Source organism: Sinomonas sp. RB5 (assembly GCF_054063535.1).
Genome location: NZ_JBSSGJ010000021.1, coordinates 1 through 57,022, shown reverse-complemented (window position 1 = coordinate 57,022; position 57,022 = coordinate 1). Strand labels below are relative to the sequence as shown.

General features: G+C 72.3%; 49 protein-coding genes, 1 tRNA gene, 1 pseudogene and 1 riboswitch. Of the genes and pseudogenes, 30 read left to right on the top strand and 21 right to left on the bottom strand.

The window, feature by feature from the left end:
• Positions 1-148: 148 nt before the first annotated feature.
• Positions 149-1,777, top strand: a complete 1,629-nt coding sequence (groL, locus tag ACVWWH_RS18800) for a chaperonin GroEL (protein WP_066496194.1) — start codon at positions 149-151, stop codon at positions 1,775-1,777.
• 187 nt (positions 1,778-1,964) lie between these two features.
• Here the strand turns inward: groL and ACVWWH_RS18795 are convergent, their stop codons facing one another.
• The 7 genes from ACVWWH_RS18795 to ACVWWH_RS18765 all read right to left on the bottom strand — a co-directional run bounded on the left by ACVWWH_RS18795 (position 1,965) and on the right by ACVWWH_RS18765 (position 10,293).
• Positions 1,965-2,948: an RNase H family protein gene (locus ACVWWH_RS18795; protein WP_457317611.1), complete on the bottom strand. Its 984-nt coding sequence runs from the start codon at positions 2,946-2,948 to the stop codon at positions 1,965-1,967.
• 98 nt (positions 2,949-3,046) lie between these two features.
• The gene (locus ACVWWH_RS18790; protein ID WP_066496200.1) at positions 3,047-3,337 is read right to left on the bottom strand and encodes a WXG100 family type VII secretion target; all 291 of its coding nucleotides are present in this window, start codon (positions 3,335-3,337) and stop codon (positions 3,047-3,049) included.
• 176 nt (positions 3,338-3,513) lie between these two features.
• Positions 3,514-5,061 (bottom strand): sensor histidine kinase, encoded by a 1,548-nt coding sequence (locus ACVWWH_RS18785; RefSeq protein WP_457317610.1) that lies wholly within the window; start codon positions 5,059-5,061, stop codon positions 3,514-3,516.
• A 3-nt stretch (positions 5,062-5,064) separates the two neighbouring features.
• Positions 5,065-5,769 carry a response regulator transcription factor gene (locus ACVWWH_RS18780; RefSeq protein WP_066496202.1) on the bottom strand — a complete coding sequence of 235 codons (705 nt, stop codon included), beginning with the start codon at positions 5,767-5,769 and terminating at the stop codon, positions 5,065-5,067.
• Between the two features lie 69 nt (positions 5,770-5,838).
• Positions 5,839-7,572 carry a DNA repair helicase XPB gene (locus tag ACVWWH_RS18775; protein WP_457317609.1) on the bottom strand — a complete coding sequence of 578 codons (1,734 nt, stop codon included), beginning with the start codon at positions 7,570-7,572 and terminating at the stop codon, positions 5,839-5,841.
• A 53-nt stretch (positions 7,573-7,625) separates the two neighbouring features.
• The gene (locus ACVWWH_RS18770) at positions 7,626-10,022 is read right to left on the bottom strand and encodes a helicase-associated domain-containing protein (protein WP_066496213.1); all 2,397 of its coding nucleotides are present in this window, start codon (positions 10,020-10,022) and stop codon (positions 7,626-7,628) included.
• A 1-nt stretch (position 10,023) separates the two neighbouring features.
• Positions 10,024-10,293, bottom strand: coding sequence for a hypothetical protein (locus ACVWWH_RS18765; protein WP_141305766.1), 270 nt, complete (start codon positions 10,291-10,293; stop codon positions 10,024-10,026).
• 203 nt (positions 10,294-10,496) lie between these two features.
• On the opposite strand from ACVWWH_RS18765, the gene ACVWWH_RS18760 reads away from it, so the two are divergent.
• Together ACVWWH_RS18760 and ACVWWH_RS18755 are read left to right on the top strand one after the other, a co-directional pair.
• Positions 10,497-10,871, top strand: a complete 375-nt coding sequence (locus ACVWWH_RS18760) for a cold-shock protein (protein ID WP_066496221.1) — start codon at positions 10,497-10,499, stop codon at positions 10,869-10,871.
• Between the two features lie 2 nt (positions 10,872-10,873).
• Positions 10,874-11,458 (top strand): DUF3027 domain-containing protein, encoded by a 585-nt coding sequence (locus ACVWWH_RS18755; protein WP_457317608.1) that lies wholly within the window; start codon positions 10,874-10,876, stop codon positions 11,456-11,458.
• Between the two features lie 131 nt (positions 11,459-11,589).
• Here ACVWWH_RS18755 and serC read toward each other — a convergent pair whose 3' ends face one another.
• On the bottom strand, positions 11,590-12,723 hold the full coding sequence (gene serC, locus ACVWWH_RS18750) for a phosphoserine transaminase (RefSeq protein ID WP_066496226.1): 1,134 nt from the start codon (positions 12,721-12,723) through the stop codon (positions 11,590-11,592).
• A 205-nt stretch (positions 12,724-12,928) separates the two neighbouring features.
• Between serC and ACVWWH_RS18745 the strand changes: the two genes are divergently transcribed.
• From ACVWWH_RS18745 to ACVWWH_RS18700, 10 genes and pseudogenes are all read left to right on the top strand, one after another.
• Positions 12,929-13,624, top strand: a complete 696-nt coding sequence (locus ACVWWH_RS18745) for a metal-dependent transcriptional regulator (RefSeq protein WP_066496228.1) — start codon at positions 12,929-12,931, stop codon at positions 13,622-13,624.
• Between the two features lie 416 nt (positions 13,625-14,040).
• Positions 14,041-14,831: pseudogene (locus ACVWWH_RS18740) on the top strand (M23 family metallopeptidase).
• A gap of 205 nt (positions 14,832-15,036) precedes the next feature.
• Positions 15,037-15,203, top strand: a riboswitch (cyclic di-AMP (ydaO/yuaA leader).
• A gap of 19 nt (positions 15,204-15,222) precedes the next feature.
• Positions 15,223-15,954, top strand: coding sequence for a C40 family peptidase (locus ACVWWH_RS18735; protein ID WP_229710918.1), 732 nt, complete (start codon positions 15,223-15,225; stop codon positions 15,952-15,954).
• 110 nt (positions 15,955-16,064) lie between these two features.
• Positions 16,065-16,832: an NlpC/P60 family protein gene (locus ACVWWH_RS18730; protein ID WP_066496231.1), complete on the top strand. Its 768-nt coding sequence runs from the start codon at positions 16,065-16,067 to the stop codon at positions 16,830-16,832.
• A gap of 299 nt (positions 16,833-17,131) precedes the next feature.
• Positions 17,132-17,632, top strand: coding sequence for an HNH endonuclease (locus tag ACVWWH_RS18725; protein WP_066496234.1), 501 nt, complete (start codon positions 17,132-17,134; stop codon positions 17,630-17,632).
• Positions 17,596-18,354: a nucleotidyltransferase family protein gene (locus ACVWWH_RS18720; RefSeq protein WP_457317607.1), complete on the top strand. Its 759-nt coding sequence runs from the start codon at positions 17,596-17,598 to the stop codon at positions 18,352-18,354. Before ACVWWH_RS18725 ends, ACVWWH_RS18720 begins: the two co-directional genes overlap by 37 nt.
• Positions 18,347-18,637: a DUF6457 domain-containing protein gene (locus ACVWWH_RS18715; protein ID WP_457317606.1), complete on the top strand. Its 291-nt coding sequence runs from the start codon at positions 18,347-18,349 to the stop codon at positions 18,635-18,637. Before ACVWWH_RS18720 ends, ACVWWH_RS18715 begins: the two co-directional genes overlap by 8 nt.
• Positions 18,634-20,022 (top strand): molybdopterin molybdotransferase MoeA, encoded by a 1,389-nt coding sequence (locus tag ACVWWH_RS18710; protein ID WP_457317605.1) that lies wholly within the window; start codon positions 18,634-18,636, stop codon positions 20,020-20,022. Before ACVWWH_RS18715 ends, ACVWWH_RS18710 begins: the two co-directional genes overlap by 4 nt.
• 84 nt (positions 20,023-20,106) lie before the next feature.
• Positions 20,107-20,961 carry a formate dehydrogenase accessory sulfurtransferase FdhD gene (fdhD, locus tag ACVWWH_RS18705; protein ID WP_457317604.1) on the top strand — a complete coding sequence of 285 codons (855 nt, stop codon included), beginning with the start codon at positions 20,107-20,109 and terminating at the stop codon, positions 20,959-20,961.
• Between the two features lie 279 nt (positions 20,962-21,240).
• The gene (locus ACVWWH_RS18700) at positions 21,241-24,282 is read left to right on the top strand and encodes an alpha-mannosidase (RefSeq protein WP_457317603.1); all 3,042 of its coding nucleotides are present in this window, start codon (positions 21,241-21,243) and stop codon (positions 24,280-24,282) included.
• A gap of 169 nt (positions 24,283-24,451) precedes the next feature.
• Here the strand turns inward: ACVWWH_RS18700 and ACVWWH_RS18695 are convergent, their stop codons facing one another.
• Both ACVWWH_RS18695 and ACVWWH_RS18690 read right to left on the bottom strand, forming a co-directional pair.
• On the bottom strand, positions 24,452-25,153 hold the full coding sequence (locus ACVWWH_RS18695; protein ID WP_457317602.1) for a hypothetical protein: 702 nt from the start codon (positions 25,151-25,153) through the stop codon (positions 24,452-24,454).
• Positions 25,150-25,902 (bottom strand): hypothetical protein, encoded by a 753-nt coding sequence (locus ACVWWH_RS18690; protein WP_457317601.1) that lies wholly within the window; start codon positions 25,900-25,902, stop codon positions 25,150-25,152. The genes ACVWWH_RS18695 and ACVWWH_RS18690 overlap by 4 nt, the downstream gene beginning before the upstream one ends.
• A gap of 167 nt (positions 25,903-26,069) precedes the next feature.
• Between ACVWWH_RS18690 and ACVWWH_RS18685 the strand changes: the two genes are divergently transcribed.
• The 4 genes from ACVWWH_RS18685 to ACVWWH_RS18670 all read left to right on the top strand — a co-directional run bounded on the left by ACVWWH_RS18685 (position 26,070) and on the right by ACVWWH_RS18670 (position 30,931).
• On the top strand, positions 26,070-27,959 hold the full coding sequence (locus ACVWWH_RS18685) for an ABC transporter ATP-binding protein (RefSeq protein ID WP_457317600.1): 1,890 nt from the start codon (positions 26,070-26,072) through the stop codon (positions 27,957-27,959).
• 9 nt (positions 27,960-27,968) lie between these two features.
• Entirely contained in the window at positions 27,969-28,379 is a 411-nt protein-coding gene (locus ACVWWH_RS18680; RefSeq protein WP_457317599.1) for an NUDIX hydrolase, read from the top strand.
• Positions 28,380-28,484: 105 nt separating this feature from the next.
• The gene (locus ACVWWH_RS18675) at positions 28,485-29,768 is read left to right on the top strand and encodes an alkaline phosphatase family protein (protein WP_457317598.1); all 1,284 of its coding nucleotides are present in this window, start codon (positions 28,485-28,487) and stop codon (positions 29,766-29,768) included.
• Positions 29,765-30,931, top strand: a complete 1,167-nt coding sequence (locus ACVWWH_RS18670) for an alkaline phosphatase family protein (protein ID WP_457317597.1) — start codon at positions 29,765-29,767, stop codon at positions 30,929-30,931. The genes ACVWWH_RS18675 and ACVWWH_RS18670 overlap by 4 nt, the downstream gene beginning before the upstream one ends.
• 64 nt (positions 30,932-30,995) lie before the next feature.
• Here the strand turns inward: ACVWWH_RS18670 and ACVWWH_RS18665 are convergent, their stop codons facing one another.
• Both ACVWWH_RS18665 and ACVWWH_RS18660 read right to left on the bottom strand, forming a co-directional pair.
• Positions 30,996-31,439, bottom strand: coding sequence for a DUF6314 family protein (locus ACVWWH_RS18665; protein ID WP_457317596.1), 444 nt, complete (start codon positions 31,437-31,439; stop codon positions 30,996-30,998).
• A 1-nt stretch (position 31,440) separates the two neighbouring features.
• Positions 31,441-31,514: transfer RNA gene (locus ACVWWH_RS18660), tRNA-Arg, on the bottom strand.
• Positions 31,515-31,602: 88 nt separating this feature from the next.
• On the opposite strand from ACVWWH_RS18660, the gene ACVWWH_RS18655 reads away from it, so the two are divergent.
• Positions 31,603-32,472, top strand: a complete 870-nt coding sequence (locus tag ACVWWH_RS18655; protein ID WP_066496271.1) for a hypothetical protein — start codon at positions 31,603-31,605, stop codon at positions 32,470-32,472.
• 30 nt (positions 32,473-32,502) lie between these two features.
• On the opposite strand, the gene ACVWWH_RS18650 is transcribed toward ACVWWH_RS18655, so the two are convergent.
• Positions 32,503-33,147 carry a hypothetical protein gene (locus ACVWWH_RS18650; RefSeq protein ID WP_457317595.1) on the bottom strand — a complete coding sequence of 215 codons (645 nt, stop codon included), beginning with the start codon at positions 33,145-33,147 and terminating at the stop codon, positions 32,503-32,505.
• Between the two features lie 91 nt (positions 33,148-33,238).
• On the opposite strand from ACVWWH_RS18650, the gene ACVWWH_RS18645 reads away from it, so the two are divergent.
• The 8 genes from ACVWWH_RS18645 (at position 33,239) to sucD (ending at position 41,882) form a co-directional block, all read left to right on the top strand.
• Positions 33,239-34,078 carry an inositol monophosphatase family protein gene (locus ACVWWH_RS18645; RefSeq protein ID WP_229710880.1) on the top strand — a complete coding sequence of 280 codons (840 nt, stop codon included), beginning with the start codon at positions 33,239-33,241 and terminating at the stop codon, positions 34,076-34,078.
• 142 nt (positions 34,079-34,220) lie between these two features.
• Positions 34,221-34,433, top strand: a complete 213-nt coding sequence (locus tag ACVWWH_RS18640) for a hypothetical protein (protein ID WP_066496277.1) — start codon at positions 34,221-34,223, stop codon at positions 34,431-34,433.
• A gap of 136 nt (positions 34,434-34,569) precedes the next feature.
• On the top strand, positions 34,570-35,079 hold the full coding sequence (locus ACVWWH_RS18635; protein ID WP_066496285.1) for a DUF892 family protein: 510 nt from the start codon (positions 34,570-34,572) through the stop codon (positions 35,077-35,079).
• 20 nt (positions 35,080-35,099) lie between these two features.
• Entirely contained in the window at positions 35,100-35,345 is a 246-nt protein-coding gene (locus ACVWWH_RS18630) for a hypothetical protein (protein ID WP_066496287.1), read from the top strand.
• Between the two features lie 104 nt (positions 35,346-35,449).
• The gene (gene pcrA / locus ACVWWH_RS18625; protein WP_457317617.1) at positions 35,450-37,975 is read left to right on the top strand and encodes a DNA helicase PcrA; all 2,526 of its coding nucleotides are present in this window, start codon (positions 35,450-35,452) and stop codon (positions 37,973-37,975) included.
• Between the two features lie 97 nt (positions 37,976-38,072).
• Complete coding sequence (locus tag ACVWWH_RS18620) at positions 38,073-39,548, top strand: NCS1 family nucleobase:cation symporter-1 (protein WP_066496291.1); 1,476 nt, start codon at positions 38,073-38,075, stop codon at positions 39,546-39,548.
• Positions 39,549-39,764: 216 nt separating this feature from the next.
• Positions 39,765-40,934, top strand: a complete 1,170-nt coding sequence (gene sucC, locus ACVWWH_RS18615) for an ADP-forming succinate--CoA ligase subunit beta (RefSeq protein ID WP_457317594.1) — start codon at positions 39,765-39,767, stop codon at positions 40,932-40,934.
• A gap of 12 nt (positions 40,935-40,946) precedes the next feature.
• On the top strand, positions 40,947-41,882 hold the full coding sequence (gene sucD / locus ACVWWH_RS18610) for a succinate--CoA ligase subunit alpha (RefSeq protein WP_457317593.1): 936 nt from the start codon (positions 40,947-40,949) through the stop codon (positions 41,880-41,882).
• A 293-nt stretch (positions 41,883-42,175) separates the two neighbouring features.
• Here the strand turns inward: sucD and ACVWWH_RS18605 are convergent, their stop codons facing one another.
• Positions 42,176-43,300 (bottom strand): flavin-containing monooxygenase, encoded by a 1,125-nt coding sequence (locus ACVWWH_RS18605; protein ID WP_457317592.1) that lies wholly within the window; start codon positions 43,298-43,300, stop codon positions 42,176-42,178.
• A gap of 248 nt (positions 43,301-43,548) precedes the next feature.
• On the bottom strand, positions 43,549-45,252 hold the full coding sequence (locus ACVWWH_RS18600) for a LuxR C-terminal-related transcriptional regulator (RefSeq protein ID WP_457317591.1): 1,704 nt from the start codon (positions 45,250-45,252) through the stop codon (positions 43,549-43,551).
• Between the two features lie 63 nt (positions 45,253-45,315).
• Between ACVWWH_RS18600 and ACVWWH_RS18595 the strand changes: the two genes are divergently transcribed.
• Complete coding sequence (locus ACVWWH_RS18595; RefSeq protein WP_457317590.1) at positions 45,316-46,386, top strand: zinc-dependent alcohol dehydrogenase family protein; 1,071 nt, start codon at positions 45,316-45,318, stop codon at positions 46,384-46,386.
• Positions 46,383-46,814, top strand: a complete 432-nt coding sequence (locus tag ACVWWH_RS18590; protein WP_457317589.1) for a nucleoside deaminase — start codon at positions 46,383-46,385, stop codon at positions 46,812-46,814. Before ACVWWH_RS18595 ends, ACVWWH_RS18590 begins: the two co-directional genes overlap by 4 nt.
• 28 nt (positions 46,815-46,842) lie before the next feature.
• Here ACVWWH_RS18590 and ACVWWH_RS18585 read toward each other — a convergent pair whose 3' ends face one another.
• The 5 genes from ACVWWH_RS18585 to ACVWWH_RS18565 all read right to left on the bottom strand — a co-directional run bounded on the left by ACVWWH_RS18585 (position 46,843) and on the right by ACVWWH_RS18565 (position 53,059).
• Positions 46,843-47,646, bottom strand: coding sequence for an IclR family transcriptional regulator (locus ACVWWH_RS18585; protein ID WP_066496322.1), 804 nt, complete (start codon positions 47,644-47,646; stop codon positions 46,843-46,845).
• A 183-nt stretch (positions 47,647-47,829) separates the two neighbouring features.
• Positions 47,830-49,080 (bottom strand): aminopeptidase P family protein, encoded by a 1,251-nt coding sequence (locus ACVWWH_RS18580; protein ID WP_066496324.1) that lies wholly within the window; start codon positions 49,078-49,080, stop codon positions 47,830-47,832.
• 54 nt (positions 49,081-49,134) lie between these two features.
• Positions 49,135-50,508: an MFS transporter gene (locus ACVWWH_RS18575; protein WP_066496325.1), complete on the bottom strand. Its 1,374-nt coding sequence runs from the start codon at positions 50,506-50,508 to the stop codon at positions 49,135-49,137.
• Positions 50,509-50,617: 109 nt separating this feature from the next.
• Entirely contained in the window at positions 50,618-51,409 is a 792-nt protein-coding gene (locus ACVWWH_RS18570) for a creatininase (protein WP_457317588.1), read from the bottom strand.
• A gap of 87 nt (positions 51,410-51,496) precedes the next feature.
• Entirely contained in the window at positions 51,497-53,059 is a 1,563-nt protein-coding gene (locus ACVWWH_RS18565) for a purine-cytosine permease family protein (protein ID WP_457317587.1), read from the bottom strand.
• Positions 53,060-53,209: 150 nt separating this feature from the next.
• Between ACVWWH_RS18565 and ACVWWH_RS18560 the strand changes: the two genes are divergently transcribed.
• Both ACVWWH_RS18560 and ACVWWH_RS18555 read left to right on the top strand, forming a co-directional pair.
• Complete coding sequence (locus ACVWWH_RS18560) at positions 53,210-54,715, top strand: PucR family transcriptional regulator (protein ID WP_457317586.1); 1,506 nt, start codon at positions 53,210-53,212, stop codon at positions 54,713-54,715.
• Between the two features lie 114 nt (positions 54,716-54,829).
• Positions 54,830-55,393, top strand: coding sequence for a DUF2087 domain-containing protein (locus ACVWWH_RS18555; RefSeq protein ID WP_457317616.1), 564 nt, complete (start codon positions 54,830-54,832; stop codon positions 55,391-55,393).
• A 109-nt stretch (positions 55,394-55,502) separates the two neighbouring features.
• On the opposite strand, the gene ACVWWH_RS18550 is transcribed toward ACVWWH_RS18555, so the two are convergent.
• On the bottom strand, positions 55,503-56,861 hold the full coding sequence (locus ACVWWH_RS18550; protein ID WP_457317585.1) for an MFS transporter: 1,359 nt from the start codon (positions 56,859-56,861) through the stop codon (positions 55,503-55,505).
• Positions 56,862-57,022: the final 161 nt, after the last annotated feature.

Below are 57,022 nucleotides of genomic sequence, written 5' to 3'. Positions count from 1 at the left end.
CTGCTAAAGCGGTGTGGTCGCGGGGGCAGGATCACCTCGCTGGGGTGAGGCGTAGGCCGCCGTGGGAACGGGGGCCGCCGCCGGCCGTCGCGGGCGCTGCAGCAGGTGGCCTACCGACACACACGTCCCGAAAGGACCTCAAGCCGTCATGGCCAAGATCATTGCATTCGACGAGGAGGCCCGTCGCGGCCTCGAGCGCGGCCTGAACCAGCTGGCCGACGCTGTCAAGGTCACCCTCGGCCCGCGCGGCCGCAACGTCGTCCTCGAGAAGAAGTGGGGCGCCCCCACGATCACCAACGATGGCGTCTCCATCGCCAAGGAGATCGAGCTCGACGACCCGTACGAGAAGATCGGCGCCGAGCTCGTCAAGGAGGTCGCCAAGAAGACCGACGACGTCGCTGGCGACGGCACCACGACCGCCACCGTCCTCGCCCAGGCCCTCGTGAAGGAAGGCCTCCGCAACGTCGCCGCCGGCGCCGACCCGCTCTCGCTCAAGCGCGGCATCGAGAAGGCCGTCGACGCCGTCACGGCCGCACTGCTCGAGTCCGCCAAGGAGATCGAGACCAAGGAGGAGATCGCGGCCACCGCGTCCATCTCCGCCGGCGACACCCAGATCGGCGAGCTCATCTCCGAGGCCCTCGACAAGGTGGGCAAGGAGGGCGTCATCACCGTCGAGGAGTCCAACACCTTCGGCCTCGAGCTCGAGCTCACCGAGGGCATGCGCTTCGACAAGGGCTACCTCTCCGCGTACTTCGTCACCGACGCCGAGCGCCAGGAGACGGTCCTCGAGGATCCCTACATCCTCATCGTGAACTCCAAGATCTCCTCGGTGAAGGACCTCGTCGCGGTCCTCGAGCGCGTCATGCAGGCCAACAAGCCGCTCCTCATCATCGCCGAGGACGTCGAGGGCGAGGCCCTGGCCACGCTCATCGTCAACAAGCTCAAGGGCACCTTCAAGTCCGTCGCCGTCAAGGCCCCGGGCTTCGGCGACCGCCGCAAGGCCATGCTCACCGACATCGCGATCCTCACCGGTGGCCAGGTCATCGCCGAGGAGGTCGGCCTCAAGCTCGAGAACGCCACGCTCGACCTGCTCGGCAAGGCCCGCAAGGTCGTCGTGACCAAGGACGAGACCACGATCGTCGAGGGTGCCGGCGACGCCGAGCAGATCGCCGGCCGCGTGTCCCAGATCCGCGCCGAGATCGAGAACTCCGACTCGGACTACGACCGCGAGAAGCTCCAGGAGCGCCTCGCCAAGCTCGCCGGCGGCGTGGCCGTCATCAAGGCGGGCGCGGCCACCGAGGTCGAGCTCAAGGAGCGCAAGCACCGCATCGAGGACGCCGTCCGCAACGCGAAGGCTGCCGTCGAGGAGGGCATCGTCGCCGGCGGTGGCGTGGCCCTCATCCAGGCCGGCGCCAAGGCGTTCGCCAACCTCAACCTCGAGGGTGACGAGGCCACCGGCGCCAACATCGTCAAGGTCGCCATCGAGGCCCCGCTGAAGCAGATCGCCTTCAACGCCGGCCTCGAGCCGGGCGTCGTCGCGGACAAGGTCCGCGGCCTGCCCGCCGGCCACGGCCTCAACGCCGCCACCGGCGTGTACGAGGATCTCCTGGCCGCCGGCGTCAACGACCCGGTCAAGGTGACCCGCTCTGCGCTGCAGAACGCCGCCTCGATCGCCGGCCTGTTCCTCACCACCGAGGCCGTCGTGGCCGACAAGCCGGAGAAGGCCGCCCCGGCCATGCCCGGCGGCGACGACATGGGCGGCATGGGCGGCTTCTGATCCGCTAGCTAGCCTCCCCACCCGTTTCGGGTACAGATCTCGTCGCGGTTCTGCCCTTTCGGGTACGCGACGGCTCTGATGGACGACGGCGGGGTCCCCACTTTGTGAAGTGGGGACCCCGCTGTCGGCGTTCCAGGAGTGAGGGGCGGGGGCGCCCGAACTGCCCGGGCGGCTCAGCCTGGGCGGCTCAGCCCTCCGAGGTGCCCTGGTGGAAGCGGAGGCGCCACCGGCCGTCGGTGCGCTGCCACAGCGACGAGCGCAGCGCCGAGCCAGTGCCGTTGACGGTGCGGTACACGACCTGGACGAGGTCGCTGCCGAGGGGCACGGCGTCCACGAGCTCGAAGCGCACGTGCGACTCGGGGGCCGCCACGAGCTCCTCGATGAGCTCCTCGCGTCCCCAGAGGCGGCCGGAGGCCCCGATCTCGCGGTACTCAGGGTGGAGGAGGAAGGCCAGCTGGCCGTAGTCGCCCCGGACGTCCGGATCGAGGAGCTCCTGCTCGAGCTCGACGACCGCCTCGACTTCCCGCGCCCGCTCGGGCTGCTCAGGCTCCGCGGCGATCGCGTCGAAGAGTTCGGCCTGCTCGGGGACCGTGCCGAGGCCGACCGCGCCCGAGGCACCGGCGCCGCCCAGCGACGCGCCCCGGTCCGCCGGCCGCCGGCGGGTCGCCGCGGACGAGGGTGCCGGGGAACGCACGGCTCCCGCCTCGCCGCCGAACCCGGGGCCCTCGAGGGGGGCCCGTCCCGACTGGTACGCCAGCGCCACGGCGCGGGCCTTCGTGTCCGCAGCCTCGTTGAGCGGATGCCCGGCGTGGCCCTTGACCCACTCGAAGGTGTAGTTCCGGCCCGCGAGCTCCGCGTCGATCTGGCTCAGGAGGTCGACGTTGAGGACCGGCTTGCCGTCGGCCTTCTTCCAGCCCCGGCGCTTCCACCCTGGCATCCACTTGGTCACGCAGTTGATCACGTACTGGCTGTCGCACAGGATCCGGAGGGGTTCCTGGCCGAGGGCGGCGGTGGACCGGAAGAGGTCGAGCACGGCCATGAGCTCGCCCTGGTTGTTGGTCCCGTGCGGCCACCCGCCGGCATGCCACGTCTCCTCGTCGATGTACCAGGCCCAGCCGGCAGGTCCAGGGTTGCCGAGGGCGGAGCCGTCCGCGGCGGCAGTGATCGTCATGGAACCATCCTGCCAGAGAGCGCGCCCCGGGCCCGCGGTCCCGCCCTGCCCCAGCTGCGGGCAGGGCGGGGCCGCGGGCGGAAGCGATGCCGCGGCCCTCAGCCGGCGAAGCGCTGGGCGTTGCTCGCCTCGATGTCGCCGTACGCGCTGCCCGCGCTGCGCAGGGCGGCGCCGATCTGGCCGAGCGAGGCCTCGACCTGTGCCTGGGTCCGGGCCCAGTCGGCGACGAGGGCCTGGAAGCTGTTGGAGGCATGGCCCTCCCAGCTGGCGCGCAGGTTCTCGAGGTTGTTCCGCATCGACTGCACCTCCGCCCGTACGCGCTCGGAGGTCGCGAGTACCGCCTGGGCACTCGAGCTGATGGCCTCGGTGTCCACCTTCATGATTGCCATGGTTGTCCGCCTTTTCGATGGGGCCGCGGCCGGTCCGCGCCGTCCCTTCCGACCCTAGACAGCGGCGGGTGGCCGCCGCAGCGCCCGCCCGCGCTATGTGGACAACTCGGCACCGCCAGCACCTCAGCGGGCGGCACCGGCTGCGGCCGCAGCGCCGCCCCCCCCCGAGTACCTCCTCAGCGGGGGAGGTGCCCGCCCGCGCCGCCGCCCGCCGTCGTGCGCTCGGAGCCTGCCGCGCCTGCCCGGTCAGCATCGGACGGGGGCTCCGTGGGCCGTTCCGGCAGGACGACGTACGGCAGCTCGATGACGAAGGTGGAGCCGCCGCCGGGGGTGTCGTGGTGCCGGACGGTGCCGTGGTGGGAGCCGACGATCGCGGCCACGATCGCCAGGCCGAGGCCCGTGCCGCCGGTGTCCCTGGTCCGGGACGAGTCCGCGCGGTAGAAGCGCTCGAAGATCTTCGCCGCGTCCTTCTCCCCGATCCCGGGCCCGTGGTCGCGCAGCTCGAGGACCGCCACGGCCTGCGGCCCGGCGCCGCGCGTTCCCACCGCCACCTCGAGCGGCGAGCCGGGCGGCGTGTACTGCAGCGCATTGCCCACGATGTTCCCCACGACCTGGCGGATCCTCGCCTCGTCCCCGAGGGTGGGTGCAGGGGCCGGGGTGTCCCTGTCGAGCCCCACGAGGCGCACGGTGCGGTCGGGCGCCGTGGCCCGCATGTCCACCACCGCGTCGTGGCCGATCGGCAGGAGGTCCAGCGGCTTGAGCGTGAGGGGCCGCTGCTCGTCGAGGCGTGCGAGGGTCAGGAGGTCCTCGACCATGGCGCCCATGCGCTTGGCCTCGCTCTCGATCCGGCCCATCGCCGTCGCGACGTCCTCGGGCTTGGCCAGGGCGCCGTGGCGGTAGAGCTCTGAGAAGCCCCGGATCGTCACGAGCGGGGTCCGCAGCTCATGGGAGGCGTCGGAGATGAAGCGGCGCATCCGCGCCTCCGAGGCCATGCGCGCCTGGAAGGCGACCTCGATGTGGGCGAGCATCGCATTCAGGGAGGTGGACAGGCGCCCGAGCTCGGTGCCGGGCGCCTCCTCGTCGACGCGCTGGGAGAGGTCCCCCGCGGCGATCGCGGCCGCCGTCTTCTCCACGCGCCGCAGGGGCCGGAAGGCGCGGGTGACCGTCCAGGTGGCGATCGCGAAGACGAGGGCGAGGGTCACGATCCCCACCCCGGCCGTGAGCCCGACGGTGTGCTGGATCGCGTCCTCGACTTCGGTGAGCGGCAGGGCGATGACGATCGTCGCCGGCGTGTTGGAGGCCACGATGCGCACCGGGATCGCGGTGTAGCGCCAGTCGACGGAGCTGACGGTGCCGCGGACCTCGCGGATCTCGCCGTGCTGCTGCATGGCGCGCGCCTCGTCAGGGGTGATCGAGGGGATGTCCGGGCGCCCGATCGACTGGTCGGGCGAGTAGTAGAAGCTCGGCGTGCCGCCCTGCGGGTAGATCACCAGGACGTAGTCCTGCGGGATCATCGGGTTGGCCGTGGTCAGCAGGTCGATGTCCTGGTTGTTCCTGGCGAACTCGGAGGCGTTGTCGAGGCGGGCGTCGAGCTGCCCCACGAGGTAGGTGCGCAGCTGGGTCACGGTGGCTGCCGCCGTCAGGAAGATGGCGCCCGTGAGCAGCACCATCATGATCGCGACGAGCTGCGTGCGCAGCGACGCCCGCTTCCAGGCAGCCAGCACGCGTCAGCGCTTCTCGGCCGTCCGCAGCACGTAGCCCACCCCGCGCTTGGTCTGGATCAGGCCGGGGCCGTTGACGTCGACCTTGCGGCGCAGGTACGAGATGTAGGACTCGACGATCGAGGCGTCCCCGTTGAAGTCGTACTCCCAGACGTGGTCGAGGATCTGGGACTTGGACAGCACCCGGTTGGGATTGAGCATCAGGTAGCGCAGGAGCTTGAACTCGGTGGGGGAGAGGTCGATGCTCACCCCGCCCCGGCGGACCTCGTGCGCGTCGTCGTCGAGCTCGAGGTCGTCCACCCGGATCACCGCGTCGTCGTCCAGCACGGGCTGGGTCCGGCGCAGGACGGCGCGGATGCGGGCCACGACCTCGTCGAGGCTGAACGGCTTGGTCACGTAGTCGTCGCCGCCCACGGTGAGGCCCTGGACCTTGTCCTCGGTCTCGTCCTTGGCCGTGAGGAAGAGGACCGGCACGTGGCGGCCCGCGGCGCGGAGCTTGCGCGTGACCGTGAAGCCGTCCATGTCCGGCAGCATGACGTCGAGGACCACGAGGTCCGGGGACTGCGCCTCGGCTGCGGCGAGGGCCTCGCGCCCGTTGCCCGCGGCGACGACCTCGAATCCCGCGAACCGCAGGGAGGTCGAGAGGAGTTCCCGGATGTTCGGCTCGTCGTCGACGACGAGGAGCTTGGCTTCGTGCTCGGTCTTCTTCACCCGTCCATGGTCTCCCCGGTTTCTGAGAATCGTCTGGAGGTTTGCTGTGCGATGGTCGCGGGTCGCCTCTCAGCTGCCGGGGATCTCCCCGGCGTCGAGGATGCGGTACGCGTACCCCTGCTCGGCGAGGAACCGCTGGCGCTTCGCGGCGAAGTCCTGGTCCAGGGTGTCGCGGGCGACGAGGGCGTAGAACCGCGCCGCGCGCCCGTCCGCCTTGGGCCGCAGGAGCCGCCCGAGCCGCTGCGCCTCCTCCTGCCGGGAGCCGAACGAGCCCGAGACCTGGATCGCGACCGACGCCTCCGGAAGGTCGATGGAGAAGTTCGCGACCTTGGAGACCACGAGGCGGCGCTCCTGGCCGGCGCGGAAGGCATCGAAGAGCCGCTGGCGCTCCTTGACGGGCGTGGACCCGGTGATGACGGGGGCGCCGATGCGCTCGCCGATCTCCGCGAGCTGGTCGAGGAACTGCCCGATCACGAGCAGCTGCTCGTCCGCGTGCCGGGCCACGAGCCGCTCGACCACGTCCGTCTTCGTCTCGCTCGCGGCGCAGAGGCGGTACTTGTCCGCCTCGTCGGCCATCGCGTAGGCCATCCGCTCCTCGCGCGGCAGGTCCACCCGGACCTCGACGCAGTCCGCGGGGGCGATGTAGCCCTGCGCCTCGATGTCCTTCCACGGCGCGTCGTAGCGCTTCGGCCCGATGAGCGAGAAGACCTCGCCCTCGCGGCCGTCCTCGCGCACGAGCGTGGCGGTGAGCCCGAGCCGGCGCCGCGCCTGCAGGTCCGCGGTCATGCGGAAGATCGGCGCGGGCAGGAGGTGCACCTCGTCGTAGACGATCAGGCCCCAGTCGTTCGCGTCGAGCAGTTCGAGGTGCGGGTACAGGCCGCCGCGCTTGGAGGTGAGGACCTGGTAGGTCGCGATCGTGACCGGCCGGACCTCCTTGACGGCCCCGGAGTACTCGCCGATCTCCTCCTCGGTCAGCGTGGTGCGCTTGAGCAGCTCGTCGCGCCACTGCCGGGCCGAGACGGTGTTGGTCACGAGGATGAGCGTGGTCGTGGAGGACTGCGCCATCGCCGCCGCGCCCACGAGGGTCTTCCCTGCCCCGCACGGGAGCACCACCACGCCGCTGCCGCCCGCCCAGAAGTTCTCCGCCGCCACCCGCTGGTAGGGCCGCAGGGACCAGCCGCCGCCCGGGGCCGCCGGCGAGGCGGACGACGCCGGCGCGTCGCCGCCGTCGTGCGTCGCGCCCTCCGCGGGGGTGCTCGGTGCGGCCACCGTCTCCGTCAGGGCGATCGGGTGCGGCGTCCCGTCCACGTACCCGGCACGGTCCTCGGCGGGCCAGCCGATCTTGAGCAGGGCCTGCTTGAGCGCGCCGCGCTGGGAGGAGTGGACCACGGTGGTCTGCGGATCGATGCGCGGGCCGAGCATGGGGGCGATCTTCCTGGCCCGGTGGACCTCCTCGAGCACGGGGAAGTCCTCGGAGCGGAGCACGAGGCCGTGGACCGGGTCCTTCTCGAGCCGCAGCCGCCCGTAGCGGGACATCGTCTCCTCGATGTCGATCAGGAGCGCGTGCGGGACGGGGAAGCGCGAGTACGTCAGGAGCGTGTTGAGGACCTGCTCGGCATCCAGCCCGGCGGCCCGGGCGTTCCACAGCCCGAGCGGCGTGATCCGGTACGTGTGCACGTGCTCGGGCGCGCGCTCGAGCTCGGCGAACGCGGCGATCGCGTGGCGGGCCTCGGTGGACTGGGAGTGGTCCACCTCGAGCAGGATGGTCTTGTCGCTCTGGACGATGAGCGGTCCGTCGGTCACGGGGCGCCTCCTTCCCGAACCGGCCGCCGCGGGCCGCCCGGGGGACGGCCCGCTCAGGCCAGCTCGACGTCGATGATCCGGTGGACGGAGAGGACGCGCTCCGTCTCGCGCTCCGGGTCGAAGACGCGCACCCGGCCGGCCGAGATGGAGACCGGACGGAGCTCCTCGATGCTCGAGTTGCCCAGCGCGTCGACGATGCTCAAGCGTACCGCCCGCTTGAGGCGGATCGCCTTCTGCAGGGTCTCGATGCCCATGGCCGGGGCAGCCTCGTCGCCGGCCGGGCCCACGGGGGACTGCGTCCGCAGGATCGCCAGCTGCGCCTCCACCGCCTCCTGGTCCGGGACGGGCGTCCGGGGCGCGGGCACCGGGAGGACGCCCGCGCCGGCGGCGCGCCGCAGCCGGACCACGGGGTCGAGGGAGGCGTCCACGGCGGGGGAGAGGCCCAGCTCGCGCAGCACGCCCGCGACCTCCTGCGGGCTGGCGTTGCTGACGAGGACCGTCGGCGCGATCTGGGTGAGCCCGAGCTGCCGCGCCGCGGGGTCGGCGAGGACCCCGGCGAGGGCCGCCTCGTCGTCGCTCGCGATGAAGCTTCCCGCCCGGCCCACGCGGATGCGGCCGTGCCGCGCGGCGGTGTCGTCGATCAGGTAGGCCAGGGGCTGCGGGACCGCGGTCGAGGCGTGCTCCGTGAGGAACGCGTGGATCGAGGCCGCGTCCTCGCCGGCGTCCAGGGCCCGGCGGAGGCTGCCGGCCGAGAAGCGGTAGATGGTCGCGGGGCCGCGGCCCTCGGGATCGGCGAGGAGCGCGAGCCGGCGGGCCAGGACCGGGTCGAGGTACCCGGGCGCGACGGCGGTGAGGTCGGCCTGGAGCAGCACCTTCTCGACCCCGGCGGGCAGGAGCTCCGCGAGGCTCGCGCGGGCGGCGTCGAAGTCGTCGCGCAGCACGGCCTCGCCCACGCCGGTGAGGGCGCCGGACCCGGTGACGCCGAGCAGGGCTGCTTCCGCGAGGACCGCGTCGAGCAGGCCCCGCAGCCGGCGCGCGAGCCGCGGCTGGAGCCAGTCGATCCTGGTGCGGATCGACTCGGCGTCCACGACGGGCACGCGACCGTTGGACTGGGCGCTCTCGTGGGAGAGGGCCGCCGCCACCTCGAGGATCCGGCGCCGGACGCTGGGCGCGTCGGAGCGCTGGCCTTCCCCGGACAGCGGCGCAAGCTGGTCGCTGCCCTCGCCGGACATCGCCAGCGAGGCGACCCGGGGGGTGTCCAGCCATACTGTCGCGAGCACGAGCCACTGCTCGGGCCGCGACAGCGCGAGCCATGCCTCGGCCCCGGTGGCGCGCCACGTCGAGGTGTCCGGGTCCAGGCTCAGGACCCTGGACGCGGCCGCGAGCTCGAGCGCGAACACCGCGGCGTCGGCGTCGGTCCGCAGCGTCGCGGTGAGGCGGCGCATCTCGCGCGTGCCCACGCCGCCGGAGCGCAGCGTCTCGATGGGCCGCTCGGCGGCCTCGACGGCGAGGGCGCTCACCGTGCGCAGGACGTCCCCGATGGCCCCGAGCGCGGCGTTGCGGCGCAGGGCGGCCGTGGTGGTCGCGAGCGCGGCCGGCGGCGGGGACATCGCGAGGTCGGGGACGATCCGCCCGCCGCGGAGCGCGAGCCCGGCGGCGCGCGGGAGCTCCACATGCTCGTCGTCCAGGGCCACGAGGAGCCCGTGGGTCAGGAGCCAGTCGACCGGGTTGTCCGTCTTCTTCCCGGGCCGCACCCGGGCAGCGGCATGGGGGACGGCGCCGACCGGCCAATGGGCAAACTTGGCCAGGACTTCGGCGGTGCGCGGCGGGGCGCCGTCGAGCGACTCGGGCAGCGCCGCCCACCGCTCGAGCGCGTAGGCCGCCGCGATGTGGTGCTCGACGGGCTGCTGCTGGCCCTCCGGCTGCAGGGCCGCATTGGCGTTGACGATGCGGGCGGCCTGCTCGGCGAAGACCGCGGACGTCGTGGCGAGGTCCGTGTACGGCCGCCCGAGCCCCGCGGGGTAGCTGCCGAGGACCTCGCGGACGCGGGCCACAGGCTGGTAGTAGCGGCGACGGCTGCCGGAGGCCGAGTGGATCGTGTCCGGCGGATCGGCCCGGTACAGGAGGGCGAGCTGGGAGAGGGTGGCGAGGATGGTCTCCAGCGTTCCGAGCGTCGCATTGCCGACGGCGTGGCGCAGCTCGACGGCGCTGCCGCTGCGGCCCTCGTCCTCGTTCGTGGTGAGCACGAGGGCCTCGAGGACCTCGAGCTCCGGCTTGGTGAGCCCCTCCAGGGCCCGCTGCAGGCTGACCCGGGCGCACGCGCGTGCCGCCAGTGCTGCGAAGTCGGGGACGCCGGGCATGATCAGGTCCGGGCGCGCCAGGAACAGGCGGCGGAGGGAATCGTTGCCGCGGGCCGACAGTTCCTCGGCGAGTGCACGGATCGATGACATGCTAGCGGCGCCTCCGTTCGATGACGGCCCCCACAATCGCTGCCCCCATGAGGATGAATGCCACGGGAAGCCCGTAGAGGGCCAGGGCGCCGACCCACGCCGGCTCGGACGCGCCAGCTGCGGCGGTGCCCAGCGTCACGGCCCAGGCCGCCACCGAGACCACCGCCACGATGACGCCGGCCGCCGTGACGGCCTTGCGCCAGCCGGGTGTGCCGGAGCCCTTCGCGGGCTCGTGGCGCGCCGGAGGGCCGAGGGGGTCCTGATGAGGCACGGATGGCACCATGGCTCCAACCTAACAGCGCCCGGGCCCGGGCGGGGGCAGCGCCCCGACTTTCCGCGCGCGAGCCGGTAGCCTAGATGCAGTACAGCATCCCGCCGGTGAAGAGATCACCTCCCGCGGCCAGCGTCCGCGCTTGCGCCACGGCAGCGGCGCGGGCGTTTCCCTTCGAGTCCTCACAGATGGGGGTTGTGGCAGTGCCAACTGGCAAGGTCAAGTTCTTCGACAAGGCGAAGGGCTTCGGGTTCATCGCGGGCGACGATGGGCAGGAGGTCTTCCTGCCCGGTTCGGCCGTGCCCGCCGACGCAGAGGTCAGGACGGGCACCCGGCTCGAGTACGGTGTCGCGGACGGCCGGCGCGGTCCCCAGGCGCTCTCCGTGCGCGTCCTCGAGAAGCTCCCGTCGGTCGCCCGCGCCAAGCGCATGCCTGCCCGCGAGCTCGCGCCCATCGTGCAGGACCTCGTGAGCGTCCTCGACAACCTCTCCGGGCAGCTGGCCAAGGGCACGTACCCGGAGAAGGGCCACACCATCGCCGCCGCCCTGCGGCGCGTCGCCGACCAGCTCGACGCCTAGCCATGGCCGAGGAAACCTCCCGTTCCCAGCCCGCCGGACCGGCCGGCGCCGTGAAGCGCAAGGCCGGCGTGCCCGTGTGGCGCGTCGGCAAGCCGGACGCGTTCCTGGCCGGCGCGGTGGACACCGCCCGGTCGGCGCTCGCCGACATCGCGCGCCCCGCGGACATCGGCGAGCACCTCGCGGCCAAGAGCGAGGGCGAGCGCGTGGTCACCCACCTCTTCGAGTCCCGCCTCCCCGGGTACCGCGGCTGGCAGTGGTTCGTCACCGTGGCCCGGGTGGCCCGCTCCAAGAGGGCCACGGTGAACGAGATCGGCCTTGTGCCCTCCGAGGACGCCGTCCTCGCCCCCGAGTGGGTGCCCTGGTCGGAGCGCGTCCGCCCCGAGGAGCGCGCCGCGGCCCACGCCGACGCGGGCGAGGAAGCGCAGGATCCCGGGACGCACGACGGCGAGGGCTCGCCGTCCGAGGCTGGCTCGCCGGCGACGGAGGAGACTGCTGCGACGGCGGCGACCGGCACGGCGGCGGAGGTCGCTGCGGAGGCGGACGCTGCCTCCGCCCCAGAGGCCGCTCCGGAGGCCGACGAGGACTGACCCCGGCGCGACCGTCCGCGACTCGCCCACGACCCCGGCGGGCCCCCACCGCTCAAGGTGGGGGCCCGCCGTCGTGCGTCTTCTCCGCCAGTCTTCGCTGTGCGGCGCCGCGCTCTCTGCGGCGGTGGGCCTCAGCCCCGGAGCTGGGCGACGACGTAGTCGATCGCCTGCGTGAGCTTCGTGACGTCGTCCGGCTCGATCGCCACGAACGTGGCGATGCGCAGCTGGTTGCGGCCGAGCTTGCGGTACGGCTCCGTGTCCACGATCCCGTTGGCGCGCAGGACCTTGGCCACCTGGGCGGCGTCCACCGAGTCGTCGAAGTCGATCGTCGCGATGACGTTGGAGCGGTCGGCCGGATCTGCGACGAACGGCGTCGCGAAGTCCGAGGCCTCGGCCCAGCCATACACCCGTCCGGCCGAGTCGGCCGTCCGCGCGGCGGCCCACTCAAGGCCGCCCTGGGCGTTGAGCCACTCGATCTGGGCGTTGAGGCCCACGAGGGTCGTGAGGCTCGGCGTGTTGTACGTCTGGTTGAGCTTCGAGTTGTCGATCGCGGTCTTGAGGTCCAGGAAGTCCGGGATCCAGCGGCCGGAGGCCTTGATCTCCTCGGCGCGCTCGAGCGCGGCGGGGGAGAACAGCGCGAGCCAGAGGCCGCCGTCGGACGCGAAGTTCTTCTGCGGGGCGAAGTAGTACACGTCGCTCTGGGAGACGTCGACGGCGAGGCCGCCGGCGGCACTGGTCGCGTCGATGACCACGAGCGAGCCCGGGTCGGCGCCCTCGACCCGCTGCACGGGGGCAGCCACACCGGTCGAGGTCTCGTTCTGGGGCCACGCGTACACGTCCACGCCCGCCTCGGCGCGCGGGGCCGGCCGCGTCCCGGGCTCGGAGGTGATGATCGAGGAAGCCTCGAGGAACGGCGCCTTGTCCGTGGCCTTGGCGAACTTGGACCCGAACTCGCCGAAGGAGAGGTGCTGGGCCTTGGAGCGCACGAGCCCGAAGGAGGCGACGTCCCAGAACGCGGTGGAGCCGCCGACGCCGAGGATGACTTCGTAGCCCTCCGGTGCGGCGAAGAACTCCTTGAGGCCTTCGCGGACGCTCCCCACGAGGTTCTTCACGGGGGCCTGGCGGTGCGAGGTGCCGAGGAGCGTCGAGCCCGCCGCGGCGATCGCGTCGACCTGCTCTTTGCGGACCTTGGACGGGCCCGCCCCGAAGCGGCCGTCCGCCGGCAGGAGCTCGGCGGGGATCTGAAGCTGGCTGGTATCGCTCACGGGGGCGCCTCCTAGGGGATCCGGGTTGGGGGCGGGGGCTCGAGCCCTCCCGCCCCGGATCAAGTGTGCCGCACCCGTGATGGGGCGTGCGAATCCATCGCGGCCCGGTATCCGGCAGCTAATCTGAGCAGATCAAAATAAGCTAGACTCGCTGTGGGGCGGTGAAGCGCACCGCCCGTCCCGCCGCCAGGAGCCCGCCCCGCGCATGTCCGACCTCATCGATACCACCGAGATGTACCTGCGAACCATCCTCGAGCTCGAGGAGGAGGGGATCACTCCCCTGCGTGCGCGCATCGCCGAGCGGCTCCGCCACTCGGGCCCGACGGTGTCGCAGACCGTGGCGCGCATGGAGCGCGATGGGCTGGTCGTCGTCTCGGGGGACCGGCACCTGCAGTTCACTGAGCAGGGCCACAAGCGCGCCGTCGAGGTCATGCGCAAGCACCGCCTCGCCGAGCGGCTCCTCTCCGACGTGATCGGCCTCGACTGGCCGTACGTCCACGACGAGGCGTGCCGGTGGGAGCACGTCATGAGCGAGCGCGTGGAGCGGCGCCTCTACGAGCTGCTGGGGCGCCCGAGCGAGTCGCCCTACGGCAACCCGATCCCCGGTCTGGAGGCCCTCGGCGGCGAGTCGTCCGGCGGGTTCGGGGACGGAGTGGTCACGCTCGTCGAGGCCATGGGGGAGTACTCGGCCGGATCCCGCGTCGTCGTGTGCCGCCTGGCCGAGCCGATCCAGGTTGACCCCGAGCTCCTCACCCAGCTCGAGGAGGGCGGCATCCGCCCGGGGGCGAAGGTGTCACTCGAGCGGGTCGGCGACTACATCTCCGTGCGGGTCGCGAGCGTGGACGGCGCCCTCGAGCTGCCTGCAGAAGTCGCCTCGCACGTCTTCGTCTCCGTCGGCTGAGGCGTTCCGCGCAGTCCCGTGTGGCCTAGATCGCACAGGTCTTCACACAATCCGACAGAATCTCTACCCGGTGGACTAATTGCTACCGTCCCGTAGTTTGTGAGCGATATCTCACTAAAGGTCACGGCAATGTTACGGTGCTCCGTCATGGGCCTATGCTGGAGGCGGCGGCGAGACATCGGCGCCGTTCCGCCCGCACGCCGAGCTCTGCCAGCGGGAAGGGACCACAGCACCCGACGGCAGAGGCGGGGGACCCACCGACGGCGGCCGCGTGCCGCCTTGGGGTGAAGCCGCAGCACGCTCGGAGTCCTGCCCCGGCGCGGCCGCGCAGGGGCCCCGCGCGGCTGGGCCGAGTCCGGACTCTCTGGCTCGAACCCGACAGCTAACCACGCAGGCGATGACAGAGAGGGAATCGCTTGACCCAGTCAGCCGTGCGCGGCCGACGGCGCGCGGACGTGCCTCCGCGCCCGCGTGCAGCCGTCCCCGTTCCCGGCGCCGCCCGCCGAGGCCGCCGGGCTGCAGAACGCCGTGGCCCGATGCGCCAGCTGGCCGAGATCGCCAGCGTCGCCGGGGTGGGGCAGAAGGCGGGCGTCGCGCTCGCGGCCACCGGCCTCGTGCTCACCGTGACCGTCCCGACTGCCACCCAGGGCGCCGCCGCGACGGCCGCCTCCTCGGACCAGCCGCAGGTCACCGCCGCGGCGGATGCCGTGGTCCCCTTTGCCCGAGCCTCCGTGGGCAGCGCCGCGGACCCGGACGGGCGCCTCAAGCAGATGCTCGGCGCCGAGTCCGCGGGCGGCATCACGCCGGCCCAGGCGCAGCACGCCCTCGCGCCCCGCTCGCCACGATGGAGCGGACCTCGCCGTTCGGCTACCGCGTGAGTCCCGTCACCGGCGCCCCGGACGAGTTCCACCGCGGCCAGGACTTCGCAGCGCAGTGCGGCACCGCCGTGAAGGCGGCGGCGGGCGGCACCGTGACCTTCGTCGGCTGGCACCCCTACGGCGGCGGAAACCGCGTGGTGATCGACCACGGCAACGGCCTCGAGACCACCTACAACCACCTCTCCTCCTTCTCGGTCTCCGTCGGGCAGAAGGTGGAGCGCGGGGCGGCCATCGCACTCAGCGGCACCACCGGCGCATCCACCGGGTGCCACCTCCACTTCGAGGTCATGGTCAACGGCGAGGTCGTTGACCCCAACGGCTGGCTCTGAGGAGACGCCGGCGGGCACTCGCCGTCGTCCTCTTCCCCGCCCCGCAAGGGATCCGAGGGGCTCCCGGGAAACCGCCGTGTCCGTTTCGTGATGACCTGTTTTCTGGCTGTGATCCGAATGTGACATTTCGGGCGCCCTCAGGTAAGGTCGTTCCTGTTCCAGCTCCTACCAAGTTGGAACATCCGGGAAGAACGCCGAGCTCTGCCACTTCCCGGAGCCGTTCGCACATTCCGTCTGGCAGAGGCGGGGGAACCACTTTCGGCCTTCTGTTGTCTGGGAGGCCTTGGGGTTAAGCAGCCTGGCTCCGCCAGGCGGCCGGATACTTTCCATCCGAACCCGACAGCTCACCTCGTAGGCATTGGGAGAGGCTACAACTGTGTCGACTCGCACGTTGACTGCGCGCCATCGCGCCCTGCCGGTTCGCACGAGCCCACTTGAGGCTGTTGCGCACGCGGTTTCCGGCAACGCCGGCACCATCGGCCGCCAGGCGGCGGTCATTGCGGCGGCTTCGGGGCTGATCATCAGCGCCGGACTCCCCGCTCAGGCAGCAGAGACCTCCCGCGAGGCCTCCGCACTCTCCGACGTGGCCAGCGCCTCCGCGCCGAGCGTCGTCGCGTCCAATGAAGCCCAGGTCTCCTTCGAGCGCCCCGCCGTGACTTCGGTGGCGGCGCCGATCGTCGAGACGGCAGCCGGGCAGGCAGCACAGTCCACTGCTCCGGCCGCTTCCCTGGCCCCCGAGGGCAGCCTCAGCGTCCAGTCGTCTGCGCCGCGCCTCGCGGCCGCGGCCAGCGCTCTCGGCTCGACTCTGGCAGGCATCGCCTACACCGGCATCGGCCACCCCTACGTGTGGGGCGGCACGACCCCCGCCGGCTGGGACTGCTCGGGCTTCACTCAGTGGGTCTACGCTCAGGCTGGCATCAGCATCCCCCGCGTCCAGGCCTGGTCCATCATGCACCAGACGGCGACGCCCGCCCCTGGTGACCTGGTGGTCCAGAACGGCGGCGCACACGTGGGCATCTACGTGGGCAACGGGATGATGATCAGCGCTCTCAACCCTTCCCAGGGCACGCTGCTCCATGCGGTGAACGCTACCGGCTCGTCCGTCTTCTACACCCTCAACTGAGACCAATCCGCATCTGGGCGGCGCGATGGACCGTGACCATGGCGCCCCTCCTTCAGGGCTGACCCCCTGCTGCCCTGAAGGACACGAAAACAGAGAGAGAACCCCCTGATATGACCACTCGTGCAGGCATTGCCCGTCACCGCGCGGACAACACCTCCTCGCTGGCCGTCATTGCGAAGGCCGTCACCGAGAACGCAGGCGGCGTCGGCCGCCAGGCCGCGGTCATCGCCGCGGCCGGCGGTCTCGTCCTCACCGGCGGCGTCGCTGCCAACGCCGAGGCGCCCTCGCAGCGCGAGGCCTCCGCCCCGGCCGCACTGGACGTCGCGAACGCCGTCCAGGCCCCCATCTCCGCCGAGGCCAACGCGAACGTGAGCTTCGAGCGTCCGGCCGTCCAGTCCGTCGCTGCCCCGGTCGTCCAGGCCCCCGCCCCCGCGCCGGCCGCCCCCGTCGCCCAGGCAAGCTCCGAGACGCAGGTCGCCCCGGCCCAGGTCCAGGCCGCCGCCTCCACCACGGTCAGCACCCCGGCTGCGAAGCCCGCCGCCTCCTCGGGCATGGGTGCCGCGATCGCCGCCGCCGCGTACGCGCAGCTCGGCGTGGCGCAGGACTGCACGATGCTCGTGACCAACTCGCTGGCTGCCGTGGGCATCCACTACCACGGCTGGCCGGCCGGCTACCTCTCCCTCGGCCGCACCGTGAGCGCCGCCGAGGCGCAGCCGGGCGACCTCGCCTACTACGCCGACGGCGGCATGGGCATGGCCCACATCGCCGTCTACGTCGGCAACGGCATGGCGGTCCACGGCGGCTGGAACGGCGGCACCACCGCGCTGTTCAGCGTCAACGTCGGCTCCGGCCCGGTGTTCATCCGCGTCGGCGGCTGAATCAGCTGATCCTCTGGGGGCAGCGAACGGCCCCAGATCGTCCTCGACGGCGCCCCTTCCCTGACGGGAGGGGCGCCGTCGGCGTCTGAGCCCCACGGGCTCCCCGGGGTCCTCGGAGAGTCCCTGGAGGCCGCCCTCGGGAAGTGTCCGGCAGGTGAAGCTTGGCGGGCGCGTCGGTGCCGACGGCGCCCCCGTTCGTTGAATGGTGCGGCAGTTCAGTACTCTTGGAGAGTCAGCCCGGCTATGCACAGGGCAGCCGGCCCTGTGCCCCTGACCGGGTACGGCCGTGAGGAACGCGCATGCGCACACTCGTTCTCAATGCTGGATACGAACCGCTCGCGGTGGTCACCTTCCGCCGCGCGCTCGTCCTGGTGCTCGCCGGAAAGGCGAGCGTCGTGGCGGAAGACGGCGAGCCAGTCGTCGGACCGCGCGACGTGCTCGGGCGCCCGTCGGTGATCCTGCTCCATCGGTACATCAGGCCACGGCGGACCCATGTGACCGCCGTGAGCAGGCGAGGCGTGCTCCGCCGGGACGCCCACGCGTGCGCGTACTGCGGCAAGGCCGCCCACACGGTGGACCACGTGCTTCCCCGCTCCCGCGGCGGGGGCGAGTCCTGGGAGAACCTCGTGGCCTGCTGCCTGCGGTGCAACAACGTCAAGGGCGACCACACCCCCGCGGAGATGGGCTGGAAGCTGCGCTTCACGCCGTCCGAGCCCGTCGGCGTCGTGTGGCAGATCAAGGAGCTGGAGAAGCCGGTGGCCCAGTGGGGCCCGTTCCTCGCCCCGGAGTCGGCAGCCTGACGCCGCCGCAGGCGGGCGGGAAGACCGCCCGGATCCAGCCGGTGCCCGCCTACGACGCGGTCGTCCTCGCGGGCGGCCGCGCTTCCCGACTGGGCGGCTACCCGAAGCCCCAGCTGGCCTACCGCGGTGCGACCCTCCTCGAGCACGCCCTCGCCGCCGTCGCAGCGGCCCGCTCCGTCGCCGTCGTGGGACCGGCGCCCGGGGAGCCGGGCGGACCGCCGGGCTCGGGCGCTTCCGGCGCCGGAGAACCCGGCCGCGTGCTGTTCACGCGGGAGGAACCGCTGTACACCGGGCCGGTCGCGGCGCTCTCCGCGGGCCTCGAAGCGCTCCATCCCGGGCACGGCGGGGCACCGGGCTGGATCGCGGTGGTCGCAGCGGACCTCCCGCGCCCCGCGGACGCCGTCGCCGCGCTGCTCGAGGCGGCCTCCGCCGAGCCCGACTGCGACGGGATTCTGGGCGAGGACGCCGACGGGCGCACCCAGCCCCTCCTCTCGCTGCTCCGCCGGGACCCGCTGGTGCGCGCCCTCGACGCGCTGGCCCGCGACGGCGGCCTCGCCAACCGTCCGATGAAGCACGTCATTGCTAGGCTGGGCCTGCTGCCCCTGCGGCTGCCGCCGGGTTCCTCGGCCGACGTCGACACCTGGGACGCCGCGCGGCGTTGGGGCATCGAGGGCCCGGACGTGCCGGGCCGAGCGCCACGGCAGGAGGATGCCCATGAGTGACCCAGAGAAGGACGCGCTGCTGCGCGCGTGGTGCGCGGAGCTCACGCAGGAGCTCGGGCTCGGAGACCTCGACGTCGACATCGACGCGGTCCTGGGGCTCGCCGGCGTCGCCGCCCACTCAGTGGTGCGCCCCGCCGCCCCCCTCACGACCTTCCTCGCGGCCTACGCAGCCGGCCTCGCGGCCGGGAGCGGGCGGGCCGAGCCCGCCGAAGCCATGCAGCGAGCAGTGGCCGAGGCCCTCGAAGCCGTGAAGTCCCGCAGGTCGGCCGGGACCGAGGAATGACCCCCGGCCCGGACGCGGCCGGCCCCCAGCACGCACTTCACCTCACGTGGTCCGAGGCCCGTGCCGTCGCCAGCGCGGCGGCCAGCCCGCTTCCGCCCGTAGAGGTCCCGCTCGCCCGGGCCCTGGGCCGCACCCTCGCAGGGCCCCTCACGGCGCTGCGGGACATGCCGCACTACACCTCCTCCGCGATGGACGGATGGGCCGTGTGCGGCACCGGCCCCTGGATCATCGCCGAGCCCGGCGAGCCGCTCACCGCCCACCAGGCCGTTCCCATCGTCACCGGCGGAGCCCTGCCGCCGGGGGCTCGTGCCGTGCTGCGGCGCGAGTACGGGGAAGTGGCCCCGGACGGGGAGGGCCTGCCCCACCTGCGCCTCTCCGCCGGCGCGCCCCCCGGGGCCCCCAGCGGCGGCGCGGACCTCCGCCCGGCCGGTGAGGAGGCCCGCGAGGGGGAGACCCTCCTGAAGGACGGGACAGAGCTCGGGCCGGCCCAGCTGGCCCTCGCAGCCCTGGCCGGCCATGACACCCTCCGCGTCGCAGGCCGGCCGCTCGTCAAGCTCGTGCGCACCGGCGGCGAGGTCGTCGAGAGCGGACTGCCCGGTCCGGGCCTCGTCCGCGACGTCTTCAGCTACCTCATCCCGCCGCTCCTCGAGGCCTACGGAGGCATCCTCGTAGCCCACGAGAAGATCGGCGACGACGCCGCCGAATGGGGCGCAGCCCTTGCCGACCGGCCCGAGCGGGGGCCGGGTGTGCCCGACGGAGGCGCGGCGGGGTCCGACGGCGGCGCGGCGGGGGAGCCCGGTCCCGCGGACGTCGTGGTCACCACGGGCGGGACCGGAAAGGGCGGATCCGACCACCTGCGGGACATCGTGGCGGCGATGGGCGGCCGCCTCCTCGTCGACGGTGTGGCGATGCGCCCCGGGCACCCCACCGTGCTCGCCGAACTGCCCGACGGGCGCTTCTTCCTCGGGCTGCCGGGAAACCCCCTGGCCGCGGTCGTGGGCCTCGCGACCGTGGGGGAGCCGCTGCTCGCGGCGCTGTCGGGCCGGACACCGGTGGAGCCCATCGAGCTTCCCTCGGGCGAGGCCTTCGAGCCGGAGCTCAGGCGCACCCGGGTGATCCCCTTCAGGCGCATGTACGGCATGGCCTCGCCCGCGGCCGGGATCGGGTCGGGCATGCTGCGCGGGCTCGCCCGTGCCGACGGCTTCATGGTCGTCCCGCCCCACGGTCTCGAGCTCGCGGCCCCCGTGCCGTGCCTGCCGCTGCCGTGGGGTCGCCCCCTCGGCGGCCACGCGCCGTCGTCCGCGTCCCCCGCGCAGAAGGCGAGGCCGAAGCGGCGCCCGGCGGCGTCCAAGGACCCGGTGGACTGGAGCGCGCTGGACGCCTGAGGCGGGTGCCGCGGCCGCCGTTGCGGCGGGCGCGGGACAATAGATGCCGAGGCACGTGCCTCGACCCGATGTGAGGAGGGCGCCGTGGGCCGGCTGAGCCAGCGCCGCAAGGTGCACAAGTACGTGCTGGGCAGCGAGTACCCGGTCCGGCACAAGGAGGACGTGCTCGCCGTCGAGGAGCCGCTCGAGATCCGGCTGACCGGTCCCGCGGGGACCATGACGTACAGCGTCACGATGCGCACCCCCGGCGACGACTTCGACCTCGTGGCGGGCTTCCTCGTCTCCGAGGGCGTGATCTGGGAGGCGGACCAGCTGGTCTCGGAGCGCTTCTGCGCCGGCGAGGACGAGGAGGGGCGCCAGACCTTCAACGTGGTCGACGCCCAGCTGCGCCCCGGCGTCGCCGTCCCCGAGCTCGGGCGGAATGTCGTGACCTCGAGTGCCTGCGGCATCTGCGGCACGGATTCCATCGAGTCAGTCCGACGTACGTCGCGCCACAGCCCGGCCCAGGATGCCGTGAGCGTCCTCCCCGAACTCCTGGCAGGGCTGCCCGAGCGCCTGCGCGAGGCCCAGGCCCTGTTCGACAAGACCGGCGGTGTCCACGCCGCGGGGCTCTTCTCCGTGCACGATGCAGGAACCCGCGCCGAGCTCGAGTGCCTCCGCGAGGACGTGGGGCGGCACAACGCCGTCGACAAAGTGGTCGGATGGGCGCTGCGCGAGGGCCGCCTGCCGCTCTCCGGCACGGTCCTGCAGGTGTCCGGGCGCGCCTCGTTCGAGCTCGTGCAGAAGGCCGCCATGGCCGGGATCCCGGTGCTCGCCGCCGTGAGCGCGCCGTCCACGCTCGCCGTCCAGCTCGCCGAGGAGGCCGGTGTGACGCTCATCGGCTTCAGCCGAGGCTCCGGCTTCAACGTCTACGCGGGACACGAGCGGCTCTCCGCCTAACCCCTTCCCGTTTCGGGTACGCATCTCGTCGGGTTTTCGCCGTTTCGGGTACACGTCCCCCGTCGACCAGGTCGGGGAACGGGCGGCCCGGGAGGAGCGCCGGGAGGGCCGGAGCGGTGAGGAGGCGCGACGGCGTCTGCGGGCCGTGCGCGCCGTCGTACCCGAAACCCGGAAAGCGCGACGAGATGCGTACCCGGAACGGGGCGGGGGTGGGGCGTTTCCCTGCGAGGGCTCGTGCGGTAGCGTGGGGCCAGGATTAATCAACTGATTGGACATTCCGTGCATGACGATCGGCTGATCACCGAGGCCCGGATCCACCGTTTCCTCCGCGAGCGGCTCGCCCCTGCCGTTTATCGCCGCACACTGCCGCTCACCGCGGAACGATGGGACGCTCCCGGAGAACCCGTGGGCCTCGAGCACGTGCTCGCGCAGCGCTTCACCCCGACGGGCCCGGGGGACCGCTGGGGTCCCGCCTGGTCCACGACCTGGCTGCACCTCGCCGGCCGCGTGCCCGAGGGCTGGGGCGGAGAGGGCGCGGACCTCGAGGTGCTGGTGGACCTCGGCTACACCGACGAGCTGCCGGGATTCCAGTGCGAGGGCCTGGCCTGGCTGCCGGGCGGTGAGATCGTCAAGGCGCTCAATCCACGGAACCAGTACGTGCCGCTGGCCGCGCTGGGAGGGGGCCCCGCGATCGACTTCTATGTCGAGGCCGCCGCCAACCCGGACGTCGCCCAGGGCTGGACGTTCCAGCCGACCGGGCTCGGGGAGCGCGCCACGGCGGGCCCTGAACCGCTCTACCGCCTCGGCCCGCTCCTGCTCGCCGAGCGGGACGTCGCCGTCTGGGAGCTCGTGCAGGACGTGCAGGCGCTGTGGGGGCTCATGCACGAGCTGCCGGACGACAGGCCGCGGCGCCACCTCATCCTCCGCGCCCTCGAGCGCATGGCGGACTCCGTGGACCCGTACGACGTCGGCGGCACGGCTGCCGCTGGCCGCGCGGCACTCGCCGGGGTGCTGGCCTCCCCGGCCGAGTCGAGCGTCCACCGGATCGTCGCCACGGGGCACGCGCACATCGACTCGGCGTGGCTGTGGCCCGTCCGCGAGACGCAGCGCAAGTGCGCCCGCACGTTCGCCAACGTGGTCGCGCTCATGGACCAGGATCCTGAACTGACGTTCGCGTGCTCGTCCGCCCAGCAGCTCGCGTGGATCCGCGACGGATACCCGCAGCTGTTCGAGCGGATCAAGGAGAAGGTCGCGGACGGGCGCTTCGTGCCGGTGGGCGGCATGTGGGTCGAGTCGGACACCAACATGCCCGGCGGCGAGGCCATGGCCCGGCAGTTCGTGGAGGGCAAGAGGTTCTTCCTCGAGGAGTTCGGGGTCGACTGCCAGGAGGCGTGGCTGCCCGACTCGTTCGGGTACTCGGCGGCGCTTCCGCAGATTGTCCGGGCCGCCGGGAGCCGATGGTTCCTGACCCAGAAGATCTCCTGGAACCAGGTCAACCGGTTCCCGCACCACACGTTCCTGTGGGAGGGGATCGACGGCTCGCGCGTGTTCACGCACTTCCCGCCGGCGGACACCTACTCCTCCGAGCTGCGCGCCGCCGAGCTCGCCCACGCCGAGCGGACCTTCCGAGAGCACGGCCGGGCGGGCGTGTCCCTCGTGCCCTTCGGCTTCGGCGACGGCGGCGGCGGCCCCACGCGCGAGATGATGGCCTCTGCCCGGCGGTACCGCGACCTCGAGGGCTCCCCGCGCGTGGACGTCGGCACGCCCGCCGGCTTCTTCGCCGAGGCCGAGGCCGAGTACGCGCACCCGCCGGTGTGGACGGGGGAGATGTACCTCGAGAAGCACCGCGGCACCTACACGGCCCAGGCGCGCACCAAGGCGGGCAACCGGCGCAGCGAGCACCTGCTGCGCGAAGCGGAACTCTGGTGCGCCACCGCCGCGGTCCGCGGGGGCGCGGAGTACCCGGCCGAGGAGCTGCGCCGCATCTGGCGCCTGGTGCTGCTGCAGCAGTTCCACGACATCCTCCCCGGCACCGCCATCGCCTGGGTCCACCGCGACGCCGAGCGGAACTACGCCGCGATCGAGCGGAACCTCGAGGCGCTCATCGCCGACGCCGCCGCCGCCCTCGTCGGCCCGGGCAAGAACGAGATCCTCCTCAACGCCGCGCCCCACGCCCGGGCGGGCGTGCCCGCGCTCGGGGGCGGCGTCGGCCGCCCGGGGCGCCCCGCCGAGCCGGCGGGCAGCGCGGTGCGCCCGACGCCGGCCGGCGGCTGGGCGCTCGACAACGGCACGGTCCGCGCGGAGGTGGACGCGCGCGGCCTCCTCGTCTCCCTCGTGGATGCCGCGAGCGGCCGGGACGCGATCGAGCCCGGGGCCGCGGGCAACCTGCTCGAGCTCCATCGCGACACCCCCAACGAATGGGACGCGTGGGATGTCGACGAGTTCTACCGGCACACCGTCGAGCGCCTCGACGAGGCGGTCTCGGTGGCCCCAGCGGAGGCCGGCGCGGGCGAGGCAGCGCTGGAGGTCCGCCGGGCGTTCGGTTCCTCGACGGTGCGCCAGCGGCTGGTGCTCGCTCCGGGAGCGTCGGGCCTGCGGATCGAGACGGAGGTGGACTGGCACGAGCGCCAGAAGCTGCTCAAGCTCGGGTTCGGCCTCGACCTGCGCGCGGACCGCAGCGCCGCCGAGACCCAGTTCGGGCACGTCTTCCGTCCCGTTCCGGTCAACACGTCCTGGGACGCGGCCCGCTTCGAGGTGTGCGCCCACCGCTGGGTGCACGTGGCCGAGCCGGGCTACGGCGTCGCGATCGCGAACTGCACCGCCTACGGCCACGACATCACCCGCGCGGTCCGCGAGGACGGGGGCACGACGACGACCGTCCGGCTCTCGCTGCTGAGGTCCCCGCTCTTCCCGGATCCCGGGGCGGACGCGGGGATGCACCGCTTCACCGTCACGGTGACGCCGAACGCCGGGATTGCCGAGGCCGTGCGGTCGGGCTACGAGGCCAACCTGCCGCTGCGCTCCGTGCGCGGACAGCGCGAGATCGTGCCGCTCGTGGCAGTCGACCACCCTGGGGTGGTGGTCGAGGCCGTCAAGCTCGCCGAGGACGGCACCGGCGATGTGATCGTCCGGCTCTACGAGGCCTACGGGACGCGGACCTCCGCGACGGTGCGTGCGGGCTTCGAGTGCACGGGCATCGAGTCCGTCGACCTGCTCGAGCGGCCGATGGGCGGCAACCACCTGCCCGGGGTCCGCGGCGGCGCTGTGACCCTCACTCTGCGCCCCTTCCAGCTGCTCACCCTGCGGCTGCGGCGCGCGTGAACGCTGCATCACGGGGCTTAAAAGACTGAGTGGTGGCGGCCCGAAGGCCGCCGCCACTCATCCCCCCAATGAAGAACAAACCGTGTCCCCCTGACAGGTCGTGTTCACACATTCATCATTGTGGCATGGAGTAATGAAAATGTGAACCGGGTTCCTCTCGTGAGTGGATTTATGACGTCTCGGCGCGTCGTCTGGCCATCAGCCCAGCGAGCCAGATGGTGGCGAGCCCCGTGAGCAGGAAGAGGAGCGAGCTGTAGTTCATGGCCTGCCGGGCCGCAACCCAGTCGTCCGGCATGAGGGGGAAGATCACCGTCAGTGCGAGCATCGCGTAGCCGGCGGCCAGCAGGCCCGCGGCCACCCGGAGCGCCCGGAGGCTCGCGCCCCGGAGTGCGCGCAGCAGGCTGGGGAGCAGGATCACGCCGGTGAAGCCCGGGTAGACCCGGCCGAGCTCGCCGTAGACGTCGAACCACGCGTGGTTGTCGCCAGCGCCGAGGCCCACGCTCGAGGGGAGGAGCCCCATCAGCAGGAACGACATCACGGTGCCTGCGCCGACGAGGGCCAGGGCTCCGAGCCCCCACGGCCCGAGCAGGGCGCTCTGCGCTGACCGCGCCGAGAACGCCCGGGCCACGCGCACCGCGAGCAGGAGGGTAATGGCGTAGATGAGGAACCGCAGCAGGAGGTTGGCGAGGTTGATGCCGCCCAAGGCTGCGTCGATGGCGAGGTAGGGACCGCCGATGCTGAGCAGGACGGCGAGGGCGATGAGGCCGAACAGGGCCATCATGAGCCGGTTCTCGCCCCGCAGTGCGGACGGGATGCGCACGAGCGCGAGGACCAGGGCCAGTGCGAACGTGACCCACGCGAGCGCCGTCATCCGAGGTGCTCCCACACTCGACGCACGTCCCTTGCATCCGTGGTCTGCCGGCGCAGGGCGCGGCCGAGGGCCGCGAGCCGCTCCGCCGCCATGAAGGCGAGCTCCGCGTCGGGAAGGCGATGGACCGCCTGCTCCCAGGCCTCGAGCGGCCACCCGGCCTCGGTGGCCGTGACGAGTCCCGTGACGACGAGACCGTTGCGCAGCCCCACCCCGGCCTCGCGCGCGGTGCTCACAGCGAGCTCGGGGCTGAGGCGGTTGGCCCGCAGCTGGGCCGAGAGGTTCTGCGGGGCAACGCCGGTGGCCTCGCTCACGCGCTGGCGCAGGTCGCCGTCGTCGATCGCATCGACCCACTGCCGGACGTCCGGCTCGCAGGAGGAGCACTCGCTCTCGGGCCGGGCGGCGGCCGGCCGCGCCCCGTGCGGGGGCACCTCGGACAGCTCGCCTCCGCGCACGAGCAGTTCCTCGAGCAGCCGAGCGGTGGAGACCTGGCTCAGCAGTTCTGCGTCGGTGGGCTTGGCGGTGCTCGCGGCAAGGTCCCGGTAGGGGGCGAACCGGGCGAGGCCGAGCACCGGATTCTCCCCGTACGCGCGGGCGACGGCGACGACGGTCGCCTCCGCGACCTTTCCCCGCACGAGCTGCTGCGCGAGCGTGCTGCGCTTGAGACCGGCCCGCCGGCAGATGTCCGCCGCGGTCTTGCCGGGCGCCAGCTCTTGTAGCCAGTCCCGGAACACCAACGCTGATACCGGCATGTACCCCCCCTTTTGATCCGGCGAGTGGCAGCCGTTTCGGCCCGCGCATCGCCTGTGCGTGTCGATTTTACGTGCTGGACGGGCTGGCCTATGCTGGATGAAGCCCGCTGGCTCGCGCACCCCCCAATCGCGAGTCGGCGGGCCTTTCACGTTTTCAGGAGAATCCCATGAGCATGCAGACCGCGGCGTGGAGTTCGCTGCATCAGATCTCCCGCGCCACCGAGGGCAGGAACCCGTTCAGCAAGGAGACCCTGCGGCGGGTGCTCACGTTCGCTGCGCCCCACCGTGGCCGCCTCGTCGCCTTCGTCCTGACCTCCATCGTCGCGGCGGTGACCGCCGTCGCCACCCCCGTGCTCGCTGGCCAGGTCGTGGACGCGATCGTGGGCCACTCCTCGGTCTCCACCGTGGTCTGGCTCGCGGTGCTCATCGCCGCCGTGGCCCTGGCCGACGCGGGGTTCGGGCTCCTGACGCGCTGGCTCTCGGCGACGATCGGCGAGGGCGTCATCCTGGACCTGCGCCGTGCCGTGTTCGACCACGTCCAGACCATGCCGATCGCCTTCTTCACCCGCACCCGCACGGGCGCCCTCGTGAGCCGCCTGAACAACGACGTCATCGGCGCCCAGGCCGCGTTCGCCGGCACCCTCTCGGGCGTGGTGAGCAACGCCGTCGCCCTGATCCTCACGGTGGCCGTCATGGCGCAGAAGTCCTGGCTCGTAACCGTCCTGGCGCTCATCCTCCTGCCGATCTTCCTCATCCCTGCCCGGCGCATGGGGGCGCGCGTCGCGGACCTGCGCCGCGAGGCAGCCGCGCACAACGCCACCATGAGCACCCAGATGACCGAGCGCTTCTCGGCGCCCGGCGCGACCCTCATCAAGCTCTTCGGGCGCCCCGACGAGGAGTCCCGCGAGTTCGCGCTGCGCGCGCGGCGTGTGCGGGACATCGGGATCCGCTCCTCGATGCTCTCCTTCACGTTCATCACCGCGCTCACCCTCGTCTCCTCGCTCGCCCTCGCGCTCGTCTACGGGGTGGGCGGCTGGCTCGCGATCGCCGGGCAGCTCGCGCCGGGCGACGTCGTGGTGCTCGCCCTGCTCCTGACGCGCCTCTACGCGCCGATCACCAACCTCTCAAGCGCCCGGGTGGAGATCATGAGTGCGCTCGTGAGCTTCGAGCGCGTCTTCGAGGTCCTCGACCTGACCCCGCTCATCCAGGAGAAGGCGGACGCACGGCCCCTCCCGGCGGGCCCCGTCGCGGTCGAGTTCGACGACGTCCGCTTCGGCTACCCGAGCGCCGACAAGGTCTCGCTCGCCTCGCTCGAGGAGGTCGCCGTGCTCGACACCCGCGGAGGGGAAGAGGTGCTCCACGGCATCTCCTTCCGGGTCGACCCGGGCCAGACGCTTGCACTCGTGGGATCGTCCGGCGCCGGCAAGTCCACGGTGGCGCAGCTGCTCTCGCGCCTCTACGACGTGGAGTCGGGGTCGGTGCGGATCGGCGGCGTCGACGTGCGGGACACGAGCTTCGCCTCCATGCGGGGCACCGTGGGCATGGTCACCCAGGACGGCCACCTGTTCCACGAGAGCATCGCCGCCAACCTCCGCCTCGCCCGGCCCGAGGCCACCGAGGAGGAGCTCTGGGACGTGCTGCGGCGCTCGCGGCTCGAGGACATGGTGCGCTCGCTCCCGGACGGGCTCGAGACCATCGTGGGGGAGCGGGGGTACCGGCTCTCCGGCGGCGAGCGGCAGCGGCTCACGATCGCGCGCCTGCTCCTCGCCGCCCCGCGGGTGGTGATCCTCGACGAGGCCACCGCCGCGCTCGACTCGACCAACGAGGCGGCCGTCCAGGCGGCCCTGGGGGAGGCGCTCGAGGGGCGCACCGCCGTCGTGATCGCACACCGCCTCTCCACGATCCGCGCCGCGGACCAGATCCTCGTGGTGGAGGACGGCCAGATCGTGGAGCGCGGCACCCATGGGGAGCTGCTCGCCGCGGGTGGACGGTACGCCGAGCTGTACACCACCCAGTTCGCCGAGGCCGCGGCCACGGCGGACGACTACGCGCAGTAGCCTCGAACCGTGGAATCCCGGATCGTCGTCTCGGCCGTCTGCGTCTTCGCGCACGACGGGCGTCTCCTCACCGTCCGCAAGCGCGGCACCGATCGCTTCATGCATCCGGGTGGGAAGCCCGAGGCCGGCGAATCCGCCGCCGACGCCGCGAGCCGCGAGCTCGAGGAGGAGGTGGGGATCGTCGTCGGCCCCGGAGCCCTCGAGCCCGTGGGCACCTGGATCGCGCGCGCGGCGAACGAGGCCGGCACGGACATCGAGGCCACCGTGTTCGCGGCCCCCGGGACCTACGATCCGGGCGCCGTGCACGCCGCGGCCGAGATCGCCGAGCTGCGCTGGATCGATCCGGCGGCGGAACCCGGGCCGGACCTCGCCCCGCTCCTGACCGACCACGTGCTGCCGCTCCTTGCGCGGCGCCCCTGACGGCCACCCCTTCTCTGGGAGCCAGGTGGGAAGTCTGTGAACCCCCGGTGAACAGTGGGCAAAACCGCCCCTGACCGCTGCTACTGCACGGTAACTTGGTGGGCCGTGACCACCTCCCGCCGCAGTTTCCTCACGGCAGCCTCCTTCGCAGCCCTCGGCGCCGCAGCCCTCACCGGTGCCGCCGCGCCGGCCTCGACCCGGAGCCTCGCCCCTGCAGCCCTGCCCGCCGATCCCAGCACCGCCGGGATCGACCACATCATCGTGGTGATGATGGAGAACCGCTCGTTCGACCACTTCCTCGGCTGGCTCCCCGGCGCCAACGGGAAGCAGGGCGGCCTCACCTACACCGACCGCTACGGCGTCCCCCACTCGACGCACCACCTCACGGACTTCCAGGGGTGCAGCCACCCCGACCCCGACCACTCCCAAGAGGGCGGGCTCATCGAGTACAACAACGGCAAGTGCGACGGCTGGCTGCGCGCCGGGGACAATGACGAGTTCGCGATCGGGTACTACACCGACGCCGACCTCGCGTTCTTCGCCCAGGCCGCGCCGGGCTGGACCGTGTGCGACAACTACTACGCCGCCGTCATGGCCGAGACCTACCCGAACCGGTTCTACCAGCACTCGGCGCAGACGGACCGCATCCACAACTCGACCGCCAACGCGACGATCCCCACGATCTGGGACCGCCTCGCCGCAGCGGGGGTGAGCGGGAAGTACTACTACTCCGACGTGCCGTTCGTGGCACTGTGGGGCACCAAGTACCTGCCCATCTCCGCCCAGTACTCGGAGTTCCTCAGCGACTGCGCGGCCGGCACGCTGCCGTCGGTGAGCTTCGTGGACCCGCGGTTCACGGACGAGAGCACCGGCACATCCGGCGACGACCACCCCCACGCGGACGTCCGCTCGGGCGAGCTCTTCCTCAACGAGATCTACAACGCCGTCACGAAGTCTCCGGCGTGGTCCCGCACCATGCTCGTGGTCAACTTCGACGAGTGGGGCGGCTTCTACGACCACGTGGCCCCGACCACCGCCCCGGACGTCAGCCCCACCACCGCGCTGCGCGGCTTCCGCGTCCCCGCCCTCGTCGTCTCGCCGTTCGCCCGCCGAGGCGCCATCGCCTCCGGCGCCTACGACCACACCTCGGTCCTCAAGGCCATCGAGTGGCGCTGGAACCTGCCGCCGCTCACTCCGCGCGACGCGAACGCCGCCAACATCGCCGAGGTCCTGGACTTCGCCTCGGCCCCGAACCTCAGTGCTCCGGCGTACACCGTCCCGCCGTTCGCGGCCGGCGCGCCCTGCACGCCCCTGCCCGGCGGCGACCCCGAAGACGAGTGGAAGCCCCTCAAGGACCGCGCCATCGCGGAAGGATGGAAGCTCTCATGACCCGCAGATCCCTCGCCCCGGGCGCCCTCGCCGTCGCCGCACGACGGCGGCCCCTCGCCGTCGTGCTCGCGGCGCTCGCCGTGCTGGTGCTCGCCGCCGTCGCCCTCGTGCGCGGGGGCGGAGGCCAGCCGGCCGAGGCCGCCGGATCGACCTCGCAGTACCTGCCCCCGAGCTCCCACGTGTTCGTCATCAACCTCGAGAACAAGGGCTATGACGAGACGTGGGGCCCGTCCTCGCAGGCGCCCTACCTCTCCCAGACCCTGCGCTCGCAGGGCGTCCTGCTCAACAGCTACTACGGGACCGGCCACAACTCGCTCGACAACTACGTCTCCGAGGTCTCGGGGCAGGGGCCGAACAGCCAGACCCAGGCGGACTGCCAGACGTATTCGCCGTTCGTCCAGACCGGCACGGCGGACCAGGGACAGGCGGTCGGCAGCGGGTGCGTGTACCCGTCCGGTGTGAAGACCATTGCGGACCAGCTCACCGCCGCGGGCAAGACCTGGAAGGGCTACATGGAGGACATGGGCACGCCCTGCCGCCACCCGCAGCTCGGCGCCGTCGACGACACCCAGAAGGCGCGGGTCGGGGACCAGTACGCGGCCCGCCACAACCCGTTCGTCTACTTCGCGGGCATCACCGGCTCACCGGACTGCGCGGCGAACGACGTCGACCTGTCCGCCCTCAGCGGCGACCTCGCCTCGGCCTCGACCACACCGGACGTCTCCTTCATCACCCCCAACCTGTGCCACGACGGGCACGACTCCCCGTGCGTCGACGGCCAGCCCGGTGGACTCGTCTCGGCCGATGCGTGGCTCAAGCAGTGGGTGCCCGTCATCACGGGCTCGCCCGCGTTCAAGCAGGACGGGGTCCTGGTCATCACGTTCGACGAATCGGACGGCCCGCAGCAGGACGCGAGCGCGTGCTGCGGCGAGGGGCCCGGTCCCAACGCCGCGCTCCCCGGCATCACGGGGCTGGGAGGCGGCCGCGTCGGGGCGCTCGTGCTCTCGCCGTTCACGGCCGGCGGCACGTGGTCCACGACGCCGTACAACCACTACAGCCTCCTCGCGAGCATCGAGGACCTCAAGGGACTGCCCTACCTCGGGTACGCGGGCACCCCGGGTCTGAACCGCTTCGGGCTCGATGTGTACAACAAGGGGGTCTGACCCCGGGTCGCTAGGGACGTGACCCCGGATGGGGTGAGACGTGACCCCGGGTCGCGGTGGGGGATCAGGGGCGGGGGAGCCGGCGGAGGACGCTCGTCAGGAGCAGGTCCTTCGCCGGCCCCTTGACGTCCCACGCGTAGCGAAGCTCGTCCGGGCCGATCGCCTCGTAGCGGACCCGGTAGTCGTCGGGGGAACACCAGTGGGCGCCGTCGTCCGCGGAGCCGGTCAGGTCCACCGCATGGAACGGCCGCCCGTCGGGGAAGAAGACGTCCATGGTCCCCGCGTGGGCGCCCGGGCGCCAGAGGTACTCGCGCTCGGCCGGCCCCTCATGGGCACCCCAGCGGACGGTGCCCCGTTCGCGCTGGCGGAGTCCGCCGTCGTCCGTCGGCTCGAACGCGACCGTGCCGGCGAAGCTGCCCCGTGCGCCCGAGGCCCGGTCCACGAGCTCGCGCTCCACGGCCCAGGGCCCGAGGAGGTAGGCGCGCAGATCGGGGACGGGATATGACAAGTGCCCCCGACCGGAATCGAACCGATGGCCTGCCCTTTAGGAGAGGGCCGCTCTATCCTACTGAGCTACGGGGGCCGGCCCGGATCGCGCCGGGCACGCTGACAAGCATACCGGCTGGCGGGGCGCCCGCGCCGCACGCCGCGGTCGTGGCTAGGCTGGGCCCGTGGCAGCGGCAGAGGCATCGACCGACCGGATCCGGCACTACCTGGGCGCGTGGTCGGCGGTGAGCGTCCTCCAGTTCTTCGCCGCGGAGGCGGCCACGATCGCCGGCTGGCGCGGCCCCGCCCCGTACAGCCGGCGGCTGAACTTCATCAGCGACCTCGGGCAGGTCAGCTGCGGCCTCCACGGCACCCGCGAGATCTGTTCGCCGCTGCACGCGCTCATGGACGTCTCCTTCGTCCTCCAGGGCGTGGGGATGGTGATCGCGGCGCTGCTCATCACCTCGGCCGTGCTCCGCGTCGCCGCCCAGGACCGGGCCGTCCTCGCCCAGGCGCGGCTCTCCCGCGCCCTCGTGGCGCGCGCGCCGAGGACGGCGCGCCCATCGCGCGCCGCGGGACGTGCACGCACGACGCCGGCCGCCGCCGCCCGCGGGAGCCTCGCCGCGGCGATCCGGTCGGGCCACCCGGCGGTCGCCGTGCCCTGGGCGGCGACGCTCGCGGTGCGGATCCTCCTCGGGCTCGCCGGCACGGGGGTGGCGGTCGTGGGACTCGTCCCGCAGGACTCCATCGAGGCCGTGCACCTGGTCGCGGCGGGCGCCTACTTCGTGGGCGGCTCGCTCGCGCTGGTGGTGCTCGGCCTGCTGTGGATCGGGCGCTCCGCGGCGGCGTGGCCCGTGCTGCTGTGCGGCGGCGCCTCGTTCGTCGCGACGCTCGTGGGCGGGGCCGTCCGCCTCCACGTCCCCGAGCCGGGGACCCTCGAGCGGTTCATGGGCTACCCCATCACGGTGGGCATCGCCTTGGTGGGCGCGGTCATCGCCTACCGTCTCGGTGTGCCGGCCCGGCAGGCCCGCGCCCTGCGCCGCGTGCGCGCCTGAGCCCGGGCCGCGCCCCCGACGTGCGGGGCGTCAGGCGCCCGAGGCGCGCTCCGGCGTCGTGCGCCTGCGGCGCGCGGCGAGCACCGCGGCTCCGGCACCGAGGAGGATGGCGAAGAGCAGCACCCAGCCCGCCACCACGAGGACCGACGCGACCACCGCGGCCCCGGCGTCCGCGCCGGGAGCGAGCGCGCTGTCCACCGCGATGTTGCCCCACAGCCGCACGATCGCGAACACGACCACCACGGCGAACGAGACCCGCCGCAGGACCTTGCCCTTCACCCACGTGCCGAAGACGAGCAGGAACGTGAAGCCGGTGATGAGCGGGAACAGCGTGCCTGCGGTCTTGTGCACGTAGCTGAGCTGGCCGCGGGCGGCGTCGTCGAGCGCTCCCTGCAGCCGGTGCGCGTAGTCCGGGGAGAATCCGCCCACGAGCGAGTCCGGCATGGCGAGGCCCCCCGAGAGCTGGGTCATCTGCGAGAGCGTGAGCAGGTGGTAGTACCAGAACATGAACACGCTGGCCACGAGGGCGGCGATGATGATCAGCCGTGCGTTGCCCTGGGCCTGCTCCGGCGTGCGCCGCGTGGTGGGGTTGGCGGGCTGGCCGGGGCGGGCACTCGGGGCGACGGCGGCGCGCCCGCCGTGCTTGCGGGCCCGCTGGGCAGGGGTCTTGGACATGGGTCCATTATCCGTCGCGCACGGCGGCGCCCCCGACCGTGGGCCTGCCGGGACAGCGGCCGGACGTGGGGCCCGCGGGTAGGCTGGGCGTGTGCCTGAGACCAGCGACATCGCCCGCACCCTGCCCGACCTCGACCCGGACCTGACCGACGCCGCACTGGCCGAGGCGCTCGTGCGCACGGCCGGGACGCTCGCGCTCCAGATGCGGCGCGAGGGCCTCGAGGCCCAGCGGAAGTCCTCCGTCTCCGACATCGTGACCGCCGCGGACAAGGCCGCCGAGGCGTACATCCTCGCCCAGCTGCGCCGCTGCCGCCCCGAGGACGGGGTCTTCGGCGAGGAGGGCACCGACGTGCCGTCCTCCTCGGGCCGGACGTGGGTCGTGGACCCCGTGGACGGGACGTACAACTTCTTCGCCGGATCGAGCTACTGGTGCTCCGCCCTGGCCCTCCGCGGGCCGGCCTCGAGCGCGGACGCCGACCCGGAGGCGCTCCTCGGCGCGATCTTCCAGCCCCAGGAGGACAAGCTCTGGATCGGCGGCGCCGGGGTCCCCGCCACGCTCAACGGCAATCCCCTCGAGGGGCCGGCCGACGCGCGCCTGGGCATGCTCGGGGTCGCGACGTCGATCCAGCCGCGCTGGCTCGAGCAGCCGCTCTCGGCGATGCCATGGCACGCCGCCGCCGTCCAGTCCGCCTCGATCCGCATCCTCGGCTCCGGCTCGTGCGACCTCGCCCGCGTGGCCCAGGGCGAGATCGGGGCGTGGTTCCAGCACTCGTGCCCGCAGTGGGACTGGCTCCCCGGCAAGGCGATCCTCACCGCTGCCGGCGGCACCACGGCGACCGTCGAGGTCAACGGGCTCACCTGGTTCGCGGCCGGAGGCGCGACGGCCGTCCGCGAGATCGTCTCGGCCCTGTCCTCGGCGCGGCTCGGCTGAGGCGCCCCTCCGGGGGACTCCAGACGGGCCGGCGGCGCCCTTGACCCCGCACCGGCCCGGTGCTGTGCTGGACTGAGCCAGAGGCCGGAAACGGTCCTGGGAGCGGGCCGGTCCCGCCAGACGAGGCGCACGGAGGATAACCATGGCCAGCATCGACAACCAGGATCCGGCACGCAGCCTCAGCGAGGAGGAGGACCCCTCGCTGGACTTCTCCGTCGAGCCCGACGAGAAGGTCTGGGACGAGGAGGACGGCCTGATCGACGCCGAGGACGTGGTGGTCGAACCGGGCCCGGCCGACGTCCCGGAGGCGGACCCGGCCGACGTCGCGGAGCAGCACCGCGGCCTGGACGAGTAGGGGCCGGACGCCGGGGCACTCCGTTGCCGCGGCAGGCGCCGCGGCGGAGAATGGTCGTAGGACAGGGGCGGACGTCGTCGAAGGATCCGCCGGAGCTTCGCGCCCGCCGCCGGCCCGCCGGGAAGTAGGTCCTGCCATGTTCGAGTACTTCTCCGAAGCCCACGAGCTCTTCGTGTACCGCCTGGGAATCGCCCGCGGAACAAGCCGCCGCTCGATCGTCACGTTGGGAGTCCTCGAGCAGGAGTCGCAGCGGCGCGAGGTCGCGGCCCTCATGCTCGACCTCAGCGAGGAGGCAAGGCTGCATGCGGCCGTCCTCGAGGACTGCTTCGCCGAGCTCGAGCGCAACGTCGCCGTCCCCCCGGGGCACGCGGCCGACGGGCTCGACAAGGAGGCGCACGCGATCCTGCGCAAGACGGCCGACGGCATCAAGGACCTCGCGGTCCTGCCGCTCGCCCTCGAGGTGCTCTACAGCGCGATCGCCGTGTACGAGCCGCTGACCGTCTACGCACGGGAGTGGATCAGTGCGCACCTCGCCGATCAGCTGGAGAAGTGCCTCATCGAGCAGCTCGCCTCGCGCAACCGGGTCCTCGAGCTCATGCGCGAGGTCTTCGCCAGCGCGGAGACCGTCCAGGCCAAGACGGACTGAGGCAGGAGGGAGGTGCGCACATGAACCACCACGAGCCGGGCCAGCAGGAGCCGGGCGCGCGCGAGAGCAGACCCGAGTCCTTCATGAGGACCATGGGCCGCCTGCGCGGGCTCTACGGGCCGGCCAATCGCCGGATCGCCACCGAGCCCGAGCGCCACGGCCACAATCCCGAGGACCTCAAGGAGGCGCGGGAGCTCGACGGGATCGACATCGAGACCGACAGCGAGGGGCACCGCTACGGCGTACGCCGCCCGAGCGGAGCCTGAGGGGCCAGGGTGTGGCCGGGGCGTCCATCGTCCCGGCCACGCCCGCGCCCTGGGCGGCCCCGAGAAGTGTCAGCCGCGCGGCCTAAAATAGAGGGATCATGGATATGCTCTTCGATCCCTACGCCCATCTGCCCAAGACCGGCCTGCCCGGCGGGGCGGAGGAACCAGACCCCGAGGAGCTTCCGCCCGCCCCGGAGGAGGAGACCGGCGCTCCCGAGGACCTGCCCGAGGACTGGCTGCCAGCCTCCGACCCGGCCGAGGACGCGCGCCGGGCGGCGGAGGCCGAGGCCGCCCACCTGCTCGAGGGGCTCAACCCGCAGCAGCTCGAGGCAGTGACCCACGCCGGCGCCCCCCTGCTCATCGTCGCGGGCGCCGGGTCCGGTAAGACGCGCGTGCTCTCGCACCGGATCGCCTACCTCATCGCGACAGGCCGGGCCCACCACGGCGAGATCCTCGCCATTACCTTCACGAACAAGGCCGCCGCCGAGATGCGCGAGCGCATCGAGGCCCTCGTGGGCGAGCGCGCGCAGCGGATGTGGATCTCCACGTTCCACTCCTCCTGCGTGCGCATCCTCCGCCGCGAGGCGAAGTCCGTGGGGCTGAACTCGAACTTCTCGATCTACGACTCCGCCGATTCGCTCCGGCTCATCACGCTCGTGCACAAGGGCCTCGAGCTGGACCCCAAGAAGGTGGCCCCCAAGGCGGTCCAGCACAAGATCTCCGCGCTCAAGAACGAGCTCATCGATGCGGACGACTTCGCCGGCCGCGCGAACATGAACGATCCGTTCGAGGCCGGCGTGGCCGAGGTCTACAAGGGCTACACCCAGCGCCTGCGCCAGGCGAACGCCATGGACTTCGACGACCTGATCGCGGAGACCGTGTACATGTTCCGGGCCTTCCCGGCGCTCGCCGAGACCTACCGCCGCCGGTTCCGGCACGTCCTCGTCGACGAGTATCAGGACACCAACCACGCCCAGTACGCCCTCGTGCGGGAGATCGTGGGCGAAGGGCCGGAGGCGTCCGAGCTCACGGTGGTGGGCGACTCCGACCAGTCCATCTACGCCTTCCGCGGCGCGGACATCCGCAACATCGTGGAGTTCGAGAAGGACTACCCCGAGGCCCGCACCATCAAGCTCGAGCAGAACTACCGCTCCACCCAGACGATCCTCTCCGCCGCGAACGCCGTGATCTCGCGCAACCCGAACCGGCCGGAGAAGCGCCTGTGGACCTCGGAGGGGGACGGCGAGAAGATCATTGGCTACGCGGCCGAGAACGAGCACGAGGAAGCGCGCTTCATCGCCAAAGAGATCGACCGGCTCACCGACACCGGCGAGTTCCGCCCCGGCGACGTCGCGGTGTTCTACCGCACCAACGCCCAGTCCCGCAGCCTCGAGGAGATCCTCATGCGTGTGGGCCTGCCCTACAAGGTGGTCGGCGGCACCCGCTTCTACGAGCGCAAGGAGATCAAGGACGCGCTCGCCTACCTGCGCGTGCTGGTCAACCCGGACGACGACGTCAACCTCCGCCGCGTCCTCAACGAGCCGAAGCGGGGCATCGGCGAGCGGGCCGAGGGCACCATCGCCGCCTTCGCCGAGCGGGAGCGCCTCTCCTTCATGGCCGCCGCCCGCCGCGCCGAGGAGGTCCCGGGCATGGCCACCCGCTCGCTCAACGCGGTGAAGGGATTCGTCAAGCTCCTCGACGACCTCGCTGCGGTGGCGGAGGGGTCGGGAGCGGCCGAGGCCCTCGAGGCCGTCCTCGAGCAGACCGGCTATCTCGCGGGCCTGCGCAGCTCGACGGACCCCCAGGACGAGTCGCGCGTCGAGAACCTGGCCGAGCTCGTCGCCGTCGTGCGCGAATACGAGCGCGACAATCCCGAGGGGAGCCTCGAGGAGTTCCTCGAGCAGGTCTCGCTCGTCGCGGACGCGGACCAGATCCCGGACACGCCGGACGGCGCCTCCCAGGCCGAGGTCGACGCGGCGGTCGCGGAGGCGCGGCGGCAGGGCGTCGTGACGCTCATGACCCTGCACACGGCCAAGGGCCTCGAGTTCCCGGTCGTGTTCCTGACCGGCATGGAGCACGGGGTCTTCCCGCACCGCCGGTCCGCGACGGACCCCGAGGAGCTCGCCGAAGAGCGCCGGCTCGCCTACGTGGGCCTCACACGCGCCCGGAAGCGGCTCTACCTCACCCGCTCCGAGGTGCGCAGCCTCTGGGGCCAGAGCGAGTACTACCCGGCCAGCCAGTTCCTGGGCGAGGTCCCGGCCGAGCTGATCGACTGGAAGCGCGAGGGGTCCAAGCGGCCGCCCGCCGTGGGCAGCGCCGCCGACCGGTACGACCGGCTCGGCGGCCGGTACGGCGGCTCCTCCTGGGGCGCCGGGACGAGCCGGAACGCGAACTTCTCCTCGATCTCCCCGGCGTCGGCGCCCTCCGCGGCCACGACCAAGGGGCGGGTACAGCCGCAGAAGGAGGTCATCGCGGTCTCGGTGGGGGACAAGGTCAACCACACGGCGTTCGGCAACGGCACGGTGATCGGCGTCGAGGGCGCCGGCGACAAGACCGTCGCGAAGGTGAGCTTCGACGTCGGCGAGAAGCGCCTCCTGCTGCGCTATGCACCCCTGACCAAGGTGAGCTGAGCGCCGCCGCCCATTGAGCCTGGGCCCCGGCGGTCCTACCCTGTCGTCGAACGGTGTGGGGGACCGCCGGGGTAGCCGTGGGCAAGGAGGCGGAACGGTGGCCGAGTCGATTCCCGCGGGGTACAGCCCCCGCCTCTACAACGAGGACCTCGCGCCTGCCGAGCACAGGAGGTGGGGCTTCTACTCCCTGTTCGCGATGTGGATGTCGGACATCCATTCGCTCGGCGGGTACACGTTCGCCGCCGGGCTCTTCGCGATCGGCCTCGGCGCGTGGCAGGTCTTCCTCGCGCTCGTGGTGGGGATCGTCATCGTCTTCCTCCTCATGAACCTCTCCGGGTACGCGGGCCAGAAGACGGGCGTGCCCTACCCGGTGCTGGCCAGGATCTCCTTCGGTACGATCGGGGCCAACCTCCCCGCCCTCATCCGGGCCCTCGTCGCGATCGCGTGGTACGGCATCCAGACCTGGCTCGCGTCCCGGGCGGTGATCATCATCGCGCTGAAGATCTGGCCCGGCGCCCAGGGGCTGACCGAGAACAACTTCCTCGGCGAGTCCACCCTAGGCTGGCTCGGCTTCCTCCTCATGTGGGCACTGCAGCTCGTCCTCCTGCGCAACGGCATGGACACCATCCGCCGCTTCCAGGACTGGGCCGGCCCGGCCGTGTGGGTGGTCATGGGACTCCTCGTGGTCTACATCCTGCTCAAGGCCGGCTGGAAGGTCTCCTTCGAGCTGCAGGGCGGCACGGCCACGTGGGGAGTGGGGCACGCGTTCGCCGCGGCCATCGCGCTCACCGTCACCTACTTCTCCACGCTGCTGCTCAACTTCTGTGACTTCTCCCGCTTCGCACCGGACCGCCGGTCGGTGTGGTCCGCGAACCTGTGGGGCCTGCCCGTGAACTTCATCGCCTTCTCGGTCGTGTCCGTGGTGGTCACGGCCGGCACCTACCAGGTGTACGGGAAGCACATCTACGATCCGGTCGAGATCGTGGGCCGCATCGACAGCGTGTGGGCGCTCCTGCTCGGCGCCGTCACGTTCGCGGTCGCGACCCTGGGCATCAACGTCGTCGCGAACTTCGTCTCGCCCGCCTACGACCTGGCCAACGTCTGGCCGGAGAAGATCACGTTCAAGCGCGGAGGCCTGATCGCGGCGCTCATCGCCCTCGTGATCACCCCGTGGAACCTGTTCAACAGTCCGCTGGTCGTGAACCTCTTCCTGGGCGGCCTCGGCGCCCTGCTGGGTCCCCTCTTCGGGATCATCATGGTGGACTACTACGTGCTCAGGAGGCAGCATGTGGCGGTCGGCGACCTCTTCCGGGAGCGCGGCTACTACACCTACCGCAACGGCTGGAACCTGAAGGCCGTGGGCTCGTTCGCCGTCTCGGCGGTGCCCGCCGTCATCGTCGCGCTCGTCCCCGCCTTCGATTACCTCGCGCCCTTCTCGTGGTTCATCGGCGCCGCGATCGCCGCCGTCGTGCACTGGGCGATCTCCCGTCACGACACCTCCATCGCGGAGTCCGTCGCCGCGGCCGCAGCGGCCGAACCGGCGGCAGGAAGGCCGCCGGAAGCGCTGATCTGACCGGGAACGCGGCCCCCGACGCCTAGCGCACGGCGGGCTATTTCTACGAATTGTAGAGCTGTGCGGTTGGTCACGAACTGAGCCCCTGGGGAGCCCGCGCCGCCGCGAGGGATTAGAGTTTCCCCTTGGAGCATCAGGCCCGCCGAGGGGAGCTCCCCACGGCACACTCGTGCGTGCTCCGAGTCAGAACTACTTTCGACGTAGAGGACCTGAACCGTGGACCTGTTTGAATATCAGGCGCGCGATCTGTTCGAGGCGCACGGGGTTCCCGTGCTCGCCGGCATCGTTGCGCACACCCCCGAGGAAGCCAAGGCCGCGGCCGAGAAGATTGGCGGGGTCACCGTCGTCAAGGCTCAGGTGAAGGTCGGCGGCCGCGGCAAGGCGGGCGGCGTCAAGGTCGCCAAGACCGCGGACGAGGCGTTCGAGCACGCCACGAACATCCTCGGCATGGACATCAAGGGCCACACCGTCAAGCGGGTCATGATCGCCGCGGGTGCGGACATCGCCGAGGAGTTCTACTTCTCGGTCCTGCTCGACCGCGCCAACCGCAACTACCTGGCCATGTGCTCGGTCGAGGGCGGCATGGAGATCGAGCAGCTCGCCGTCGAGCGGCCCGAGGCCCTCGCCAAGGTTCCGGTCGACCCGGCCGTGGGCATCGACGCCGCCAAGGCCGCCGAGATCGTCGAGGCCGCCGGCTTCGCCCCCGAGCTGCGCGAGAAGGTCGCGGGCGTCATCGTCAAGCTGTGGGACGTCTTCAAGGGCGAGGACGCCACGCTGGTCGAGGTCAACCCGCTCGTCCGCACGGGCGCCGGCGACATCATCGCGCTGGACGGCAAGGTCTCCCTCGACGAGAACGCGGGCTTCCGCCACGCCGAGCACGAGGAGCTCGTCGACAAGGACTCCGAGGACCCGCTCGAGGCCAAGGCCAAGGCCCTCGACCTCAACTACGTCAAGCTGGACGGTGAGGTCGGCATCATCGGCAACGGCGCCGGCCTCGTGATGTCCACCCTCGATGTGGTGGCCTACGCCGGCGAGAAGCACGGCAACGTCAAGCCCGCCAACTTCCTCGACATCGGCGGCGGCGCCTCGGCCGAGGTCATGGCGAACGGCCTCGGCATCATCCTGGGCGACGAGCAGGTCAAGAGCGTCTTCGTCAACGTCTTCGGCGGCATCACCGCCTGCGACGCTGTCGCCAACGGCATCGTGGGCGCCCTCAACAAGCTCGGCGACTCCGCGAACAAGCCGCTCGTGGTGCGCCTCGACGGCAACAACGTCGACGAGGGCCGCCGCATCCTCCACGAGGCCAACCACCCGCTGGTCACCCTCGCCGAGAACATGGACCAGGGCGCCGACAAGGCCGCTGAGCTGGCCAACGCTGCGAAGTAAGGACGAGAGAAAATGTCGATCTTCCTCAACAAGGACAACAAGGTCATCGTCCAGGGCATCACCGGCGGCGAGGGCTCCAAGCACACCGCCCGCATGCTCGCGGCCGGCACCAACATCGTCGGCGGCGTCAACGCCCGCAAGGCCGGCACCACCGTCAGCCACACGGACCAGCACGGCAACGCGGTCGAGCTCCCCGTCTTCGCCTCCGTCAAGGAGGCCATGGCGGAGACCGGCGCGGACACCTCCATCGTGTTCGTCCCGCCGGCCTTCACCAAGGACGCCGTGGTCGAGGCGATCGAGGCCGAGATCGGCCTCGTCGTGGTCATCACCGAGGGCGTTCCGGTGCAGGACTCGGCCGAGTTCTGGGCCCTCGCCCAGTCCACGAAGGACGCCGAGGGCAACCAGGTCACGCGCATCATCGGCCCGAACTGCCCCGGCATCATCACCCCGGGCGAGGCCCTGGTGGGCATCACCCCGGCCAACATCACCGGCAAGGGCGGCGTGGGCCTCGTGTCCAAGTCCGGCACCCTGACCTACCAGATGATGTACGAGCTCCGTGACCTCGGCTTCTCCACGGCCATCGGCATCGGCGGCGACCCGGTCATCGGCACCACCCACATCGACGCCCTCGCCGCGTTCGAGGCCGACCCGGAGACCAGGGCGATCGTCATGATCGGCGAGATCGGCGGCGATGCCGAGGAGCGCGCGGCCGAGTTCATCAAGAACAACGTCACCAAGCCGGTCGTCGGCTACGTGGCCGGCTTCACCGCCCCCGAGGGCAAGACCATGGGCCACGCCGGCGCCATCGTCTCCGGCTCCTCCGGCACGGCGCAGGCGAAGAAGGAGGCCCTCGAGGCAGCCGGCGTCAAGGTCGGCAAGACGCCGTCCGAGACGGCTCACCTCCTCCGCTCGGTCTACCCGGTGCACCCGGCGGAGTCGAACCTCTGAGGTCCTGACCCACGCACGACGGCGGCCGGTCGCCTTCCCCACGGAAGGTGACCGGCCGCCGTCGTGCTCGCCCCGGGACGGCGCCGAGTTCGACCATCATTCGCCCCTCTGTTGGCGCATCTGCCGGCGTGTCGGGGACGACGCGCCGCGAGACGTCGCGAAAGCCGGTCGGACTCCGCGCCGCCCGGGGGCCGCGCCCCCACCCCCGTCTGAAAGTCACCTCCTGAAGGTCACCTCCTGAAAGTCATCTCCTGAAGGTCAATGTCCTGACCATGGCTTCCAGGAGGTGACTTTCAGACGCGCTGGCGCGAGCGGGCGCAGATCTGGTCTGCAACCACCTTGGCGTCCCGTCCCACGCCGCCCACCAGGTGGGAGCTGAACGCGCTCTGGAAGAAGAGGCCCACGAAGTACAGGCCTGGGACGCCGTCCGCGGCGCCGTCGTGCTCGAGGGGGAAGCCGTCGGCGTCGAGGCGGACGGCCGGAACGAACGAGTAGTCCCGCCGGTAGCCCGTGCACCACAGGACGTTTGCGACGTCGAGGACGGTGCCGTCGTCGAGCTGCGGCTTCCCGTCGACTGCTGCGACGGTGCGTGCCTGGGTGCGGTGGACCCCGGCGGCGTCGAGGTGCGAGCGCCGGGTGCGGACGAGGGGTGCCCGGCCGGCGGCCCTCATCGCGGCGCGGGCCCTCCGCCCCAGCGGGTTCCTGAGGGTCAGGACGTGGTTGGCCGCGAACCAGAACAACGGTGCGCGGACGCGCTCGTTGCCGGGGATCTCGCCCGGGTGGCGGCCGGAGAGCCACGTCTCGTGGCCGGCGCCGACGGCTTCCATGGCCAGGTCCGCGCCGGAGGTGCCGGCCCCGACCACGAGGACCGGGCCGGGAAGGAGCTGGGCCGGATTCCCGTACTGGCTCGAGTGCAGCTGCCGGATGCCCGGATCGAGGGCGGCCGAGACCTGCGGCACCTTCGGCACGGCGTCGGAGCCGGTGGCAACGACCACGTTCTCGGCCGCGATCTGGCCCCTGCTCGTGGTGAGGCGGAAGCCGCCGCCGGCGAGGGGCTCCACGGAGAGCAGGTGGACGCCGGTGCGGACCGGCACGCTGAGCGATGCGGCGTACTGTTCGAGGTAGTCGCCGAGTTCGCGGCCGGTGGGGAAGGCGGACTGGGGTCCGGGGAAGGGCAGGCCGGGCAGGCTGTCCACCCGCGCCGGGGTGAAGAGGCGCAGCGAGTCGTACCGCCCGCGCCACTGGTCGCCGATCCGCTCCCGGTCTTCGAGCACGAGGCAGTCTCTGCCGGCCTTGGCGAGCCAGTGGGCTGTCGCGAGCCCTGCCTGGCCGCCGCCGACGACGACCGTCTCGACGCGCTGCCCCGCGGCGCGACCCGGCTCGGCGGGAAGGGGTGTCTGGGGCTGGGTGCTGGTCATGCCTCGACCGTAAGGCTGGGCGCACCGCGGCCGCGTCGGGCGGATGGTGCATCCTCGGTGCGGACTGGATGAGTAATTCTGTGCAGAGAGGTGACCCCGGGTCGCGCGAGAGGTGACCCCGTGTCGGGGGGGAGGTGACCCCGGGTCGCGGGAGAGGTGACCCCGTGTCGGGTGGGAGGTGACCTCGGGTCGGGTGGGAGGTGACCTCGGGTCGGGTGGGAGGTGACCTCGGGTCGCTGGGGCGGCGGTCAGAGGAGGCCGTGGTCGTAGGCGTAGGCGGTCGCCGCGGCCCGCGAGGCGATGCCGAGCTTGGCGTAGACGTTCGCGAGGTGCCGCGCCACGGTCTTCTCGCTCAGCACGAGCTCCTTCGCGATGCCGCGGTTGGTGAGGCCCGCCGCCACGAGCCGCACCACCTGCACCTCCCGCTCGGTGAGCGGGCCCGCGGACGACGCCGCCCTGCCGCCTGCCGCTACGGCGTCCCCGCCGGCGGTGCGCGCCGGCAGGGCCGCCAGGTCCGGCGCCGCGCCGAGCGCTCCGAAGGCTGCCCGTGCCGCGTCGGTCTCGAGGGCGGCGGCCTCGTTGTCGCCCAGGGCCGCGTAGCAGCGGCCGAGGACCGCCCGGGTGCGGGCCTCGAGGTAGGGCAGGCCCAGCCGGTGCCAGGCGAGGGAGGCCTCCCGGAGGGTCTGAACGGCCTGGGCGGCCGCGCCGGCCGCGCACCGGGCCGTGCCCTGCGCGGTGAGCGCGCGGGCCGTGAGGACGCCGCCGACGCCCGGGCGGCCGCCCTCCGCCTCCTCGGCCAGGCGCGAGAGCTCCTCCGCGCCGGCACGGGCCGCCTCCGAATCCCCGGCGGCCGCCATGACCTCGACGTACGCCGGCAGGAAGTCCTCCCGCTCGGAGCGCCGGGTGAGCTCGGTGGCGAGGCGCCGGGCCGACGTGGACGCCACGTCCACACGGCCCTGCTCGAGCCGGAGCAGCATGAGGCCCGGTTCGGGACGGCGCCCGGCCGAATTGGCGCGGCGGTAGGCGTCCTCGGCCTCGGCGAACCGCCCGGTGAGCCGGTGGAGCTCGCCGAGCTGGTAGCTGGCCAGGCCCGCGTCGGCGGGGAGGAGCCGCTCGGCCGCGCGGGCGGCCTCCTCGAGCGCGCCCGGCCAGTCGCCGTCGAGCATCTTGACCTCGGCGCGGTGCACGAGGCACTGTCCCCGGAAGGGCACGAGCTCGTGGTTCCGCGCGCACCAGTCGGTGGCCGCGGAGGTCCATTCGCGGGCCCGGGAGAGGTCCTTGGCCCGCAGCGACGCGGAGATCACCGAGCAGTAGGCCACGCCGTTCACGATCGGCGTGCTGACCTCTCCGGCCGTCACCGTGGCCATGGCCTCGTCGAGCTCCGCCAGCCCCTCGGCGTCGCTCCCGAGGCGCAGGAGCGCCCAGCCGGTGCTGAGGCGGGAGAAGACCTCCGTGTCCGTGTCGCGCGCGGCGTGCGCGATCAGGGCCGCCTCGCGGGAGAGCCCGAGCGCGCGGCGCGTCTCGGCCGGGTCCGGGGAGGCGAGGGCCCGGTGCCCCATGCCGGAGAGGAGGAGCGCCCGCTCTGCCGAGAGCCCGGCCTCCTCGACGATGGCCGCGAGCCGGCGCCCCCAGGCCTCGGCGCGGCCGCGGTCGCCCCGGGCGTCGTGCGCGAAGCCGAGCCAGAAGGCGGAGCGGGCGGCAGCGGCGTCATCGTGCGCGCCGAGGAAGTCCCGGAAGGCGCGGCCGAACAGGGCGATGCTGCGGTCTTCGAGGCCCAAGAGGTAGGCGCTGAATGCGGTGAGCATGAGGTCCGCCCCGGGCAGCGGCTCGGCCGAGTCAGCCCGTTCGAAGGCCTCGAGCGCGCTGCTCCACGCTCCGGCCTCGTAGAGCCGGCGTCCGTCGAGAGGCCGCGAGGGGCCGGGGAGCTGGGCCGTGGAGCCGTGGACCGCCACGCTTCGAGGATAGACCGGAGTAGGTTGTACCTGAATGCCATCCACGCAACGTCAGGAGCTCCCATGCGCGCGACCATGATCCACGGAACCCGAGACATCCGCGTCGAGGACCGGCCGGAGCCCGAGATCCGCCTCGCCGGCGACGCCGTGGTCCGTGTGACGGCGGCCTGCGTGTGCGGCTCGGACCTGTGGCCCTACCGTGGGGTGCGCGCCACGGAGGAACCGCACCCGATCGGGCACGAGTTCGTCGGGGTGGTCGAAGCCGTCGGCGACGACGTGACCGCGGTCAAGGTCGGCGACTTCGTCGTGGCCCCCTGGGCGATCTCGTGCGGCGAGTGCCCGCCGTGCCGCCACGGCGTGCAGGTCGCGTGCGAGCACCGCGCGGCGTGGGGCGGCAGCGACGAGCAGGGCCTGCCCGTGGACGGCGGCCAGGGCGAGCGGGTCCGCGTGCCGCTCGCCAACGGCACGCTCGTCCCCGTGGCGGGGGTCACCGACCCGGACGAGGCCCTCACCAAGAGCCTGCTCACGCTCTCCGACGTCATGGGCACGGGCCACCACGCCGCGGTCGCCGCGCAGGTGGGGCCCGGCCGCAGCGTCGTGGTCGTGGGCGACGGCGCCGTGGGCCTGTGCGCGGTCCTCGCGGCCAAGCGCCTCGGCGCCGAGCGGATCATCGCCATGTCCCGGCATGAGGACCGCGCTGCCATCGCGCGCCAGTTCGGCGCGACCGACGTGGTGGCCGAACGCGGCCAGGAGGCGGCGGAGGAGGTCCGCTCGATCCTGGGAGGCGTCCTGGCCGATTCGGTGCTCGAGTGCGTCGGCACGAAGGAGTCCATGGAGCAGGCCTTCGCCTGCACGCGGCCCGGAGGCAGCCTCGGGTTCGTGGGCGTCCCGGCCGGGGGAGCGGAGCTGCCGATCGGCACCATGTTCTCCAAGAACGTCTCGGTGGGCGGCGGCGCGGCGTCCACCCGCGAGTACCTTCCCGAGCTGCTGGCGGACGTCCTCTCAGGCGCGATCAATCCCGGCCTCGTCTTCGACTCGGTCATGCCGCTCGAGGACGCCGCCGAGGCGTACCGTGCGATGGACGAGCGCCGCGCGACCAAGGTCATGCTCGTCCCCGCCGGCGCACAGCGGTGAGCGAAGGCTTCGAGGCGGCCCTCGCGGCGGCCCGTGCGGGCCTCGCCCAGGGTGGCATCCCCATCGGTGCCGCCCTGGTCCGCGGGGGCGAGGTGATCGCCGTCGGCCACAACGAGCGCGTCCAGAGCGGCGATCCGATCGCCCACGGCGAGATGGCCGCGCTGCGGGCTGCGGGTCGGCAGCGCACCTACCGGGACACCGTGCTCTACACGACGCTGGCCCCCTGCGCGATGTGCACCGGGACGGTCATCCAGTTCAAGATCCCCAGGGTCGTGGTCGGGGAGGCGCGGACGTTCGCTGGCGAGCTCGAACTGCTGCGCTCGCGCGGGGTCGAGGTCGAGGTGCTCGACGATGAGCGGTGCGCCGAGATGATGGCGGACTTCCAGCGCGAGCACCCCGAACTCTGGGCGGAGGACATCGCCGAGTAGGGGAGGCAGGGGGCCGCTCCGCCCGTGCCTAGCCTGCGGCGGCGCGGCCTCCCGCGCTCCCGCCCAGCCGCCGGGTGATGTCGGCCGCGGCGCGGGCGCAGGCCTCGCAGATCTCTGCGAGCCGCTCGGGGGACACCCGGAAGTGCGGCGCGGAGATGAGCACGGCCGCCACCACGTCCCCGCGGTGGTCGTAGACGGGCGAGGCGACGCCCACCTCGTCGGGGGAGGTCTCCCCGTAGTTGACCGCATAGCCCTTGGCCTCGGCCTCCTCGAGCCGTGCGGCGTACGCATCGAGCGCCGCCTCGCCGGTGTCGGGGAGCTGCACCACGCCGGAGCGGAGCATCTCGCGGACCTTCTCGGGCGGCTCGGTGGCGAGGAAGACCTGGACGGAGGCGGACTGCCCGGTGGCGTAGCGGGTCCCGAGGGTCGTGGTGTGCTTGACCTGGTGCCGGCTCGGGATCTGCTCGACCGAGACCGCCTCGTGGCCGTTCCAGAGCAGCAGCGCCGAGGTCTCGCCGGTGCGCTCCCCGAGCTCGCGGAGCACGGGATAGGCGACCCGGCGCACGTCCAGGTCCGCCAGGAGCGGGCCGGCCACGGCGATGATGCCGAGCCCGAGCCGGAACCGGCGCGTCGGCTCGTCGCGTTCCACGAGGCCTTCGGACTCGAGCGTGCTCAGGATGCGCGAGACGGAGCTTTTGTGCAGGCCCACCTGCGCCGCGATCTCGGTGACGCCGAGGAGCGGCTCGTCGACCGTGAAGCAGCGCAGCACCGCCACGGCATTGGAGATGGGGGAGGCCGCGCGGCCCTCGCCGGTCTCGCCGTTCTCAGTCATGGCTCAACCCTATGCGTCCGGCGGCCGCTGTGGGCTCCGTCATGGTGGTCTCCTCGTGGTGTGGCGCACGGCGTACGACGACGGCGCCGCACCCCGCGCGAGGCGAGGTGCGGCGCCGTCGTGCCCACCCCGGGCCGGCCCCCGTGACGAGCCCGGCCCCGGACGTGGCGCATCGGGCGCTGGTCAGGCCTCGATGATGTTCTTCTCCGGGCCGAACGGGAACTTGGTGATGTTCTCGACCGTGTCCTCGCCGATCACGAGGATGTCGTGCTCGCGGTATCCGCCGGCACCGGGGAGGCCGTCGGCGACCGTGATCATCGGCTCCATCGACACGACCATGCCCGGCTCGAGCACCGTCTCGATGTCCTCGCGGAGCTCGAGGCCGGCCTCGCGGCCGTAGTAGTGCGAGAGGACGCCGAACGAGTGGCCGTAGCCGAACGTGCGGTTGGCGAGGAGGCCGTGGGAGATGTAGATCTCGTTCAGCTCGGCGGCGATGTCCTTGCAGACGGCGCCGGGCTTGATGAGCTCGAGGCCGCGGCGGTGGACCTCGACGTTGATGTTCCACAGCTCGAGCGAGCGCTCGTCCGGCTGGCCCAGGAAGAGGGTCCGCTCGAGGGCCGTGTAGTAGCCGGAGGTCATCGGGAAGCAGTTGAGGGAGAGGATGTCCCCCTTCTGCAGCTTCCGGGTGGTGGCCCAGTTGTGGGCGCCGTCGGTGTTGATGCCGGACTGGAACCACACCCAGGTGTCGCGGACCTCGCGCTCGGGGAACGTCCTGGCGATCTCGTGGACCATCGCCTCGGTGCCGATGAGGGCCACCTCGTACTCACTGATGCCCTCGCGGATCGCGCTGCGGATGGCCTCGCCGCCGAGGTCGCCGATGCGGGCGCCGTGCTTAATGACCTCGATCTCCTCGGCGGACTTGATCATGCGCTGGCGCATGGCGTCCTGGGAGACGTCGAGGAGCTCGGCGCCGGGGAAGGCGGCGGCGATCTTCTCGCGGGTCAGGGTCGGGAGCGCGTCGTCCTCGACACCGAGGCGGGCGGCCTTGACGCCGCGCTGGCGCAGGGCTTCCTGCAGGCCGAAGTAGAAGTTGTCCCGGCGCCAGTCGGTGTAGACGATGTTCTCGCCGTAGGAGGTGCGCCACGGCATGCCGGCGTCGATGTTCGCCGTGACCGTGACCGAGTCGTCGGCGGTGACGACCAGGGCGTAGTTGCGGCCGAACGTCGTGTACAGGAAGTCCGAGTAGTACTTGATGCCGTGGTAGCTCGTCAGGATGACCGCGTCCAGCTCCTTGGCGGCCATGATCTGACGGAGGCCGGCCAGGCGGCGTTCGAACTCGGCGTCGGAGAACGTCAGCGTGCCCTTGGTGCCGTTGTGGAGGACCTTGAGGCGCTCGAGCTCGGCGACGTTCGTGACGGCGGTGTCGATGGACATGGGAGTCTCCTTTTCAGGGGTTGTGTTGCGTCGGTTTCAGGTGGGTCAGGGAAGTCAGCGGGCGAGGGGCCTGCGGGAGGTCTCCTTGGCGCACAGCACGGCGATGAGCGAGACGATGGCCGCCGCCACGAGGTACCAGGCGGGCGCCAGCTTGGTGTGCAGGACGCCGATCAGCAGGGTCGCCATGAAGGGCGCCGTGCCGCCGAAGACGGCGTTGGCGAGGTTGAAGCTCACGGCGAAGCCGGAGTACCGGATCCGGGTCGGGAACAGCTCCGCGAGGAAGCTCGGGAGCGTTCCGTCGTTGAGGGTGAGCATCGCGCCGAGGAAGACCTCGACGAGCAGGATCACCGCGAAGTTGCCGGTGTCCAGGAGCATGAACGCCGGGACGGTGAGCAGGATGAACAGGACCGAGGCCGTCAGGAGCACGCGCTTGCGGCCGAATCGGTCCGACGCCAGCCCCGTGAGGAAGATGAAGCCGATGTAGGTCAGCAGCGCGATCGTGGTCGCGAAGAAGGACTCCGTGGCGCCGAAGCCCAGCTCGGTCGAGAGGTAGGTGGGCATGTAGGAGAGGATCACGTAGAAGCCGACGGCGTTGAGCAGCACGGCGCCGACCGCGAGCAGGAGCGAGCGCCAGTGCTTGACGAACATGTCCTTGACGGGCGCGTGGATGACCTCGTCCTCCGCCGCGAGTTCGCGGAACACCGGGGTGTCCTCGAGCTTGGTGCGGATGTACCGGCCGATCAGGCCCATCGGCGCCGCGAGCAGGAAGGGCAGGCGCCAGCCCCACGCGGCCATCTGGGCGTCGCTGAGGACGATCGAGAGCAGGGCCGCAAGGAGCGAGCCGAGCAGCAGGCCGGCGGCCGTGGAGGCGGGGACGACCGCGGCGTAGAGGCCGCGCCGGTGGGCCGGGGCGTACTCGACCAGGAAGGCCGAGGCGCCCGCGTACTCGCCGGCGGCGGAGAAGCCCTGGATGACGCGGATCACGAGGAGGGTGATCGGGGCGCCGACGCCGATCATGGCGTACGGCGGGATGAGGGCGATGCAGAACGTCGCACCGCTCATGATCAGGATGGACAGGGAGAGGGCCGTGCGGCGGCCGAGCCGGTCGCCGATGTGGCCCCACACGAAGCCGCCGAGCGGGCGGACGAAGAAGGAGATGGCGAAGACGGCGAAGGTCGCCAGCAGGGCCGTCTGCCTGTCGGAGTCGGGGAAGAATGCCGCCGCGATCGTGGAGGCGAGGTAGCCGTAGACCGCGTAGTCGAACCACTCGACGAAGTTGCCGATGAAGCTGCCCCACAGGACCCGGCGGCGGGCGTCTTTGCCGATGCCGCCGGGTGCTGCCGAGGAGGGCTGTCCGTTCAGCGACACGTCGGCCTCGAGCCCTGCGCTGGTCGGGGCTGCCAGGCGGGGGGAGTGTTCAGTGCTCATGGAAAACCACCAGAAGCTTGGGGTTGCGTCTACCGCAACTCGGTTGCACCAGAGTACGTGTGGTCTGTGTCACGGTCAATAACGCGCACCAAAGTTGCGTTCGTTGCAACTAGATGACGGCGAGCGGGGCGGTGGAGCGCAGCTCGGCGTCTACCTCCGCCGCGAGGGCGGCGGACGTCCGTTCGAGGAGCAGGGCGCCGGCCTCCCTCGACGCCGCCGCGGCCGAGGACAGGCACCCCGACGCCGGCGTCAGCTCGGCGCGCACGGGCAGGACGTCGTACTTGGGCAGCTGCGCGGCCGGGAGGTCCATGACCCTCTCCAGCTGCACCCGCTCGGGGTGGAGGTGGAGCATGAGCGAGGTCTCGAGGACGCCGCCGTGCTCCACGTCCCAGCCGGGGAAGGCGCCCCGGTAGATCTCCTCGATCGTGCCCTCGTCCACGAAGTCCCAGTAGGAGAGCAGGAGCGCCGAGACGTCCTGGCCGCGCAGGGCCAGCTCGGACGTGGCCTGCTCGACGCCCTCGTAGAGGAACTGGTAGTTCTCGAAGTGGCCGTTGAGGAAGACGAGCCGGCGCGCGCCGTGCCGGGCGAACTCGAGGGTGAGCGTGCGGGCGATCGAGATGAGCGTCGTCGCATCCAGGCTCGTCGTGCCGCCGAGGTGGTTTCCGCCGCCCGAGCGCTGCTGCGACTTGTAGCCGTACACGATCGGCGCCGCGACCAGGCCGCCGACGGCCTCGGCCAGCCGCTCGCTCATGGCCCGGGACAGGACGACGTCCGTGTTCAGCGGCAGGTGCGGGCCGTGCTGCTCGATCGAGCCCACGGGGATGACGATCGGTGCGCCCGCCGCAATGGCCTCGCGGTAGGTGAAGGCATCGATCTCCTCCATGAAGACGCTGCTGGGCATGGCTCCTCCTGGGAAGGGGGTGGTGGGTGTCGGTGGGCCGGCGGCGGGCGGGGCCCGCCGCCGGCGGTGATGGCAGCGCGCCGGGGGCTACGGGGCCACGGCGGCGGGCGAGCCGGCGGGCGACGCCGGGTGCTCGCCGTCGTGCGCCGAGGCGTCGCCGTGGGAGGCGAGGTACTCCTCGTCGCTCACGTCCGCCCGGATGCCGAGCGGCACGCCGTGGTGGATGCGGCTCTTGAACCGCGGGTAGCCGAGGGCGAGGTAGAGCAGGCCCGAGGTGAGGGTCCCGGCGAGCCAGGAGAGGTCCACGCCGCCCATCGCGGTGGCGACGGGGCCCTGGAACGCCGGGTCTCCGCCGTACATGAACATCCAGGTCATGAACAGGCCGACCACGAAGGCGACGATCGCGATGGGGTTGACCGCCTTGAGGCGGGTGTCCTTCGGGTCCAGGAAGAGGTAGCCGAAGTTCCTGTGCCTGCGCTCGAAGACGAAGTAGTGGACCGCCATGATGCCGCCCCAGGTCGCGACCCAGGCGACGATGGCGCCGAGCCAGCTGTCCAGGAGGGTCGCGAAGTCCTCGGCGAAGAGGAAGAAGATCACCGCGACCATGGACAGGCAGCCCACCACGATGGACAGGGCGCGGCGGCCGATGCGGATGTCGAGGGCCTGGGCGGCCACGCCGAACGTGTAGAGGTTGATGATGTTGGTGGCGATGGGGCCGTGGATCACGAGCAGGATCACCGGGATCGCCATGGCGCCGAAGCTCTTGACGATCAGCTCGCCCGGGTCCGCGGTGCCGTTCATGGTCGCCAGGCTCGCGCCGAGCAGGCCCAGCCACACGACCGGCAGGAACTGGCCCAGGACCGAGGTGAGGTAGAGCTTCTTCTTGGGGATGCTCTTGGAGACGAACCGGGAGTAGTCGGGCGCGTAGGTGAACCAGCCGATGCCCCAGCCGATGCCGATGGCGGTCATGATCCCGGACATCGCGGCGATGCGCTCGCCGCCGGTGAGGATCGCGCCGGCCGGACCGGCGTAGTGCCAGTCGATGGGCAGCTGCGTCCAGGCGATGATGGACATCGCGACGAGGACCAGGAGGGTGGGCGGCATGGTGATGCGCTCGAACTTCGCGATCGCGCCGTACCCGCGGTAGCAGATGGTGACCTGGATGCCCATGATGACGGCCGCGATGCCGATCTTCCAGGCCAGGTTCTGCTGTGTCGGGTCGACCCAGCCGATCATGCCGAAGAGGGCCATGACCAGGTCGAGGATGACCCAGGTGTTCACGGCGGACCAGCCCACGGCGACGAGGGCCTGGATCGCCGCGGGGAGGTAGGCGCCGCGGCGTCCGAACGCCCCGCGGGCCAGGAGCATGCCGGTCGCGCCGGTCTTCTGCCCGAGCAGGACGAAGAAGCCGAAGCCGACCATCCCGATGATGTTGCCGATGACGAGGACAGTCATCGTGTCCGCCAGACCGAGGCCCATGTTGATGCCGAGGGCGCCGAGGATCCAGTTGATGGGGGCAACGTTGGCCCCAGCCCAGATCCAGAACTGGCCGGAGACCTTGGTGGTGCGAGCTGACTCGGGGACGGGCTGCAGCACGTCTTCGACGACGTGGGTGGCGTCCTCAGTCTTGCTCTGAGTGCGAAGGCTCATGTGAGACTACTTTCTCGTGGTATTCGCTGGGGGAGCGAGTAGCCGGCTGCCTTCAAGCGTAGGTGTGTGGCCCGTCACCACCTAGACTCATACTGTCGCCTACGGGGCGCATTCACCGTGACACTCTGTCACCTCTGGAGGTCTGTTGCCATGTCCCTGCCCCTGAGTTCCATCCTCGCCGGAGGCGTCCTGGCCGTGGGGGCGCCGGTGGTGGTGGGCGGCGGGGCACGGGTGGCCCAGGCTCGTGTCCGCTGGGTGCACTCGAGCGAGGTGCTCGAGATCGCGCCGCTGCTCTCCGGCGGGGAGCTGCTGCTCACCGGCGGCGCGGCGCTGCTCGCGCTCAAGCCGGCGGCGCAGGCCGAGTACGTGTGGAGCCTCGCCTCGCGCCGGGTCGCCGCACTCGCGGTCGAGACCGCGGGGACGGGGCGGCACCTGCCCGCCGAGCTGGTGGCCGCCGCCGATGAGGCCGGCCTGCCGCTCATCGAGCTGCGCCAGGTGGTCCCCTTCGTCGAGGTGGCCGAGGCCGTGAACCGGCGGATCGTCTCCGACCAGGTCACCTCCCTCCAGCTCGCGGACCGGCTCTCGCAGGCGCTCACCGAGCGGATCGCGAGCTCGGGCGCGCAGCTCGGGCCGCTCGTCGAGCTCATCGCCGAGACTCTGGGGCTGCACGCGCGCGTGGTCGACAGCCGCGGGGCCGTGCTCGCCTCCGGCGGCCCCGAGGCGCCCGAGGGCGCGCGCGGCCCGGACGCCGAACTCTCGGTGGGCGGGATCGGCGTGGCGCGCCTCGAGCTCGCGGGCGGCCCCGAGGCGGACACCGAGCTGCTCGAGACCGTGCTCGCGCGCGTGCGCAGCATCGTGGCGCTCGCCCTCGCGCAGCAGCACCGGCCGAGCCTGGCCAGGCTCGCCGAGGACGAGCTGCTGCGCCTCATCGGTGCTGGCGGCGGCGGCGACCGGCTCATCGAGCTCAGCCAGGCGGCCGGCATCCGTGCCGACCAGCCGGTGGCGATGGCGGTGGTGCGGCGGCCGGCCGACGGCCCCTCGGACATCGAGCAGCGGGCCCGCGCCGCCCTGCCCTCCGCGCTCCTGCTCGTGGACGGGGCGTGGGTGGACATCCTCATGCCCCTCGGTGGGGGCGGAGGCGAGGCCGAGCGCGAGCGGGTGCTCGGCGTCCTGCGCGAGGCCGTGGGCCGGGCCGGGCTCACGGGCGCCCTCGGGCCCACCGCGCCGTCCGTCCGCCAGGCGGCCTTCTCCCTCGCCGAGGCGCGCGCCACGTGGCGGCTGGGGCGCTCGTCCAAGTGGACCGACGCGATCCACGACGCCGCCGACTTCCTCGTGGAGCGCGTGGCCGAGAGGTCGCTCACCCGCGGTGCCGTGGACTCGATCGTCGAGGAGTCCCTCGGCGAGCTGATCCGGCTCGACCAGCGCACGGGCGGGGAACTGGTGCGCACCCTGGACGTGTGGATCACCGCCGGGTGCAACGCCTCGGAGGCGGCCGAGGTCCTCTTCCTCGAGCGCCAGTCGCTGCACAAGCGGCTCCGGCGCATCTTCGCGGCCATCGGCGGCGACCCCCGCGGCCGCGGGAAGCTCGGTGCGCTCGCCTTCGCGGTCAAGCTGGTCCGCGGCAACGCCCAGCTCCGCGACGACCCCCGCCCCTGACCCGGCCTCTGACCCCGCCTCTGACCCCGCCCGCCTTCCCCCTCCCGTTCTCCCCGTTTCGGGTACGCATCTCGTCACCTTTCTGCCGTTTCGGGTACGCATCTCGTCGCGAATCTGGCGTTCCGGGTACGACGGCGGCCGCGGCCTCCCGGAGGCGGCGCCGGCCTTGGCGGCACGTCGGACCGGCGGACCCTGCCTCCGGGTGCACAGTGGGACCATGCAGCACGTGATACAGCTCCTTGCGGCCCTGGCGAACGGCCGTGCCCGCACGCGCTTCGCCCAGGTGGCCCTGGCAGGGGAGGCGGGCACCCCCGCAGATGCCGCAGCGGACCGGCTGCTGCGCGCCGCCGGGGTGCTCGAGGACCTCCCCGGCGGTGCCGTGAAGGTCGACGAGGCCGCGCTCGCGGCGCTGCTGGGAGAGGCCCGTGCCGCTGTCCCGTCCCGGCCCGCCGGGAAGGTAGACCTCCTCCCGCGCCAGCGTGCCCTGCGCATCCAGGTCCTGCGGGAGCTTGCGCTGCGGTCCTCGGCGAGGACGAGCGCATCCCCGAACGCGAGCTCAATGCCCGCCTCGGCGAGCGCGCCCTCGACATCCCCGGGGTGCGCCGTGCCCTGGTGGACGAGGGGATCGTGGCCAGGGAGGCCGACGGCAGTGCGTACTGGCGGCCCGGCGAAGGCTGACCCCGATCGCGGCACACCGCCTTCCGGGCACGGACAGACGCCCCGCCGCCAGGGAGGACGCTTCAGCGCGTCCTCTGGGCGATAGGGCGTCTCGCGGGGCGAGCGGCGCTCAGGCGCGCTGGGAGGCGGAGCCGTGCGGCGCCGTCGTGCGTCCGTCCAGTGGTCGGTGCGCCGTCTCCGGGAGCAACCACGCCGCGATGAGCGCCCCGGCGGCGATGAGGGTCAGGTAGATCGCGGGCGCCATGGGGTTGCCGGTGGTCGCGATGAGCCACGTCGCCACGAACGGCGCGGTCCCGCCGAACACGGCATAGCTCACGTTGTACGTGATGGCCGACGCCGTGTAGCGCACCTCGGTGGGGAAGACCTCCGAGAGCAGCACGGCCGTGACGACGTTCGCGGTCACGGCGCCGACCGCGAGGAGCGCCTGCCCCCCGAGTGCCGCGCCGAAGGTCCCGCCGGAGGCGAGGAGGTAAGCAGGGATGGCGAGGCCACCGAGCAGGAGCGACGACGCGGCCATGGTGGGCTTGCGCCCGATCCGGTCGCACACCCTGCCCAAGACCGGGGCGAGGGCCGCGGCGAACCCGAGCGCGATGACGTTGCTGAACAGCACGAGGTCGGCGGGCATCTTCGCGACCTCGCGCAGGAACGTGGTCATGTACGTGGAGAACGTGTAGAAGCTCAGGGCGGTGAGGGCGATGTACCCGCCCAGGATGAGCATCGGGCGCCACTGGAGGGCGAACGTCCGGCGGAGGGGAGCGTGCTCCTTGCCGCGCTGCGCTTCGAGGGCCGCCTGGAAGACCGGCGACTCGTCGAGCCGGCGCCGAATGTAGAACGCCACGATCCCCAGGGGCGCGGCGACGAGGAACGGAATGCGCCAGCCCCACGCGTTCATGGCGGCGGCACCGAGTCCCGCCGTGAGCCCCCAGCACAGCAGGGCGGCGCCAGAGAACGAGCCGAATGTCGCGGCGGGCATCCAGGAGGAGTAGCGCGAGCGCTCGCGGGCGGGCGCGTGCTCGATCACGTAGGCGACGGCGCCGGCGTACTCGCCGCCGGCGGAGAGGCCCTGGACGCTCCGAGCGAGGGTCAGCAGGAGAGGCGCGAGGACGCCCACCGCGCCGAACGTCGGCAGGAGGCCGATGGCCATGGTGGCGCCGGACATGAGGAGGACGGTCAGGGCCAGCACGCGCTTGCGGCCGATCCTGTCGCCGAGAACGCCGAAGACGGCGCCGCCGATGGGGCGGAGCGCGAACGCGACCGCGAAGACGGCGAAGGTCTGGAGCAGGCCGACGACGTTGTCGCCTGCGGGGAAGAAGGCATGCGCGAGCTGGGTCGCGAGGAAGCCGTACACGGCGAAGTCGAACCATTCGACGACGGTGCCGGCCGCTGCGGCGCCGGTGACCTTGCGGAGCACCGACTGGGTGACGGGGGCGGTCTGGCCGCCAGGGGTGGAGGGGTCTGCGGGGTTCATGGGGGGCTCCCGGGGAGGGTGGGGATCGTTCGGGGGGGGGGGGGGGGGGGGGGGGCCGGGGGGGGGGCCCCCCGCCCGGGGGGGGGCCCCCCGGGGGGCGGGGGGGGGGGGGGGGGTGAGTGGGGCACACCGCCCGGGAGGGGGGGGCCGGCACCACAACC

Coding starts and splice junctions, on each gene's coding strand:
- ACVWWH_RS18690 (WP_457317601.1), bottom strand. CDS start 25,902: ATGCCGGTATCAGCGTTGGTGTTCCGGGACTGGCTACAAGAGCTGGCG.
- ACVWWH_RS18635 (WP_066496285.1), top strand. CDS start 34,570: ATGTTCGAGTACTTCTCCGAAGCCCACGAGCTCTTCGTGTACCGCCTG.
- groL (WP_066496194.1), top strand. CDS start 149: ATGGCCAAGATCATTGCATTCGACGAGGAGGCCCGTCGCGGCCTCGAG.
- ACVWWH_RS18730 (WP_066496231.1), top strand. CDS start 16,065: ATGACCACTCGTGCAGGCATTGCCCGTCACCGCGCGGACAACACCTCC.
- ACVWWH_RS18790 (WP_066496200.1), bottom strand. CDS start 3,337: ATGGCAATCATGAAGGTGGACACCGAGGCCATCAGCTCGAGTGCCCAG.
- ACVWWH_RS18715 (WP_457317606.1), top strand. CDS start 18,347: ATGAGTGACCCAGAGAAGGACGCGCTGCTGCGCGCGTGGTGCGCGGAG.
- ACVWWH_RS18570 (WP_457317588.1), bottom strand. CDS start 51,409: ATGCCCAGCAGCGTCTTCATGGAGGAGATCGATGCCTTCACCTACCGC.
- ACVWWH_RS18575 (WP_066496325.1), bottom strand. CDS start 50,508: ATGAGCACTGAACACTCCCCCCGCCTGGCAGCCCCGACCAGCGCAGGG.
- ACVWWH_RS18630 (WP_066496287.1), top strand. CDS start 35,100: ATGAACCACCACGAGCCGGGCCAGCAGGAGCCGGGCGCGCGCGAGAGC.
- pcrA (WP_457317617.1), top strand. CDS start 35,450: ATGCTCTTCGATCCCTACGCCCATCTGCCCAAGACCGGCCTGCCCGGC.
- ACVWWH_RS18755 (WP_457317608.1), top strand. CDS start 10,874: ATGGCCGAGGAAACCTCCCGTTCCCAGCCCGCCGGACCGGCCGGCGCC.
- ACVWWH_RS18550 (WP_457317585.1), bottom strand. CDS start 56,861: ATGAACCCCGCAGACCCCTCCACCCCTGGCGGCCAGACCGCCCCCGTC.
- ACVWWH_RS18595 (WP_457317590.1), top strand. CDS start 45,316: ATGCGCGCGACCATGATCCACGGAACCCGAGACATCCGCGTCGAGGAC.
- ACVWWH_RS18580 (WP_066496324.1), bottom strand. CDS start 49,080: ATGTCCATCGACACCGCCGTCACGAACGTCGCCGAGCTCGAGCGCCTC.
- ACVWWH_RS18685 (WP_457317600.1), top strand. CDS start 26,070: ATGAGCATGCAGACCGCGGCGTGGAGTTCGCTGCATCAGATCTCCCGC.
- ACVWWH_RS18650 (WP_457317595.1), bottom strand. CDS start 33,147: ATGTCCAAGACCCCTGCCCAGCGGGCCCGCAAGCACGGCGGGCGCGCC.
- sucD (WP_457317593.1), top strand. CDS start 40,947: ATGTCGATCTTCCTCAACAAGGACAACAAGGTCATCGTCCAGGGCATC.
- ACVWWH_RS18640 (WP_066496277.1), top strand. CDS start 34,221: ATGGCCAGCATCGACAACCAGGATCCGGCACGCAGCCTCAGCGAGGAG.
- ACVWWH_RS18725 (WP_066496234.1), top strand. CDS start 17,132: ATGCGCACACTCGTTCTCAATGCTGGATACGAACCGCTCGCGGTGGTC.
- ACVWWH_RS18605 (WP_457317592.1), bottom strand. CDS start 43,300: ATGACCAGCACCCAGCCCCAGACACCCCTTCCCGCCGAGCCGGGTCGC.
- ACVWWH_RS18770 (WP_066496213.1), bottom strand. CDS start 10,022: ATGTCATCGATCCGTGCACTCGCCGAGGAACTGTCGGCCCGCGGCAAC.
- ACVWWH_RS18670 (WP_457317597.1), top strand. CDS start 29,765: ATGACCCGCAGATCCCTCGCCCCGGGCGCCCTCGCCGTCGCCGCACGA.
- ACVWWH_RS18565 (WP_457317587.1), bottom strand. CDS start 53,059: ATGAGCCTTCGCACTCAGAGCAAGACTGAGGACGCCACCCACGTCGTC.
- ACVWWH_RS18695 (WP_457317602.1), bottom strand. CDS start 25,153: ATGACGGCGCTCGCGTGGGTCACGTTCGCACTGGCCCTGGTCCTCGCG.
- ACVWWH_RS18745 (WP_066496228.1), top strand. CDS start 12,929: ATGTCCGACCTCATCGATACCACCGAGATGTACCTGCGAACCATCCTC.
- ACVWWH_RS18795 (WP_457317611.1), bottom strand. CDS start 2,948: ATGACGATCACTGCCGCCGCGGACGGCTCCGCCCTCGGCAACCCTGGA.
- ACVWWH_RS18585 (WP_066496322.1), bottom strand. CDS start 47,646: ATGACTGAGAACGGCGAGACCGGCGAGGGCCGCGCGGCCTCCCCCATC.
- ACVWWH_RS18560 (WP_457317586.1), top strand. CDS start 53,210: ATGTCCCTGCCCCTGAGTTCCATCCTCGCCGGAGGCGTCCTGGCCGTG.
- ACVWWH_RS18710 (WP_457317605.1), top strand. CDS start 18,634: ATGACCCCCGGCCCGGACGCGGCCGGCCCCCAGCACGCACTTCACCTC.